Origin of the sequence: Pseudoalteromonas sp. P1-25 (assembly GCF_001401805.1) — a bacterium.
Taxonomy (GTDB): domain Bacteria; phylum Pseudomonadota; class Gammaproteobacteria; order Enterobacterales; family Alteromonadaceae; genus Pseudoalteromonas.
In genome coordinates, this window is record NZ_LKDW01000017.1 from 1 (window position 1) to 57,671 (window position 57,671).

Below are 57,671 nucleotides of genomic sequence, written 5' to 3' on the forward strand. Positions count from 1 at the left end.
CTGATTAGCTCGTTCATCGCTATGCGTTGCGCTCTGCCGTCTCAGTGGGGTCGCATTATAGGGAGAACGGATTTTTACGCAAGCGTTTTTTAATAAAAACTATAAATAAAAGCTATTTCGTGTATTTTTCACTCTAAAGGGCCAAAGCAAGTACAAAAAACAAACTAAACCTATATGCAAAGCCCAGTTTGTTTTAAATATAACGATGTATAAAACGCAAAAAGCACCTATAAGGTGCTTTTTAGTTAATTTATTAACTACGGGTATTAATACAAAATACTATATAGCTTTCTTCTGTATTTCGCTGCAAGTGCATCTCCATCTGGTAGAGAAGCGATAATTGCTAAAAAGCTTGCTTTAGCGTCATTAAAGTTAAGATCCTTTTTAAGTACGCTGAAGAGTGTTTCGAGTGCTTCTTCTTTTCGTCCTGCATCGTTTAGCAATTGGCTTAGCTCTGTTTTTAAGTCTAAATCATTTGGGTACTTTTCTACTTGAGATTGCTTTTCATTTATCTCTGGCGAGTCGGTAGCTTCGAGGGCCGCTTCGCATTTTGCTTTTATGTTATGAAAGTAAGCATCTTGCTCTTGGGCGTCAATTGTATCAATAAGTGCTTGAGCATCATCTAGCTTATGTATTTGAATACATATATCAGCTAATACAAGCTTTATACGGGCGTTTGCACTGTTTATTTCATACGCTTGCTTTGCGTAATTAAATGCAGCATTTAGATCCGACTTTAACAATGCTTGTTTTGCTTGTTCAAGAAGTAGGTCCTGTTGCGCTGGTAAATGCTTACTCAGGGCTTCGCGAATTTGCGCGTCTGTTTGCACGCCCGCTAATAAATCGACTGGCGCTGAATCTTTTAACAATACAAGTGTAGGTAAGGTTTGCAAACCAACCTGCTGCGCTAATTGCGAGGCAAGTGCTTGTTCTACGTCACAATCAAGGTTAGCCACTACAATATGGTCTTTATATTGCGTAGCTAAATTTTCTAATATGCCGATTTGGCTAATACACTCAGGACTTTGTGGCGAGTGGAAGTTAAGCAGCACCAACTTTTGTTGTGATGTTTCACCGAGTACTTGCTGAAGGTTTTGTGCGTTGATACTAACTATGTTGCTCATTGAATTAATTGCCATATTCATTTATTTAGGTTTTTATATGGAGACGAACATAATAAATACAAGTATTAAATACTTTCAAATAATGAGGGAAAACATGAAAATCACCTATCTAGCTGCAGCATTTATGATAGCAAGCCCACTTACTTATGCTAAGCCCCTAAACTTAGATTTAACTAAGAGTATGCCAGCTATTGAAAAGTTTTACCTCGGCTTACACCAATCTCCAGAGCTTTCATATCATGAAAAAGAAACTGGTCAAAAAATAGCATCGCGATTAACAAAACTTGGGTTTGATGTAACAGATAAGGTGGGCGGCTATGGTGTGGTAGGGATTTATAAAAATGGCACCGGCCCTACAATAATGATTCGTACTGATACCGATGGCCTACCAATCACAGAGCAAACCGGTAAACCTTATGCATCTAAAGTACAAGTGACCAATGAGCATGGGAATAAAGTAGGTGTAATGCATGGCTGTGGCCACGATATACATATGAGCTCGTTTATTGGTACTGCTGAGCAACTTATTGCCCACAAAGATAAGTGGCAAGGAACGTTAATGATGGTTGCTCAACCTGCAGAAGAAGTTGGCGGTGGCGCAAAAGCTATGTTAAGTGAAGGCTTATTTAGTAAATATGCTAAGCCTGATCATGTTATTGCGCTGCATGTGAGTGCCAGCGTGCCTGCGGGTAAGGTATCAATGAAAAATGAATACACTATGGCAAGTGTTGATTCGGTAGATATAACTATAAAAGGCAAAGGCGGACACGGCGCCTACCCGCACACTACCGTAGACCCAGTTGTTATTGCTGCGCGTACGGTATTAGCATTACAAACAATCACAAGTCGCGAGCTTTCTCCACTTGAGCCTTCTGTTGTGACTGTGGGATCTATTCATGGTGGTTCAAAGCATAATGTGATTTCCGATGAAGTAAAACTTCAGCTTACGCTTAGAAGCTACAACCCAGAGGTGCGTACGGCGCAAATAGCCGCTATAAAACGTATTACAGCCGGTATTGCTCAAAGTGCAGGCCTTACTAAGTCGCACTACCCTGTTGTTCACGTTCATGAAGATGAATCTATTCCATCTACTTACAACAACCCTCAGCAAACTAATATTGTTAGGAGCGCTATTGCTGATGCAATTGGCGAAACTAATGTACTTGAGACAAAAGCGGTTATGGCTGGTGAAGATTTTGGGCTGTACGGTAGAACTGACGAAAACATTCCTATTACGTTATTTTGGCTAGGTGGAGTAAACCAACAGCAATATACAAATGCGATGAAAAGTAACCAAACACTTCCCTCATTACACTCAAGTAAATTTGCGCCAGATTATAAAGTAGCATTACCGACCGGTATAAAAGCCATGAGTAACGCTGCAGTCGCGTTATTTAATAAAAAGTAAGCCGTATTTGAGAGTTCAGCAATTAAGTGGTTGCTGAGCTCTTTTTATAATTTGTTTTTTTAAATGGTGTTTTTTTACCACGCTTAGCAAAGCGCTTTTTAGGCGGTGCTTTAGGAAGCTTTGAAAATACATGACTATCACAACTAGCTGCTTGCTGTACAAAACCTTCAAGCTCCACCAGCAGTGGCTGTAAAAATTGTTGGTAGCTCATTGCTTGTTGAGCAATATTGCCTAAACTCGCCTCCCATTTAGCGGTCAAATCGGGGCTAGCTAAGCCCTCTGGTAAAACACTAATAAGTGCCAAACCTGTTTGCGTTGCTTTAATTGCTTTACCTTCTCGTTTTAAAAAACGACGCCTAAATAATAATTCGATAATTCCTGCGCGGGTTGCCTCTGTTCCTAATCCATCGGTCTCTTTGAGGATTTTTTTAATTTGCGCATCTTTTACATAACGACTAATGCCGGTCATGGCACTTAGCAATGTTGCATCAGTAAAATGAGACGGTGGCGTAGTGTGTTTTTCTACCACTTCACCTTTAGTGCAGTTAAGCGCCATTCCTTTTGTTAAACGAGGCAAGGTTGCTTCATCTTTTAGCTCGGCTTTACCCATTAATACCTTAAACCCTAAGCTTACGTCTTGCTTTGCGTTGGCTTTAAATAAACCTCCCGCAATGGTTACCTCTACTTTGGTTTCGTTATAAATGTAATCGGGGTAAAACTGGATTAGGTAATGCCTGCAAATAAGTTGATACACTTTTGCCTCATCAGGCGCCAAAGTCGCTGTTTTTAATTGTTTGGCGGTAGGAACAATTGCATGGTGCGCAGCCACTTTTGCATCGTTAAAACATTTGCTGCGTTTTTTAGCGTCTGCCCCATTCACAAACTCAGTATTTTGACCGCCGTTAGCTGCAATTGCCTTTAAAATTGCAGGCGCATCTAAATGCTGCTCTTTAGGCAAATAACGATTATCGGAACGAGGGTAAGTAATTAACTTATGGCGCTCATAGAGCGTTTGGCAAATATCGAGCACTTGCTGAGCTGCCATACCCAATGCCTTTGCTGCATCTATTTGCAGTGCCGATAAATTGTAAGGCAGTGGCGCGCTTTGTTTTTTTTGTTTTTGCTCGAGCGCAGTGACTTCAGCCGGTTGATTGGCTATTCGCGAGGCAACATTTTCAGCGAGTGCTTTATTTAATACACGCCCTTCTTCATCTTGATAAGGCTCGCAGGCTTTGCTTGGCACCCATTTGGCCACAAAGCTTTGCTGCTCGGAAGTTAATAAATGTGCTAACACTTCATAAAATGGTTTAGATACAAAGTTAGCTATTTCGTTATCTCGATTAACCACTAAGCCTAAAATTGGAGTTTGTACACGACCCACCGACAACACATTGCCAAAACCTGCTTTTTGACCCGCCAGTGTATAAGCACGTGTAAGGTTCATACCAAATAACCAATCTGCACGTGAACGCGCAAGCGCTGATACACTAAGTGGAATAAATTCACGGTTTGAACGCATGTGGTTGAGTGCTTTTTTTACCGCCGCTAGATTTAAATCACTTATTAGCAAACGCTGAATACTTTGCTTTTTGGTTTTACTTATTTTGGCTTGCTCTATTACCTCATCTACCAAAAGTTGACCCTCGCGATCGGGATCGCCCGCATGCACGAGTACTGATGCCTGCTTAATTAGCTTTTTTAAAATAGTTAATTGCTTACGCGTTTTCGTTTTTGCCTTGAGCTGCCACTGCTCCGGCACTATGGGAAGGTGTTCAAATTGCCACTTTTTAAAACGCGCATCATAATCATCAGGTTCAGCTTGCTCTAACAAGTGCCCGATACACCACGAGACACAGTCACCATTAGCCACTTCTATATAGCCATCGTGTTTTTTATGTGGTTTAGGCAGTGCATCAGCAATAGCTCTGCCAAGTGATGGCTTTTCTGCGATATAGAGTTTCATGGGAGTTGCTCGTTAACTGTTTATATAAACAGTAGTTTAGCACAGCTATTTAGAAGGTGGAGCGCTTTCTATTTTTGAGGGGGTATTATACCAATCCGCAATAATATCTGATCATTTTGCAGGGCTAAACGTGTCGCTATCTGCGTTAAAAAATTCTCATTTAGAACAACTGAATAGCGAATTTATTGCCTTGCTATCAACACGTTTATCCATCCTCAAAATAGATCACTTACTTATGCGGATTGGTATTACTTTTTTTAGCGAAAAACATAATTAAAGGTAAATAACACACTATGACGGTGCCAATATTGATAAAGGGCATTAACGTTTTATAAATAATGGTGCTGTACGCTAAATCCCAAAGGTGACGGTCAACTAATCTGAATAATTGTAATATAGGTGCGCCAATAACCACTAACTGACCAATAACGCATTGCCATAAATAAACTTTATCTTTTATTCCCCAGTAAGCTATTAACGCCATCCATATAATATCGGTAGCCGCCCATACTAAATAACGATAGATATAAATATCGTCAAACTCTCTCAAGCTAGAGGCTGTTATCCCTCCAAAAAAGAAAAAAGCGGCGGTCAGTAATGCAAATCTAAAGGCTAGGTAATCTTTAAATATAAAAAATATAAAAAGAGCCGGGCTTAGCATAAAAACCCAGCTTTTACTTAAAATACTAACGAAATACAAAAACCATTCAGGCAAAATGTTTTACCTTATTTTTCTTTTGTATCGTCGGTTCCATCACCGTTACCTGGCATGTCACAATATTTAATTATAACTTTCACAGCACGTCCATTACATATGTTAAGGAAATGTACTTTAAGCTAAAATGATGAGATTGCCAAGATACTTCAAGGGATAAAGTACCTTAAAATGAAACTAATTTAATAAAGTATAACGTCAGGCAATAACCTAGCGCACATCAATAGGGTCTGACTCTTTAGCCTTACCTTGTAAGATTGATATTTCTACTCGGCGATTTCTACGCCTGTCTTCATTAGAATCGTTAGGCACAAGTGGGCGAGTATCAGCACGCCCTACTACCATCATGCGGTTTTTATCAAACCCTTGTACCGTTTGTAATTCGCTTGCTACCGCCACAGCACGCTTTGACGATAAATCCCAGTTATTAATATATAACTCGTTAGAAACCTGAAAATCATCGGTGTGACCCGATACTGTAATTTCGCCAGGTACATCTTTTAATAACTCACCAATATCTTGAATTATGGGCTTAAACTTAGGTTGTAAAAAAGCACTGCCAGAAGGAAACGAGCCATTTTCACGGATACGAATAATGATTTGCTGACCGAGGGATTCAAGCTCGATTGCACCATCAATAATCTGTTTTTCGAGCTGTTGCGCTATTTTTTTCACTAGCTCGTTAGTTTGTTCTTGATCGGCCGCTGAAGTTGCTTGCTCTGAAGATTGCTGCTGCGATGTACTACGTGACTCGCCACCACGCTTATCGCCACGTTGTTCTTGTCTACCACCAGCGGAGCTTTCATCACCCGCTTGAAACTCAAGCATTTGCTGGGTCATTTCAACGGTTTGCTGTTGAATGGTTTCTATCGGGGTAGGCTCTGGCTTGCCAGGAGTAAATTCCATAGCAATAACTGAGGTCCCTTTTGGAATGTCTTTTACTTCTATTTTGTTTTGAACACCAAAAGCAAACTTCATCGAGCCTGCTATTTGCTTAAATTTAAGTACATCCATTTCTGAAAACGCGAGCAAAAGTACAAAAAAGCACATTAAAAGCGACATTAAATCGGCAAATGTTCCCATCCAAGCAGGCAAACCTGGCGGTGGGCATTTGCACTCTTGATCAGACATGGTTACTCCTCGGTATCTACTTTGCGCTTAGACTCAGCAAGGTAGTTTTTCAATATACCTTCAATTACTTTCGGGTTTTGGCCATCTTGAATACCTAAAATAGCATCCAATATTAGACGCTGATTCATCGCTTCTTCGTCTTTACGAAGCTCCAGTTTTACCTGAATAGGAATAGCCACTACATTTGCTAAAAATGCACCATATAAAGTCGTTAACAATGCCACCGCCATTGCAGGGCCGATGGCTTTAGGGTCATCCATGTTAGATAACATAGCAACTAAGCCTATTAACGTTCCTATCATACCCATTGCAGGGGCTATATCGGCAAGTGACTTAAATAAACCGGCGCCCAGTTCGTGACGAGTTGTAGTTAAAGAAATGTCTTTTTGAAGCGTGGCACGAACTACATCAGCATCGTGGCCATCAACGAGCATATCTACCCCTTTTCGCATAAAAGGGTTTGGTATTTCGGCTTCTTCAAGGGCTAAAAAACCGCCTTTACGAGCAGAGTCAGCAAGTTCAACTGCTTTTTCGATAAGCTCTTCTGGCGATTCGATTTTAAACATAAATGCTTTACCAACAACCTTACCTATGCCCAAAAACTGCGACAAGGTAAAGTTTGATAACACAATAAATAGTGAGCCACCAAATACAATTACGCTAGAAGGTGCATCGGCAAACATCCCCATTTCGCCGCTACTACTCATAAACATGGACATGACAATTAAACCAATTGCGCCAAGGATCCCAATTATGGTTGCTAAATCCACATTTCCTCCAAAGTATTATACTTTGTTATTCAAACTTTTATTATTAACTACTTATCGGCAAGATACTGAAATACTTAAGCCATTTTTGAAAAAAGTGTAAAACACTGTGTTTTGCCTAATTTTAGATCAAGATACCCTACTCGCCTAGCGACTAATTAATTTTTATTGTACACAGTGGGGGCTAATACGCATCTTATACGTTATAAAAATACGATTTAAACTGATATAACTCAAAAAACAGCGATCATCCTTTGACCTAGTTTAGCATTCCCCCTAAAATTGGCTCCTAAATTTATCATGCTGGCTGAAATTAAACATGGCGACTAAAAAACCTGAAAACCTAAGTTTTGAACAAGCTCTCGAAGAATTATCAACCATTGTCGGTGACATGGAACAAGGTGACTTATCGCTTGAACAGTCGTTAAAACAATTTGAGCGTGGTATAGCCTTAGCAAACGCCTCAACGGGCAAGCTGCAACAAGCCGAGCAAAAAGTCTCTATTTTAATGGGTAATGATGAAAAAGCAGCGCTGACTTCCTTTAATAATGAAGTGGAATAACCGTGAGCATACAAGAAAAAATAGAATGTGCTCAACAAGATGTCGTAAAGACCCTGCAACAGTACTTTGATCAATCCCTTGATACCGCACACATAGTAAAAGAAGCCACGCATTACGGCTTATTTAACGGTGGCAAGCGTTTACGTCCCTTTTTAGTCTACGCAAGTGGTGAAATGCTCGGAGCTAATAAGCAAGATCTAGACACCCTTGCTGCTGCTATTGAATGTATTCATAGCTACTCGTTAGTACACGATGATTTACCAGCCATGGATGACGACGACCTTCGCCGCGGGCGCCCAACTTGCCATATAGCGTTTGATGATGCGCATGCAATTTTAGCGGGCGATGCACTACAAACATTAGCCTTTGAGCTTATTTCGTCTCATAATTTTACTTGCAGCGCGACAACACAAGTAAAAATGATCAGCGCACTGGCTAAAGCATCTGGGCTTGAAGGCATGGTAGGCGGGCAAGGGTTAGATATTGCAGCTACAGATAAAGTGATTACAGTACAACAGCTTGAACGAATTCATAGATTAAAAACGGGTGCTTTAATAAACTGTGCCATTACTTTAGGTGCATTATGTAGCGAAAAAGCAGACAAACAAACCTTAGAAAACTTAAGTGTTTTTGGGTATGCTATAGGGCTGGCATTTCAAGTGCACGACGACATTTTAGATGTTGAAGGTGACACATTTACTTTAGGTAAGCCACAAGGCTCTGATTTAGCTGCTAATAAAGCAACTTATCCGGCCCTATTAGGTATGCAAGGTGCCAAACAAATGGCGCAAGATTTAATAGAGCAAGCACATCAGGCATTAAACAAAATAGATGCTGATACCTCTACTCTAGCGGCGTTGGCAAACTACCTGATTAAACGTGACCATTGAGTGTTACATATACGTATTGCCATTTAGCACTGACATTATTACTCAACAGCGGTAACAACGACTAAGTTAGCACCGCTGTTAGCGAAGGATAAAATAAATACCATGACACTTGATAGTAGCAAGTATCCATTACTTAACTTGGTTGACGAACCAGCCCACTTACGCGACATAGCGCAAGATAAACTCCCTGCGTTTAGCAACGAGTTACGAGACTATTTACTCAACTCTGTTTCGCAAAGTAGCGGCCATTTAGCGTCTGGTTTAGGAACTGTTGAGCTTACCGTTGCGCTTCATTATGTGTATAACACACCAGAAGATCGCCTAGTGTGGGACGTGGGCCATCAAGCGTACCCGCATAAAATTTTAACGGGCCGACGCGATTTAATGCACACAATTCGTCAAAAAGATGGATTACACCCCTTTCCTTTTCGTGAAGAAAGCCAATACGATACGTTTAGTGTTGGGCACTCAAGCACCTCTATTTCAGCTGCGCTCGGTATGTCTATTGCAGCTCAAAAAGAAGGCAAAGGCCGTAAAACCGTTGCCGTTATAGGCGATGGCGCCATTACAGCAGGAATGGCATTTGAAGCCATGAACCACTTAGGCGATGTAAAATCTGACATGTTAATCATTTTAAATGATAACGAAATGTCGATTTCTGAAAACGTCGGTGCGTTAACCAATCACTTTGCGCGTATTTTATCTGGCAGCTTTTACACAAATATTCGCGAAGGCAGTAAAAAGTTACTCTCTGGCGTGCCTCCTGTTAAAGAGCTTGCCAGTAAAGTAGAAGAGCACCTAAAAGGAATGGTTATTCCAGGCACCTTTTTTGAAGAACTAGGTCTTAATTACATTGGCCCAATTGATGGCCACGATGTAAATATGCTTGTTGATACACTGCGTAATATGCGCAATTTGAAAGGGCCTCAGCTTTTACATATAAAAACGCAAAAAGGAAAAGGCTATAAACCGGCAGAAGCTGATCCTATTGGTTATCACGGTGTACCAAAGTTCGACCCTAATACATCAAGCTTACCTAAATCTAAACCTGGCGCCGCCACTTTCTCTAAGGTGTTTGGTGATTGGTTGTGTGATATGGCCGAGCAAGATAAAAAGTTAATGGCTATTACACCGGCAATGCGTGAAGGCTCAGGTATGGTGCGTTTTTCAAAAGAACACCCAGAGCAGTATTTCGATGTAGCTATAGCAGAGCAACACGCTGTTACATTGGCGGCCGGTTTTGCTTGTGAAGGGTTAAAACCCGTTGTAGCTATTTACTCGAGCTTTTTACAACGTGCGTATGATCAACTTATTCACGATGTTGCACTGCAAAAACTACCTGTGCTTTTTGCTATAGACCGCGCAGGTATTGTGGGCGCCGACGGCGAAACACACCAAGGTGCGTACGACTTAAGCTTCATGCGCTGTATTCCCAATATGGTTATTATGGCCCCAAGTGATACTAACGAGTGCCGCCATATGCTTTACACCGGTTATAAAGCTAATTGCCCTGTAGCAGTTCGTTACCCACGTGGTAGTGCCGGTACTGCCGATATTCAAAGCGAAATGACACTATTAGAACTAGGTAAAGCTCATACCATTAAGCACGGCGCTAAAATTGCTATTTTATCCTTTGGTACTTTGCTTGAAAACGCCCAACTTGCTGCAAATGAGCTAGGTGCAACGCTAGTTAATATGCGCTTTATTAAGCCACTTGATACACGTTTATTAGATGAGCTTGGCCAAACTCATGATGTAATAGTAACGCTTGAAGACAACGCTATTTGTGGTGGCGCTGGCTCTGCTGTTAATGAATATTTAGCAGCGCAAAAAGCCAGCCTAAAAGTGCTTAACTTAGGTATTCCTGATGAATTTATTAAGCACGGCACTCAAGCGCAAATGCATGATGAAATGGGCTTAGGCGAACAAGGCATTTTAAATTCAATAAAATCCTTTATCGCTTAATTAAACAAAAAAAAAGGAGCTTTTAAGCTCCTTTCTTTTTAGCTAAGTCTTGTACAGCTTAGCTTTCTGATTACTTCATAGGTTTAGTTTATCTATCAATAGCAACACGCATGTAAAAGGTATCGATTTAACTTTATCGCATCCACACTTTAATATCTGCTAAGCCATTACTTTGTAAAATACCCAGCTGCTGATCTACATTCGAATTTTGCTCAAACTCAAACGCATCTAACTGTTTATCAAACGTAATATTAGCGACACCATCACCACCGCGTTTTTTAACCTGATGAAGCGCTATATCGGCTAAATTTATCGACGTTTCCCAACTGATTACTTGCCCACCTAAAAGTGGCAGTGGGTAAAAAGACCACCCTAATGACGCCGTTATATTGGTGGTTTTACCGTTCGGTAGTTGAAACGAATTTAATGCAATTGCTTGGCATAAATCAGAGGCATAGCTGTCAATCATGTTGCACTTAAAGTCGCGCAGTAATAATAAAAATTCATCCCCACTCCAGCGAGCTACATAGTCCGAGCCTTGGGTACGCGAATTAAGTAACGCTGCCATTTGTTGTAAACAACTATCCCCTGCGATTGGTCCATATGCATCGTTTATACGGCTGAAATTATCAAAGTTAATAATAAGCAGCACAAGTGACTTGCCTTGCGCTTGTAAAGACTGCGCATTACGTTGAAAGTGCTCAATATCTTTAGGAAGTTGATCAAATAAGAAGCGACGGCTACGAAGCCCTGTAAGCTCATCTGAGTGACTAACAAGTTTAAGTTGTGAGTTTACTTGGCCTAGCTTGTCATTGGCTTGACGCAGCTCTAATGTACGCTCTGTAACCAGGGCTTCGAGTACTTCTTGCTTGCGTCGCTCTTGCGCTCTAAATACCCAAAAAATAAAGTAAAATAGTAAAATAAAGCCACTAACAATGAGTAGCCTAAAGTAAATAGTCTCGTCAAAACGCTGCGGTACAATAAATGCGTACTCGGCAGTTTGTGCTCTATCCCAATCCTCGCCTTGACGTTTTGCCTCAAGCTCGAATAAAAATGCCCCTGCCGGTAAATTTGTATAAATGGCCTCTCGGCGTGAATTAGCATAGCGCCAATCGCTATCTAAACCACTTAACTTATACCTGAACTCAATACTGTTTGGCGCATAATAATCGATGGCGGTGTACTTTAACGTTATATCGCGCTCATCGGTATCTAGCAGAGGTTTTTCGCCTAATGCAGCGGTAGTTAACGCGCGCAGTGGTGTGGTCAGTGTTTCTACTTTAGGCTTTAATACATTTAAGCCAAATAGCTCGGTATTTTTAGGTATTTCTACAATGCCTTGTAAGCTTGGGTACCAAATTGAATAATCTGTCATGGCAACAGCATCATGCCCTAAACCGTTACAACATTGGCTTGCTTTACCATCAAGTTGCCTATCAAAAGAAGAAATAACCTCTTCCACTTTTAGGCTCGACACCTCGCCTTTAAATTGCGCTACAGGCATACGGTAAACACCTTTCATGGTACTTACCCATACACGCTTGTAGGTTTCGTCATACTCTAAGCTAAAAATAGAACCATAGGGTAAGCCGTTGGCTGCATCTAACTGTCGCCAATGCCCTTGTAAACTTCTGTAAAATAGGCCGTCGTTAAGCGAGCCTATTAAAATACCTACCCCGTCTATGTGTAATACGCTGGTGATGTATGCACTTTCGAGCGAGGTTTGGTCACCTATTTTTTCAATGCCTCGGTCAGTAAAGTAATACGCCCCTTTACTGGTACCTATTACACCAAAGTTTGCTTTATCAAGCACATAAGTTATAAATTTACTGCCTAAAAAGGCATTGTATGCAAAGGGTGTTAACCCGCCATAACTCAGCCTATACAAGCCACGCCCTGTACCTATCCAAAAGCCCCCTTTGCTTGATGGACTAATAGCAAATACAGGGTTGTCGCGCAGGGCTCTGCCCGGAAAACTGTATAGTTTATCTTGCTCGTAAAAAAACAGCCCTCGTCCGGTTGCGATATATAAACGTGAGCCATCAAACTGTAAATCGTGTACGGTTGCACGCCCAAATTGCGCACTGGGTATTTTATTAACAAAGTTTTTATTTAAATCGAAATACCCAATACCACTTTTATTTGCCACCCATAAATTTCCATCGGGCGCTTGGCTAATTGCCATAACGGCCTCGGTCATTTGCGATAAAGCAGAGTGGCGTTCAATACGTCCTTCGTGTGCAAGCCATAAGCCCTCGCTGAAACTGGCAAGCCAAATATTATTTTGGCTATCGTGGTAAATATCAGCAAACCAAATGCTTTGATCAAGTTGACTTGGCTCAACCCATTGCCATTCACCCGACTTAGCTCTAAAAAGCAGTCGCCCATACGTAGAAACCCATAAGCCACCATTGGTGTCGCTCATAAATTTATACACAGCTGAGTTATTTGCATTCGGCAGCGGGAAAGGTCTTAGCTCATCGTCTAAATCTAAAAAGTAGGCACCCAGTTCAGAGGCTAAGTATAAATTACCATTTAAAAAAGACAGATCATGAACAATGGTTTGTGCTAACCGCTCAGGCAATGATACCTTCGCTGTTAATTCCAACCTGAGTTTTGAAAAATCAGAGGCGCTTTTAGTTAAGCGTAGTAAATGACGGTCGTTAACCAGCCAAATCCCCTCTGGAGAAAGCGCCATTTGACTAACCGACCCCACTATTTGGGTGATCACGGTGGCATTAACAATAGGAACGAGTGCGTTCGCTTTATCACGTAAATCGACTTGGTTGCGGTCTACATAATAAAGCCCATTAGCTGCAATCCAAATGCTGCCTTTGGCGTCTTCTAATATATCTCTAACTGGGCCTTTAATATTAAATTCTTGTGCGGCAAGCGTTTGTGGGTTTATGACCACCAAGCCACTTTTAGTGCCTACCCATAAATAGCCATTACTATCTATGAGCAATTTATTAATACCATTACTTGGTAAAAAAGGACTATTTTGTGTGTTGTAATTAGTGAAGGTTGTGCCGTCAAAACGGCTAAGACCAAATTGCGTTCCGACCCACATATAGCCTTGCTGATCTTGCACAACACTTTTAAGCGATTGCGAGGGCAAACCATCTTTAATATTCCATTGTTTAACAACGTAATCAGTAATAGAAGCCCAACTTGGCATGGCACACAACATAAGTACACATACCAGTAAAAATCGCATCATTTCGCTGCCACCTAATTAAACAAATAAAACACAAAAATTAAAAGGGTAGTAAACCTGCTTTTATTAACGCTTGCAAACAAATAAGTGAAAAAATACCGGCAAGTACATCATCAGCCATTATACCCACACCACCGTCCATTCGCTTATCGAGCGTTTTAATCGGGCCTGGTTTGGCAATATCAAAAAATCTAAATAATAAAAAGCCTACAAGCAAGGTTTGCCAACTAAGCGCTGCGCCGATCATCGTAATGTAATAACCTGCAACTTCATCCCACACTATGGCTGGGTGGTCGTGCACACCTAAATCATCGGCGGTTTTGCCACACACCCAAATACCAAAAATACTAATAACCACAGCAAACACGATTTGTAGCCAAAGCGGAAAATACATGGTCATAAAAATAAATGGCAAAGCAGCAAATGTACCAAAGGTGCCTGGCGCAACAGGCGCAAGGCCAGTGCCAAACCCTAGGCCAAATAACTGGTGTGGGCGCTTTAAATTAAACTGTTTTTTGCTAGTCAAACCTGCTCCTTGGCAAAGTGCTCAAAGCCCTGTTGCTCAAAATTAAATTTTTCACCGTGGTGCAAAAGCTCAATGTGCCCTTCGCCACTTTTTATTTGCCCTATGCACGTTGCTTCTACGCCATATTGGCGTAATTTAAGCTCCAACATGCTTTTATTATCTTCAGAGACAGTAAAAAGTAATTCGTAGTCATCGCCATAGCCTAAAATATACGGCAATTGGGCCTCAAAGCTCAGGCTTGAACGCATAGCGTCTGAGGTTGGGATGTTTTCGATATTTATACTGGCACTCACTTGCGACATATCAAGTATGTGGGTTAAATCCGCTATAAGGCCATCAGACACGTCAATGGCTGATGAAGCAAGGCCTCGTAATACTTGCCCTGCAGCAACACGCGGCGTTGGGTAATCAAAGCGGCTATTTATGTACTTTAAGTTCTCAGGCTCAATACTGAGGCCACGCTTGCGAGATTCAATAGCCAAACCTGCATCACCTAGCGTGCCGGTTACACATACCCAGTCGCCCACTTTAGCACCTGCACGGCGTAAAGCTTTGCCCTCTGGCACTGTGCCTTTAGCGCATATAGTAACGGTTAAAGGGCCCTGTGTAGTATCGCCACCAATTATTTGTACATTAAAGTACTCAGCAATTTCGTGCATTCCCTCAGTAAACTCTTCAATCCACTGCTGGTTAATATTTGGTAGGGTTAATGCCACCGACACCCAAGTAGGCTCTGCTCCCATGGCTGCTAAATCACTTAGATTTACTGCCAGTGCTCGGTGTCCTAATGCTCGGGGAGAAATGTCATCAAAAAAATGAACACCCGATACAAGCGTATCAGTTGTTACTGCCAGTTGGCAGTTTTGTGGAACGGTAACTAATGCACAGTCGTCCCCTATTCCTAGGCTTACATCACGACGAGTTATACCACGACCTTTAAAGTAGCGGTTTATTAATTCAAATTCCTTCATACACAAAAAAGCCGACCTATGCCGGCTCTCCTTTTTAACGTGTACTAACTGTTAAAGCTAAGCTCTTAAGTAGAGCGCTTTAGCAAAGTTAGTATTACTTGCGTAAATGCTTAACAGCTTTATCAAGTACACCGTTTACAAATTTATGGCTGTCTTCAGCGCCAAATATTTTAGCAAGCTCAATGCCTTCATTGATTGCTACTTTGTATGGCACATCTTCGCGGAATTTAAGCTCATACGCGCTTAAACGTAAAATTGCACGCTCTACCATATCTAAATCATCGAATGGACGTGTTAAATGCGGAGAGACAGCTTCATCTAGTTGCTTATAATTAACGGCAACGCCACGCGCTAAATCTTTAAAGTATTCAACATCAATTTTAGTCACGTCGTTTTCGATCAACATTTGTTGCTCGATATCGGCAATTAAATTGCCACTTAATTGCCAAGAATAAACGGCTTGAAGTGCTAAGATACGTGCTTTACGTCTTGCTGCTGGTTTCACAAAAATTCCTTAAACTTAAATTTTATCTAACACATTAACCATTTCAAGCGCGCCTAATGCCGCTTCGCCGCCTTTATTACCCATTTTGGTACCAGCGCGTTCAATTGCTTGTTCAATGCTTTCTGTGGTTAATACGCCAAATGCAACCGGGATATCATACTCAAGCGATACATTTGCAAGGCCTTTGTTAGATTCGCCAGCAACGAGGTCAAAGTGTGGTGTACCACCTCTGATCACTACGCCTAATGCGATGATTGCATCATACTCTTTTTTTGCCGCAATGCGTTTTGCCGCTAAAGGTAACTCTACTGCACCGGGTACATACACAACGGTAATGTCATCATCGGCTACGCCACCAGTACGCTTTAGTTCATCAACAGCACCTTCAAGTAGGCTGCTACCAATAAAATCGTTAAAACGAGAAATAACAATAGCGAATTTTTTGCCTGGAGCGTACTTATTACCTTCAATAATTTTCATTTGATAACCCTAAAAATATGTTCAAGCGGTTGCGATTGCGCAAAAATTGCTGCGCATCATACCATAAAAATAAAAAAATAGACTAGTTAAAAGCACAGCCCTTATTGTGGCTCAACGTAATCAACCACTTCTAAATGAAAGCCCGAAAGTGCATGGTACTTTTTAGGGCGACTCATTAAGCGCATTTGCTTAATACCTAAATCAGCCAGTATTTGCGAGCCCACACCAACAGTACGTGATGTGCCTTTAAATTTACGCGGCGTAACATTCTCACCAGTGTCGGCAGCAGCAAATGCTTTAACAGTAGCCTCTAGCTCTTCAGTGCTTTCTTGCTTGCCTAAAATAACCAATGCACCATTGTTTTTTGCAATGTGCGCCATTGCATCTGAAAGCCCCCAACTACGATCCGCACTTCTGTCCGAGAGTAAAATATCGTTAAAGGTACTTTGTAAGTGTACACGCACAAGAGTTGGCTCGTTTTCTTTAATTTCGCCTTTTAACAATACGTAATGCAGTTGGCCGTCAATGGTGTCTTTGTAAGTTACTAAATCAAACTCGCCGTGCTCGGTGGGCAACTTACACTTAGCCACTTGCTCTATGGTGGTTTCGTTAAGGTTTCGGTACTCAATTAAATCTGCAATCGTGCCAATTTTAATACCATGCTCTTTAGCAAAGACTTCTAAATCAGGGCGACGTGCCATAGTGCCATCGGCATTGAGAATTTCGACAATAACCGATGAGGCTTCAAGGCCCGCTAACCGTGCTAAATCACAACCGGCTTCGGTATGACCTGCGCGCGTTAAAACACCACCAGGTTGCGCCATAATAGGAAAAATATGGCCAGGTTGTACTATATCGCTAGGTACAGCCCCCTTTGCTATTGCCGCTTGAACTGTGCGCGCTCTATCAGCTGCCGATATACCGGTTGTTACGCCTTTGGCAGCTTCAATCGACATAGTAAAATTAGTAGAAAACGCAGCACCATTATTTTTTACCATTAATGGTAAATCAAGCTGTTGGCAACGCTCCTGTGTCATAGTTAAACAAATTAAGCCACGGCCATGAGTAGCCATAAAATTAATGGCTTCGGCGCTAATATGCTCCGCAGCAATGATTAAATCGCCTTCGTTTTCTCTGTCTTCGTCATCCATTAAAATAACCATTTTACCGGCTTTAATGTCGTCGATGATTTCTTGTGCGCTGTGTAAGTTCATAAATTTGCTCGTGTAAGTTATCAGTGTCGTTATTTAACAAAACCAGCTTTAGCTAGTAAGCTCATTGAAATGTCTGAGCCCGTTGGCTGCTCAGCCCCTTTAATAAGGCGCTCTAAATAACGTGCAATTTGGTCAACTTCTAAATTAACGCGTGTGCCCACTTTAAAATCAGCAATGGTAGTTTGCTCGCTTGTGTGCGGCACTATGGTTAATTTAAATTCATTACCTTGGACAGCGTTTACTGTCAGGCTTATACCATCTATACATACAGACCCTTTATAAGGAATGTACTTCATTAAATTTTCATCTGTGCTTAACCAGTACTCTGTTGCGCGCGCATTACTCGTAATAGCGGTAATGGTGGCAATGCTATCAACATGACCAGAGACCAAGTGCCCCCCTAAACGCGATACCGGCTGCATGGCTTTTTCTAGATTAACTGTTTGGCCAATATTGTAATTTGCAAACCCAGTGAGGCTGATAGTTTCATTTGATAAGTCGGCACTAAAGCCATCAATGTGCTTATCTACTACGGTTAAGCATACGCCATTAGTGGCAATACTATCACCTAGCTTTACATCGCTCATATCAAGGTTAGCGCTTTGAATGCGAATGGCTAAATCGCCTTGTTTTTTTTGTAATAGCGCAATTTTGCCTGTGGCTTCAATTATTCCAGTAAACATAGCCCTACTCTTCAAATTAAGTGGTTGGAATGTGTTTTATAGCGGTTATACGTAAGTCATCGCCTATTTTCACACATTCTGTAAACGTCAAATTAACGGTATTTTGCATATCTGTCAGCGGTGCAAAATTAACTAAGCTTTTTGCATCGCCCCCCATTAATTTTGGCGCTAGATAAAATATATATTCGTCTATTAAATTAAGCTCTGTCATTTTACCGGCAAGTGTAGCACCCGCTTCTAAATAAACATGATTAAATTGCAATTTAGCAAGGTGCGCTAAAACAGACGTTAAATTAACTTTGTTATTGTGCTGTGGCACTTCTATATGCCTTACAAAATGTGGCCATTGCGCTGATTTATCAACCTTGGTAGTAAATATTATTATATCACTTTGAGTATTGAATAATGCCAACTCTGGTGTAAGCCTATTTTGCGAGTCAATGATAACACGCACAGGTTGGCGAAGAGGTAACTCGGTAGGTAAAGCCTCTGGGAGTTCGTTTAACCTGACATTAAGTTTAGCATCATCCGTAATGACCGTATCGGCGCCGGTTAAAATAGCGCAACTTTGTGCTCGGTGTAACTGAACATCTTGTCGCGCAGCTGAGCCAGTAATCCACTTACTTTGTCCATTTTTAAGCGCAGTTTTACCATCAATACTAGCGGCCATTTTACACGTTACGTACGGCAGCCCCTGCTCCATACGCTTAAAAAACCCCAAATTAAGTGCGCGCGCTTGCTTCTCTAACAGCCCAAAAGCAACCTCAATACCAGCATCGCTAAGTATTTTAAGCCCCTTGCCTGCTACTTGCGGGTTAGTATCGACCATCGCAGCAATCACCTTTACTACACCTGCCGATTTTAAAGCTTCTGCGCAAGGAGGGGTCCGCCCGAAGTGACTACACGGCTCAAGCGTAACATAAGCTGTTGCGCCTTTTGCATTTTCACCTGCTACAGCAAGCGCATTAACCTCAGCATGTCCCTGCCCCGCTAATTGATGAAACCCTTCACCAACTATGTGGTTATCTTTAACTAAAACACACCCTACATTAGGGTTAGGAGTGGTTGTAAATCGCCCTTTTTTCGCAAGTTCGATGGCCCGCGCCATATACATTTCATCTTGTTCGGTAAACGGTATTTGGCTTTGCATTACTACTCCCCTAAACGGGCAATTTCTTCACCAAATTCGCGTATATCTTCAAACGAGCGATATACAGAGGCAAACCGCACGTAGGCGACTTTATCAAGCTTTTTAAGCGCCTCCATTATGCACTCCCCCACCAAGTGGCTCGATATTTCTCGCTCACCGGTAGCACGCAACTGCGATTTGATAATATTAACCACTTCATCTACTTGCTCAGTACTTACAGGGCGTTTTTCTAGGGCGCGATTAAGGCCATTTAGTAGCTTGTCTTCGTTAAATGGTTCTCGGCTACCGTCTTGTTTAATCACACGAGGCATAACTAACTCGGCGCCTTCAAAGGTAGTAAATCGCTCGTGACACTCGTTACATTCACGACGACGGCGAACTTGGTGGCCTCCGCCAACAAGGCGAGAATCAATAACTTTAGTATCTTTTGCGGTACAAAATGGGCAATGCATAACTAGGTAGTTCCGTTTTAAACAAAAAAGGCCGCTATTTAGCGGCCTTTTATCTTAGCAAAAAAATAGGGCCTGTTGGCCTTTCAGGATTAAATTTGTTCTATCTAGGGGTGATTTAATCGCGACGCGAGGTTTGTAACCTAGTGGGCTAAATAAAAACCGAGCAAAGCTTCCGCGTCCTGCTCACGCCCCTTACCTACATCCATGTAGGCAACAAAGAGTAAATCGCCCCTAGGACGAACCCGAGGGCAGTGCATGTTTGGCATTTATGCTGCGTTATCGCCTATTTGTGTGGAGTAACCACACTACATAGACTCTGCCTTGCCTAAAAACCAAACATACTACTGCAAATTAAACCTCGAAAGGTAAACAGGCCCCTTGTTGTGCTCTAAATTACTGCTGCTTATGCAATTAAGCGTATACAGGTAATTTTGCACAAATTGCTTTAACTTTTTCTTTAACTTGTGCTTGTACAGACTCATCGTTGATGTTGTCTAACACGTCACAAATCCAGCCAGCAAGCTCTTTAGACTCAGCTTCTTTAAAGCCACGACGGGTAATTGCAGGTGAACCAATACGCAAACCAGAAGTAACAAACGGTGAGCGAGGATCGTTTGGTACAGAGTTTTTGTTCACGGTAATATTTGCATTACCAAGCGCTGCATCTGCATCTTTACCTGTAATATCTTTATCGATTAAATCAAGTAAGAACAAGTGGTTTTCTGTTTTATCAGATACGATTTTGTAGCCGCGTTCTTGCATAACAGCAACCATAGCTTGTGCATTTTTAACAACTTGTGCTTGGTATGTTTTAAACTCTGGTTGTAGTGCTTCTTTAAATGCCACTGCTTTTGCAGCAATAATGTGACACAAAGGTCCACCTTGACCGCCAGGGAATACAGCACTGTTAAGCTTTTTGTAAATTGCTTCGTCGCCACATGCAGAAATAATTAAACCACCACGAGGGCCTGCTAATGTTTTGTGGGTTGTTGTTGTTACAACATGCGCGTGAGGTACTGGGCTTGGGTAAACACCCGCGGCAATTAAACCTGCAACGTGAGCCATATCAACAAATAAATAAGCACCTACTTTATCAGCAATCTCGCGGAATTTAGCCCAATCAACAATACCTGAGTATGCAGAAAAACCACCAATAATCATTTTCGGTTTATGCTCTAGTGCTAGCGCTTCTACCTGTGCGTAATCAATTTCGCCGGTTACTTCGTCTAGCCCATATTGGATAGCATTATATAGCTTACCAGAGAAACTTACGTGTGAACCATGCGTTAAGTGACCACCATGAGCTAAGCTCATACCAAGTACAGTGTCACCGGCTTCTAATAACGCTAAAAAAACAGCGGCATTAGCTTGAGAGCCTGCATGAGGCTGAACGTTCGCATAGTCAGAACCAAATAACTCGTTCGCACGATCGATTGCGAGTTGCTCAACAACGTCTACGTGCTCACAACCGCCATAGTAACGTTTGCCCGGGTAACCTTCTGCGTATTTGTTTGTAAGCTGTGAACCCTGCGCTTCTAGTACGCGTGGGCTACAGTAGTTCTCTGATGCAATTAATTCAATGTGCTCTTCTTGGCGAGCAGTTTCTTTGTTTATCGCGTCAAATAACTCTGGATCAAAATCCGAAATATTCATGCTACGTTCTAACATTGGGGTCTCCTAGGGCAACGTGTATGGTGTTTTTTAGAGGCTTTATTGTACGCTTTAAACAACGCTTTGCCTACGCTCTTAAGTTGAGGATATTTAAACAGGGATTGAATCTATTTCACAGCATTTTTAAGATGATATTTTTTTATAAATTCATTAATAATTTAAATGACTTTTAATTTTTACATTTAATTAGTTAATGACAGTAGTTTTATAAACTGCATTTAAAACACAAAAAAAGCGGCCAAAGCCGCTTTTTTAACACTAAGTTAGTTAGCCCAACTTAGTGAGTATTTCATTACGTAACGCGTCGTAATCAGCGTTAATGTCCTTTGCTAAACAAGGTTTTGCAAGTGCGTCGCTCAGTGGTTTTGGCATCTCAAGTTCAATATTAAGAATCTCTTCTACGCTTTCTTTAAACTTAGCTGGGTGAGCAGTTGCTAAAAAGATACCCGCGGCGTCAGCGGCTTTATTCTCTACAAGGCCTTGGTATGCAATAGCGGTATGGGGCTCTGCAACATAACCAATTTGTTGAATATTTTTCATCACTGCTTGCGTATTTTCTTCGCTCACGCTGGTTGAGTAAAAATTATCGTAGCTAAACCAGTTATTATCTAACATTGTTTGCACACGTGGCCAGTTGTTTGGTTTGCTCACATCCATCGCATTTGAAAGCGACTCAAGCGTGGCATTTGGCGCCCAATTTTTATCAAGCATGTAGCGTGGCACGGTATCGTTTTGGTTAGTCGTTGCGCTTAGTTTACCTACTGGCAAACCAATTACAGCACCAATCATGGCGGCACATACATTACCAAAGTTACCACTAGGGACTGAAATATGCGCGGTAGCACGCTTTTCTTTTGGTAGCTGTGCAATGGCCTCAAAGTAATAACATACTTGTGCCACTAGGCGGCTAATGTTGATTGAGTTAGCTGAATTAAGACCCAGTGTAGATTTAACTTCGTCATCTAAAAACGACTTTTTAACTAGCTCTTGGCAATCATCAAAACTGCCATCAACTGCGTAACAATGAATGTTGTCACCAAGCGTAGTAAATAGCTTTTGCTGAGCAAGCGAAATTTTGCCTTTAGGGTATAGAATAACCACATCTATATTTGGCTTGTTGTAAAACGCATGCGCTACAGCAGCGCCAGTATCGCCAGAGGTTGCCGTTAAAATCGTGACTTTTTCGCCTTTGTTAAACTGTGCTAAACACTCAGCCATAAAGCGTCCACCAAAGTCTTTAAACGCAAGCGTAGGACCGTGAAAAAGCTCTAAACAATAGTTATTGTCTTCAACCTCTACCAATTTTACGGGGAAGTTAAACGCATTTTTTACCATTTGAGCAACAGTATCAGCGGGCAGTTCATCGCCAATAAGGTGCGATAAAATTTTGCTACTGCGGGTAACAAAATCCATATCTAATAACGTATCTACATCTGTTAGTGGCGCTAAGCTTTCAGGGAAAAATACCCCCTGATTGCGCCCAAGCCCTGTTTTTACCGCTTCAACAAACGACACTTTTTGAGAATTTTCTTTTAAATTATGTAATTGCATAAATGCCTATCCTATAAAACTGTTAATTGACGCGTGCCATCGTTATCTAATTTACAAATGTGGCAAAAGCCCTGCTCATTTATATAGTTTTGCGCTAACCACTGCGCACATTTTTCAGCCGCTTCTAATGTTTTACACACTGTAAATAACGTAGGGCCTGCACCTGAAATACTGACAACTTCAGCGCCTAATGCTGGAAGGTTCGCTTTTGCCTCACTGAAGCCGGCAATTAAAGGCGCCCGGTACGGCTCTGCAATATCGTCTTGCATAATGCTTAGTGCATCATCAAAACGCTGCGTTAATAACAAACTGCTAAATGCCGATAAACGCTGAGCAAACTCAACCCCCGCATACATACTTAACTCTTTTGGTAATACCGAGCGTGCCTTTGCGGTATTAAGCGAAAAACCAGGGAACGCCGCTACGTAGTACCAGTTTTCATCAACTGGTAAAGCAATTGACTTATCAGGAATTAAATCGCCTGTAATCTGTAAGCCCCCTAAATAACACGGGGTGATGTTGTCGTAATGACGCCCACCACTGACTATCGCTTCAAAATCAGCCATTAACTCAATCAGCTCAACTTGGCTTAAATTGGTTTGAGCAAACTTATCAAGCGCTGCAAAGGTTGCGACCACCGAGCACGCACTCGAACCTAGCCCTGAGCCAATTGGTAAGTTCTTTTTAAGTTCTAATTTTACACTTGGCATATCTGGCGCCACGTGCGCTCTAAAATGCACTAAACACTGATATGCTAGGTTTTCGCTCGCATCGCTTGGTAACTTATGCGCGTATTCGCCTGAGCAAGCAAACTCATCACTTTGAGCGGCGCTTACTACGGCCACGTCACCTAATAAACTGCCATCAATAGGCGCAAGCGCTGCGCCTAGTGCATCAAAGCCCACTGCAAAATTACCTATAGACGCCGGAGCATATACTTCTATCATTTTTAACTCCTAGCGCGATAACGTTTTTAATACGTCGGCAAATACACCGGCTGCTGTTACTGCAGAGCCTGCGCCGTAACCACGTATTACAAACGGGCGTGGTTGATAATACTGGCTTAAAATAGCTAATGCGTTTTCACCATCACGAATAACATTTAATGCATGCGATGAATCGACCGCTTCAATACCTACTTTACAGTGGCCTTCTTTAATTGTACCTACATAACGAAGTACTTTACCCTCTGCTGCGGCACTTTGAATACGGTCGTTAAACTCAGCGTCTAAACTTGGTAGTTTAGCCATAAATTCATCTACGCTGTCGTCTTGTGCAAAACCTTGTGGCAATACCGACTCAACTTCTATATCGCTAAGCTCTAATTTCATGCCGGCTTCGCGAGCAATAATCAGTAATTTACGTGCTACATCAGTACCCGATAAATCATCGCGTGGGTCTGGCTCTGTAAAACCGCTTTCTTTTGCTTTAATTGTTGCCTCAGAAAGTGATAAACCATCTTCTAGTGCACCAAACATGTACGACAGTGAGCCTGATAAAATACCGCTAAATTCGAGTAACTCATCACCTGCACCAAATAACGACTGTAAGTTATCGATTACCGGTAAACCTGCACCTACGTTTGTTTCGTATAAAAATTTGCGGTTATTTTTTTGTGTTGCTGCAATTAAGTTTTGGTAATAATCGTACGAGCTGGTTGTTGCCTTTTTATTAGCGGCCACAACATGGAAACCCGCATTTAAAAAATCCACATACTGAGCCGCTAGCGCATCAGAAGACGTACAATCTACAATCACTGGGTTTACTAAGTGATTTTGTTTTACAAACTGCTCTACTAAATTTAAGTCAAACGCTTGCTCTGATGCTGCTAGCTTTTGCTGCCAATCATCAAATGCAATACCTTCGCTGTCTAAATGCAATTGACGAGAATTAGCAACGCCATATAGGTTTAATTTAATATTTCGTTTTTCAAGCCACGCCTGTTGGCGTTCTAACTGAGAAATAAGCTCTTGGCCTACTAAGCCACAGCCAAGTAAAAATACGTCGATTGAAGGGACGTGAGTAAAAAAGTTTTCGTGGCATATTTTTACTGCATCGTTACACAGCTCACCGTCAATAACCGCTGAAATAGCACTTTCTGTAGAGTCCTGCGCAATGGCTACAATGTTTACTTGGGCCTGTGCAAGAGAAGCAAAAAACTGCGCAGCTAAACCTTTGTGTGCACGCATGTTATCGCCCACTAAAGTAACAATGGCAAGGTTACGTTGTACGTGTACCGGCTCAATTAAGCCTGCTTGTAATTCAAGCTCAAATGCACTTTGCAAGGCCTCTAGCGCTAGCGCTAAATCACTTTCGTGCACACAAAAGCTAATACTAAACTCGCACGATGATTGCGTAATTAACACAATCGATACGTTATCGTGCGCAAGAGCATTAAATACCTTAGAGGCCATACCCACCTTACCTTTCATGCCAGGGCCTGACACGGTAAGCATTGCTAAGTCTTGCAAGCTAGAAAGCGCTTTTACAGGTTCATCCGATGAATAATCGTTACCAATTAATGAGCCTTGAGCATCTGGGTTATGGGTATTTTTAATTTCGCACGGTACACCCGCTTTGGCGCACGGTAAAATGGTTTTAGGATGAAGTACTTTAGCGCCAAAGTAAGAAAGCTCCATTGCTTCTTTATAAGATAAAAAGTCAACTTTAGTCGCTTTTTTGATGTAACGCGGATCGGCGCTGTACACCCCATCAACATCTGTCCAAATTTGACATATTTCAGCATCTAAACATGCAGCAGCAATTGCCGCTGAGTAATCAGAGCCGTTACGGCCAAGCGTAGTGAGTTCACCTTGCTCATTGCTGGCTGTAAATCCTGGCATAATATAAATAGTGGCTGGGTTTTCTTTAAGTACTGCTTGAAAACGTGCTTTACTCGTTACTAAGTCGGCTTCAGCATCAATGTACCCCCCTGTAGAGGCAACACAGCGTGTTGCTTCTAGGTATTGTGCATTGTGCGAGCTTAATAAACTTTGCATAAGCGATACACTTACTCGCTCACCAAAACTAATTACAAAAGCACGAATTTGATCTGGGCAGCATTTAATAAGCGCCACACCATCTAGCTTATTTTTAAGCTCATGAAAATCTGGCCAGTTTGCGACTTCGCCACTGCTTTTTTCTACTTCTGCTTTTAATGTTTCGCATCGGCTTAGTAAAGCTTGCCATTGCTGTGAAAAGTCCAGACCTTGCTCTGCGGCACTTGCCAGCGCAACTAATGAGTCAGTCATACCACCGGGTGCAGAAAGCACCAGTAACATTTCATCTTTTAACTGTGCTTTGACAAGTTGAGCTACTTGTTGCAAACAGGCAAAGTCAGCAAGCGAAGAGCCTCCAAATTTTAAAACGCGCATTATTTATGTTCCTCATCCCATAAAACGAAAAAAGGCCTGTGTTCTTAGTGAACACAGGCCTTTAAATTTGTTGCACCGACCTATGCCACTATCCAGTAAGAATGGTGGTTGTAATAATAATGGTCAGTACGCGATTAATTGTTTTCATAACACTAAGACTGCCTTAACAAAGGCTATGCTGTCAACCCCAAATTAAAAGATAAAACAGCCTTTTTGAACATGAAAAAACCTAATGAATGCCAAATTTATGCAAAACTTCGCTTAAGGCTGATTTGTTAATAGGTTTATTTATAAAGTCGATAGCACCTAACTGCGCCACCTTTTGCTTCATTTGTTGTTGAATATCAGCGGAGATCACCAATACAAAGCACTCTATTTTTTCTGCCTTAATACGCTCTAGCACCTGTACACCGTCAACTTCTGGCATGGTTAAGTCTAAACACAGAAGATCAAATTGCTGCAAGCGTAAAAGCTCAAGCGCATCGGCCCCGTTTGCAGCTTGCTGTATGTCGGCATTCACGCACTCATTTAAACAACGCACAACTTGTTTACGTGCAACAGTGGAATCATCACACACTAATATAGAAAATTTCATCATGTTTACTACTAAAATAACCTTCTAAAAATTATAAAAACGAGCCATCCGTTGGTTTTTTTCTATTCTAACACGTTCCTAAAACTCTAACACTTTGCTTGTTCGTATAGTGTGATACGGTAACCTTACAATAAAACTTTAACTATTATTAATAATTCCCCACCCAATCGATACTTATGTAATATAAGTGGGCATTTGGATTACTTTAAACCAAATTAGTGCACTATTATTAAAACAAAACGACTCACAAGAGTCAGTCTCTTTAAAATATAAGTTTTTTTATTTATTTTTAAGGTTTTATTGACTAACTTTTAGGATAGAAATTGCAACTTAGATATAATTACACCGGATGAGTAAATCCCATATGTTACAAAAAAGCCTTTCTAAGAAATTGTTAACTAATGTTTTATCAGTGTATTTTTTACTCACCTTTGTGGTGACATGTGGACAAGTGCTTGCTGAATTTGTAAATACTAAAGACTACATTCGTGATGAGCTCAGTACACTACAAAAAACCTTCAGTAGAAGCTTAACGCGTGCAATTTGGGAACTAAATACAAAGCAAACAATAACAACCGCAGAAGGCTTACTTGCCATCCCTATGGTGGAGGGCATTATTGTACGCGACGACAGCGGCGAAATTATTTCGCAACTGGGGCGCTCTCTAGATATACATAAACTTTATAATCAACAACTTGTTCAAGAAGAAGTTATTATAGAGGACACTAAGTCAGGTCTATTTGGTTATACATTCCCACTCATTTTTGAGTTCTCAGGACGTGCTACGCAAGTGGGTGATGTAACCTTATTTTCGAGCCGCGACGTGGTATTTAGCCGAATAATGGTATCTATTTACTTTTTAATTGGTAACGCCATGATCAAAACCACCTTTTTGATCATCTTGTTTTTAATGGCATTTAGAAAACTGCTCACCGACCCGTTAAACGAATTAACCGATCAAATAGAAAACCTTGAGCTTGATGACTTAGAAGGTCAACACATAGAAATTGAAACCGAAGAGCATAACGAACTAAACGTTATGGAGCAGTCTTTTAATAACTTAATAGATAAAGTAGTCCAATACAGAAAGGAGCTTGAACACACTCAACGTGAACTGATTGTTAGTAATGAAAAGCTCGACCAACACAATATACAACTTGAGCAGGATGTTGCTCGTAAAACATCAAATTTAAGTCAAGCAATGATGGATTTACAGCAACAGAAGTACGAACTAGAAAAGCAAAAACTAGTGTTAACCGAAGAGGTTGATTTACGTAGGCACACCGAAGAAGAGTTATTAACCAAACAAAAAGAGCTCGAACGCTACCTTGACGAGCTAAGCCTTGCTCAAGAGCGATTAGTAGGCACAGAAAAAATGGCCGCATTAGGCGGGCTTGTTGCTGGCATTACACATGACATAAATACGCCTATTGGTATCGGGGTAACCGCTATATCGTTCTTGCAAGAGCGTTTAAATACCTTAGAAAGCGCGTATAAAGAAAAAACTTTATCGCCTAAAGCATTAGAAGAATTTATAAACGAAGCCAAGCAAAGCACGAGCTTGCTTACAACCAACCTTGATAGAGCCTCTGAGCTCATTGCCAGCTTTAAACAAATAGCGGTAGATCAAGCCAGTGAAGCTGTAAGAACAATTAACTTTAAAGATTACTTAAACGAAGTGATTTTGTCGCTTCACCCTAAACTTAAAAAAACCAAGCACACCATAAACTTGCAGTGTCCGGATGATTTAGTTCTAAATTTACCTGCTGGGGCGATTAGCCAAATTTTTACCAACTTAATTATGAACTCAATTATTCATGGTTTTGATAATATTGCGCAGGGCAATATTGATATAAATATTAGTGCCAATGACACGCTCCTTGTGATTGACTACAAAGATAACGGTAACGGTGTAACAAAAGAGCAGTTAGCTAAATTGTTCGACCCCTTTTTTACTACAAAGCGCGACCAAGGCGGTAGTGGCTTGGGCACACATATAACCTTTAACTTAGTTAAGCAAACGCTCAGCGGTTCAATAGAGGCTAACAGTGAACCCGGTAAAGGGCTGCATTACCATATTGAGTTTCCTAAAAATATGCCAAAGCCATTATTTAATCAATAAAGGCTTTGGTTAAAATCAGCCATTTCGAGAACCCCATTTTATTGCTATGATTGAGCAAATTTATAAGATGGAAAAGTTACCTTATGTGGTTTAGTAACCTGATTTGTTATCGCTTTAAGCAAGATGTTTCGTACACTCAAGAAGAGTTTGAAAAAGCGTTAGAACAAGATGTATTTCGCCCGTGTGGCTCTCAAGACCTCTCTACATTTGGTTGGACAAAAGCATTTGGTAAGCATGGTGACTCGCTGGCGCATTTTTCACAAAAAAGCATTTTAGTGTGTGCCAAACGTGAAGAAAAAGTGCTACCTGCATCTGTTGTTAATGAAATGGTTGCCGAAAAAGTAGATCAAATAGAGGCGGAAGAAAACCGCCCGGTTAAAAAGAAAGAAAAAGACGAGTTAAAAGAAAACATTTTAACGACCTTATTACCTCAAGCGTTTAAAAAATCAAGCCTGCAGTTTGCCTTTATCGATCAAGAAAACGGGTGGGTTGTAGTAAACAGTGGCAGTTTTAATAAAGCAGAAGAGTTACTTGCATTGCTGCGTAAATCGCTGGGCACTTTACCGGTAGTTCCTGCGTTTGCAAACTACGACCTGGATGTATTTTTAACTGATTGGCTAACTAACTTCAGCACGCCAGAAAACTTTGCTATAGGGTTTGATGCAGAACTCGAAGAAGCCGACGACAGTGGCGCACAGGTTAAACTAAAAGGCCATGATTTATCATGTGATGAAGTTAAATCGCACCTAGAAAATGGTAAACGTGTGACTAAACTTGCGCTTGACTGGCAAGAACGCCTGAAATTTATGCTGCAAAACGATGGTTCTATCAAGCGTTTAAGCTACTCAGAAACGTTAAAAGAAGAAAACGCCGATATTCCAAAAGAAGATATGGCGGTTAAACTAGATGCTGACTTTATTTTAGCCTCGGAAGAAATCAAGCTACTGCTTGAAGAGCTGACGGCCGGTTTAGGTGATGCAGAAGATTTATAAAACGCTAAAATTATAAGCGCTATTAAAACTAAAAAAGCACGACTCAGTCGTGCTTTTTGCTTTCACCTTTATAACTGCTAATTAGCTAAATGTGTCTTTCACACTTTCAAGCATGTCGTTGTATTCGTCACTTGAAAATAGCTGCATAGAAGGAATAACACCTTTATCTATGTAGGTTTGTAAAGCCGCTGATTTATCAGACACCTGTAATGTTCCCTCTAAAATAGCGCCAATACGAATAAAATCAACATAACCAATCTCTTCAGGGCGATATGTAGGGTCAGCCCAATGCCTAGCAACATTTACAAATTCAGGTGGGAACTCCCACGCGCCCATAATTGAGCCACCAATTTTACCACTGAGTTTTTGAATTGCATGCGCTAAAAAGCTTGGGTTAGCAAACACCTCTGGGTGGCGCTCAGCTTCGGTTAAAATAGGCAGTACACCAATGTTATATACCAACGACGCCAGCGTTATAGAGTCACTATTTAACGATGTGCGTTTATTATTTTGTAAATAAAACGCCATAAGCGTTATTGAGTGCCCCGCCACATTTAGCGTTTTTTGCCACGCTTTACTCATGTAGCCTTTTATTAGCTCATTATTAGAAACAAACAGCTGCTCCATTGCCATTGCGGTTGCTATATTTTTAATTTGGCGTAAGCCAATGCGAGTAACGGCTTGCTGTAAGTTAGATACCTTAACTGTGCGACCCATAATTGCGCTGTTGGCAACTTTAATCATGCGCGCTGAAAGTGCTGGGTCTTGGCTAATTACCTCTGACATTTGCATTAAGTTTACATCAGGGTTGTCAGCCGCTTGACGCACTTTAATTGCGACTTCAGGTAAGGTAGGTAAAACCAAAGTATCGTTGTTGATTCTATCAACCAAAATCGTTAATAGTGCATTTTCTGTAGACATAGAACTGTCATCCTTTTGTTTCTGGGCCGCAATGCAACTGCTAACCTCGGATAAAATGAGTAATACAATGAGTATTATCTAACTTACCGATAAAGTTAAGAAAATTATATAAATTAATTGTTATTAATGTGCCTTCATCGCCCTAAGATGCTACACAACGCCAAACACTTGCTATTTACTATTTAGTTTTGTTTTAATGCAGTCACTATAAGGAAACGTTTGTATGCGCTAGCGTTCAGAGTTCGCCCATACAAATAATTAAACTTACTTTTTAACAGGCATTCAAATGATCTTAAACAAAATTAGCCAAGCAATTTTACTCTCTGGCGTCGTTTTTCTTAGTGCATGCTCAGAGCAAGCCCCCTCTTCGACCGAAGCCACAAGTGTAGAGCTTGCTCAAAAAAGTGCCGCACAAGCTGGCCCAGATTTAATTAACATTGATAAACAACGTTTAGATATTTACACCGACTTTAGCCTCGAAGCCGACCTATCTCATTTAAGTGAGAATCAAAAAGCCATGGTAGCTAAGCTTATCGACGCTTCTAAAATTATGGACGATCTATTTTGGAAGCAGGCTTTTGGCGATAATAAAGACGCTTTTTTAGCAAAGCTGAGTGATGAAAAAGTACGTAAATTTGCTGATATTAACTACGGCCCATGGGATCGTTTAAATGGTGATGAACCATTTTTATCAGGCTACAAAGAAAAAGCCCTTGGCGCGCAATTCTACCCAGCCGACATAACAAAAGAAGAACTAAATAATGCCGACGTAGATGATAAAAAAGGCCTTTACTCATTAATCAAACGTGATGAGCAAGGTAATCTTTACAGTGTGCCTTATTCAAAAGAATACGCGCAAGAGTTAGCTAAAGCAGCTGACTTATTACGTGAAGCCAGTAAACTTGCCGATGATAAAGAATTTGCCAATTACTTAAACCTACGTGCTGATGCACTTCAAAAAGATGATTTTCAGGGTTCTGACTTTGCTTGGATGGACATGAAAAATAACCCAGTTGATGTGGTTATTGGCCCAATTGAAACTTACGAAGATCAACTCTTTGGCTACCGCTCTGCTTATGAGTCGTATGTACTAATTAAAGATTTAAAATGGAGCGAGCGCCTTGCTAAATTTGCGGCCTTTTTACCAGAGCTGCAAAAAGGTTTACCGGTAGATGCTAAATATAAGCAAGAAGTGCCAGGCTCAGACGCCGATTTAAATGCTTACGATGTGGTTTACTACGCAGGTCACTCAAATGCGGGCAGCAAAACTATTGCTATTAACTTACCAAACGATGAGCAAGTACAGCTTGAAAAAGGCACTCGTCGCCTGCAGCTTAAAAACGCAATGCGTGCAAAATTTGATAAAATTTTAGTGCCGATTGCTGAGCAGTTAATTGTACCTGAGCAACGTAAGCATATTACTTTTAACGCCTTTTTTGCCAATACCATGTTCCACGAAGTCGCTCACGGCCTAGGTATTAAAAACACCATTACAAATAAAGGCACTGTGCGCCAATCATTACAAGAGCACGCAAGCGCACTTGAAGAAGGTAAAGCCGATATTTTAGGTTTATACATGGTTGAGCAGTTACTTAAAAAAGGTGAAATTACCGAAGGTACATTAGAAGATTACTACACCACCTTTATGGCAGGTATTTTCCGCTCAGTACGCTTTGGTGCATCAAGCGCACATGGTAAAGCTAACATGATCCGCTTTAACTTTTTTGCTCAAGAAGGCGCCTTTTCTAAAAACGAAGAAGGTTTCTACCGTGTCAATATGGAAAAAATGGGCGTGGCTATGGCTAAACTTTCGCGCTTAATTTTAACATTACAAGGTGACGGCGATTACGAAAAAGTAGATCAGCTAATTGCCACCCATGGCGATATTAAAGAAGAGCTTGCTAAAGACTTAGAAAAACTAAGCCAAGCTAATATCCCTGTAGATGTAACCTTTAAACAAGGTAAAGACGTGCTAGGCCTTAACTAACCCAACACGTAATACTTTAATAAAGCGCTGTAGATTATAACTGCAGCGCTTTTTTTAGCGCTATTATTTGCTCATCTGTGTATGGTTTTGCAGGGAACTTACCCCACACCGGAGCAGGCCATGCTGCATCAGTCGTAAAACGTGCAATGTGATGAATATGTAATTGCGGCACCATATTACCCAAAGCGGCCACGTTTAATTTATCAGGGCTAAACACTTGCATAATAAGCTTGCTGAGTTTGGCCGACTCTTTTAAATATACAACTTGGTCGTCTTCAGACAAATCTATAATTTCTTTTAAATTAGGTTTTCTGGGTACTAATACAAACCAAGGGTATTGGCTATCGTTAAGTAATAGCACTTTACATAAAGGCCAATCTGCCAGTTCTATACAATCGCGCTTAAGCTCTGGGGCAAGTTCAAAAGTGGGAGTTGTCATCATCATATCCTAGTTAGTCTTTAATAATGGCCACTTTATAGCATTTATTTGCAGTTGCACACGCTTAGCTTTACCATTTAATACACTATTTATAATAAGCTAAGGCAATCTTGTGCTAAAAAAAATAAAATACCTAACCCTCGCACTCCCACTTGCTGTTGGTGCACTGAGCGCGCAAGCAAAACCATTATCACTAGAGCGTATTTTTGACGACCCGAGCCTGTCGGGTAAAGCCCCCGTACAACTTAAATTTTCGCCAGACGGTAGCCGCGTAACTTACCTGCAAGGCAAAACCGACGATTACAACCGCTATGATTTATGGGAATACAACTTAAAAGATAACACCAACAGAATACTGGTTGATTCTGCAAAGCTGTTTTCAGGCCCTGAAAACCTCTCTGATGAGGAAAAAGCACGCCGCGAACGCCAACGTATTTTTGGTAAAGGTATTTTAGAGTACAAATGGTCTAAAGACGGCAAAGCCCTATTATTTCCACTTAATGGCGATCTGTATTATTACGAGCTAGCGTCTGGTAAAAGTAAAAAACTTACCAATACAGAAGCGTTTGAAACCGATGCCCGCTTTTCTCCTAAAGGTAACTATGTATCGTTTATTCGCGAGCAAAACCTTTACGCATTAGCACTTGATACTGGCAAAGAAATACAACTAAGCAAAGATGGCGGCGGCGTTATTAAAAACGGCATGGCCGAATTTGTAGCGCAAGAAGAAATGAGCCGTATGACCGGCTACTGGTGGGCTGGCGATGAATCTAAAATTGCATTTACCCGCGTAGATGAAACCCCAGTAAAAGAAGCTATCCGTAACGAAATATACGCAGACGAAGTAAAGCTATTTAACCAACGTTATCCATTTACAGGTACCGACAACGTTGAAATTCAACTTGGCGTTGTATCTTTAAATAATCAAAGCGTTGACTGGATTGATTTAGGCGACGATAAAGACATTTACATTGCCCGTGCTAAATGGCTAAAAGACAGCACAACTCTTTCGTATCAATGGCAAAATCGCTCACAGCATAAGTTAGAACTACGCTTTTACAATAGCGATACTAAAACGCAAAAAGTCGCATTAACTGAAAACAGCGATACATGGATCAATTTAAACTTTGATCTGCATTTCTTAAAAGACAAAAAGCATTTTGTTTGGGCTTCTGAGCGCGATGGTTTTAAACACCTTTATTTGTACCGCACTAATGGCCAGCTAATTCGACAAATCACCTCAGGAGACTGGGTTGTTGATAGCTTAAAAGGCGTGGATGAGAAAAAAGGCATAGTGTACTTTGCAGGACGTAAAGACACCCCGCTTGAAAGCCATTTATACAGCGCACCACTGTTTAAAAAAGGCAATATAAAGCGTATCACTGAACAAGGCCAATACCACAAAGTAGTAATGGCAAAAGACAGCAAAACATTTATTGATAACAGCTCATCGGTAAACAAGCCTAACTCGGCGGCTCTTCGTAAAGTAAATGGCGAATTTATCACATGGCTTGAACAAAATAAGCTTGATGATAGCCACCCACTAACACCTTATTTAAGTGATTTAGCAACTCCAGAGTACGGCACAATTAAAGCTGAAGATGGACAAGTAATGCATTACCGCTTGTTTAAACCAAGTAATATTGCAGACGGTAAAAAGCACCCAGTCATTGTTAATGTATACGGCGGCCCACATGCACAGCGCGTAACAAATAGCTGGCGCAGCAAAAACTTATACTTTCAATACATGGCGCAACAAGGTTATGTTATTTTTCAGCTCGATAACCGAGGCTCTTACAACCGTGGTAAAAAGTTTGAAGACGCTATTTACAAAAACTTAGGTGTTGTAGAAGTAGCAGATCAAATTAAAGGCGTTGAGTTTTTACGCACGCTTGATTACGTAGACCCACAACGCATTGGTATTTATGGCCACAGCTACGGCGGGTACATGGCCCTAATGACCATGTTTAAAGCGGGCGATTACTTTCAAGCCGGTGTATCGGGTGCACCAGTGACCGACTGGGCGCTTTACGACACCCATTACACTGAGCGCTACCTTGGGCACCCAAAAACGAATGCCAAAGGCTACGAAGACAGCGCCGTATTTCCATACGCTAACGGCTTAAAAGGCCCATTAATGATTTACCATGGCATGGCCGATGACAACGTGTTGTTTACCCACGCCACTAAATTATTTAAACAACTACAAGATAACGAAAAACAGTTTGAAATGATGACCTACCCAGGCTCAAAACACAGCTTACGCGGTAAACAGGTGCAAACACATTTACACCAAACCATCACAAACTTCTTTAATCGACATTTTGATGATAAATAATCATATGACGACTAAATAGACTAAAGGCTGATTGAAAAATCAGCCTTTTTTTTGTCTTAATGGTGCTTACACCTAGCTTAAACTCGCTTTTTTACTACCATTAAAACAAGCACATTGAGTGTACACACATAAGGATCAATTTATGCTAAATTTAAGGCGTTTTAGTATTTTTCAGCGGCTGTCATTACTTGTTGGCATAGTTATTTTTGGCTTAATTGTATTAAGTATCTCTAGCTTAACTCATCAATATAGCTCACTAAAAAACGAGCAATATCTAAAAACCCAAAATGTGGTAGAAACGGCATACAGTGTTATTGAGCATTTCCACCAGCTTGAACAAAATAATACACTCACACAAGCACAAGCTCAAACGCAAGCACTTGAGGCCATAAAAGCGCTGCGCTATGACAAAACAAATTATTTTTGGGTAAACAACTACCAACCCAAAATGGTAATGCACCCAATAAAGCCTGCGCTTAACGGTAAAGACTTAACTAATAATAAAGACCCCGATGGCAAAGCACTTTTTGTAGAAATGGTTAACATTGTAAAACAACAAAAAGAAGGGTTTATTCCTTATAAATGGCCAAAACCAGGAAAAGAACAGCCAGTAGGTAAAGTCGCATTTGTAAAAGGCTTTAACCCGTGGCAATGGATTATTGGCTCAGGCGTATACCTAGATTCAATAGATGAAGCGTTTAGTGAGCAGCGTAATCTAATCATAATTAGCGCCTTAGTGATGATTATTGCTGTCATTGTATTAAGTTACTTTATTGGTAAAAGTATACTCACGCCGACTCGCCTTGCCGCAGAAATGATGAAAAACATATCGCAAGGTGAAGGTGACTTAACCCGTACGCTAAACGAGTCGGGCAATGATGAAATATCCGAGCTGTCACGTTCTTTTAATTTATTTGTTTTAAAAATGCGCGAGTCGTTAGTACATGTATCGCACAGTGCAGATGATGTAAGCCGACACGCTCACACAGTTGATGAGTCTAGTAGAACAAGCCATTCCTTCATTGAGCTACAAAACGACAGTTCTACACAAGTTGCCGCCGCCATGGAGCAAATGACGCACCAAATTCATGATGTGAGTCGCAATGCCGAAGCCGCTGAACAAGCCGCCAACGATGCAGCACACAATGCTTCAACCGGTAAAAATGTGGTGGCCAGTACCATTACCGCCATAGAAACACTCTCCAGTAATATAGAAACAGTGAGCCAAGTAACTGAAGATTTAGCAAACGAAAGTAATAACATAGGCTCTGTGCTTGATGTGATCAGAAGTATATCGGAGCAAACAAACTTACTCGCACTCAACGCTGCTATAGAAGCGGCTCGTGCAGGAGAGCACGGCAGAGGCTTTGCAGTTGTTGCCGATGAAGTACGTACACTCGCAAGCAGAACCGGGCAAAGCACAGATGAAATTCAAACCATGATCACCAAATTGCAAGAAGGCGCTAAAGCAGCAGTAGAGGCGGTAAAATCAAGCCAAGCACTGTCGGTGACGACTGTAGAGCAAGTTTCATCTGCCGATACATCGCTCAATGAAATAGAAAGGCTGGTATCCATAATTACCGACATGAACAGCCAAATAGCCCGTGCCACCGAACAGCAAACGCAAGCCGCTGACGAGGTTAATTTACGTATTAACGAGCTATCTCAATCAACCGAGCAGTCGTTAAATAATACCAAGCAGCTTACCGATGCCAGTGACAACCTTAAACAAAGTAGCCAAGGGCTTTCGAGTGTGGTTAATCGCTTTAAGTTAAAATAATTTAAAAACAAAAGCCCTGAATTAACAGGGCTTTTTTATTACATAAGCGTTTTTAGCTTATACCATTTCGCATAATTAAGTGATCTATTTTTAGGATGGAAAAACGTGTTGATACCTAGGCAAAAAATTTTCTATTTAGTTGTAAATGAAAATTTTTACCACAGATAGCGACACGTCTAGCCCCTAAAATGATTAGGTATTATTGCAAGTTGGTATTACAAACAGTAGCGTGCAAATAAGCTGGTTACTGATGCAGCAGTTGGCTTGCCATGCTGCCAATCACCGCCTTCAACACCACTACCAGCAATGTCCATATGTACATAAGGAAGCGGCTGCTCAGAGTCGTTACCGTGTTTATCAAGTCCGCCAACAACGGCTAAAAACGCCATAGGGAATTGATGCCCGCGAGCGGTAACCGCAGAAGCCGCATTATTACTTGATAAAACATCATCAGCTAAGGTACGCGGTTTTATAAAGTCGTAGTCTTCACGGCGAGAGCGAGAAACCTCTGCTGCATCTGCCCATAAATCACCGCAATCCGCTATTTGACGAGACGTATTAGCACTGCGTGCTGGGCCGTTTTCAACATACGCACCGTAAGGTCCCATAGCACGTGCCGCATGGCCTGTAAGAGTGGCTACAGTAAATAGAGTTGGGTTAACTTGTGTTTTAGCCAAGTCTTTCATTTCGCTAAGTAGGTCACCCATAGCTAAACGCCCTTCGGCATCGGTGTTACCAATGCGTACGCGTACGCCTTCACGACTAGTAATTATTTCATCTGGTACAAAACAATCTGAACCAATCGAATTGCGAACCACCGCTAAATAAGAAATCACTTTAACGCCTTTTGGCTGATAATCAGCAACCGCTTTCATAAAGCCCGCTACAGATGCAGCACCGCCTTTATCGCGGCTCATACCTGCCATGTAACCGCCTACTTTTAAATCGGCGCCGCCGGTGTCGTATACTAAACCTTTACCCACAAACATTAGCGTACGCGTTACTTCACCCTCTGGTACGTACTCTAGTTTTACTACGCGTGGGTGGTGGCGCTCAACCGCATAAGATGCGCGCGCAACGGTGCTAAGCATAGGGTAGTTTTTATCTATTGTGTCTATGTCGTCAATCACATCAACTGCCACTGTAGAGCCTTTGAAAAGCTCAACACAGTAATCGGCAAAGCGTGGTGGCGCCATACGTTCAGGCTCAGTACCGCATAAATCGCGCGCAGCATATTGGCCTGCAGCAATTGCGTTAACAGCTTTTACTGTTTGCTCACTCGCATCAATTAAACCAATTTGCGTAATTGGCTCAATACTTTCACCGTGGTATTCACGCGCCTCTAAAGGTTGCCATAATGCTTGGCATGCACCTAAATACGCCACCTCTAATGCATGCTGGTAACGCGCATCCGTATGTAATTTAGGTAAGTAAATAGCAGGGTTTACACTGCCCGCGGCTTTTGCTTCGTTAATCGCGAGTTTGGCGGCATCAAAGTAGCGTCTTACATCATCGTAATCGCGATTAAGCGGCCCTGTAGGTGCTAAAACAACGCGTAGATTATCAATTACTAAAAACGTAACTTGTTTACCAATACGAGAGTCTACTTTAGCCTGTGATTCAATGGCATCACGTAGTGAGTTATTCGGAAGTTGAGAAAAGTCATCACTAATTATAATAAGTGCATCGTGAGAAAATGCTGCAAAGCTTGCACTGAGTGATTGTGCAGCTATCGCTTGAGGATATGCCATAAGTAAAGCTCCTGTTAGAAAACATAAGGGGCTATTATCGTTGATATAAAAACACAAAACCAGCCACCTGCGATGAGCTCATTTTAATCTGGCAACTTGGTGTTACACTCAAGTACACTCTAATCTAGAATGCTCAATTGTAGATTTAAATTAGGTTCATTTTTAACACCCACCCCTATGCCTAGTAAACGCACCGGTTGCTGCATACCCCGTTGATACGCTTTTGAAAGTAGCTCAGTAAAAATAGCTGTGTTTAATTGATGATGAGCTTGATCGGCACTGGTCACCACAAAATTTGCAAATTTCACTTTTACGCTTAATTTATTTATACGATTTTGTAGCTGTTGTTTATTAAGACGCGCTGTCAGCTCTTCCAGTAATTTAGGCAACTGATCTAGACACTCTTGTAAGCTATTTTTGTTGTATTCATAAGTATGCTCAACACTGAGTGATTTACGTACTCGCTCGGTTGTTACTTTACCAATGTATTCGCCAGCACATTTTTGATAAAGCGATACACCAAAATTCCCCACATGCTGTTGCATCCAATTCACACCTTTCTCGCGAACATCTTTACCTGTATACAATCCTTTTAAATTAAGCTTTTCAAGGGTGACCTTACCCACACCAGGTATTTTACCCAGCGGCAAATTATTTAAAAACGAATCAACTTCATCTGGTAATACAACGAACTGGCCATTGGGTTTGTTTTCATCGCTAGCAATTTTCGCAATAAACTTAATGGGAGCAACGCCTGCAGAGGCAGTGAGGCCAGTAGCGTTGAAAATATCGGCTCTAATTTGTTGAGCAATAAGCGTAGCACTACCTTTAAATGCCGAGCTATTGGTGACGTCTAGGTAGGCTTCATCAAGCGACAAAGGCTCTATTAGGTCAGTATAACGTTTAAATATAGCCCGTATTTGGTTAGAAATTTCTTTATAAACAGCCATTCGCCCAGGCACAATAACTAAATCTGGGCATAATTGTTTGGCATGATAGTTAGACATAGCCGAGCGTACACCATATTCGCGCGCTTTATAGTTTGCTGTAGAAAGCACGCCTCGGCGACTATTACCACCAATGGCTAAAGGCACATTGGCAAGATTGGGGTTATCACGCATTTCAACCGCTGCACCTGTGAAACTTCGGGTATAAAAACGTAGGCTGACAAATAAAGCTTATTAAAGAAGACATTTCAAACCTACAATGAAAACCTACATTATAAAAACCTCTATATAGTGCTTTAAAGTAAGTCTACACACCTCAGCTTGTTGTTAATCAGTTGTAGTAATTTATGACTAAGGACAGACATACCCCACAAGCTTAAATATAATAATTCTTTTCTTAAGTATATTTAACTAAATTATCTCTGTATAAAAAGCCATGTTGGGAATAATCGCTCTCAATTTTTCATAGAAATCTTTTCTCAAAATTAAATCACAACCTTCTAATTTTGATATATTGGAATCTAAACCAACAAAGGAAGCCCCTTTTCCGATTAAACTTTCTCTCCAGTAACGATATATCAAAACGGCTTCACCATTTTCATTTATGGCTCTGAGTCCGTTATCATGATTATCTACACTCAAGCCTAATATACTCAGCAGTTCACCATTCATCCAAATAACTTGTGCTGCCTCTAAGCTATTTTCATTAAAACAAAATCCTTGGATGATTGGAGTTCCATAACAGTATTCATCTTTCCAAATGTCTTGAGTGCAAGGAAAGCTTTTCAAGGGGTTCATTTTAATTTTCATTGGCAGGCAACCTTCACATACCACTGCGCGATTGCCTCTGGTGTTGCTGCCATACTCTCTAGCTTCAAACTGACGCTCAAATCTAGCAATGACAACAAAATCGTTTAATTCATCAGGAGCACTAAATCCAGTTGATTTATCAAGCGGCTTTACTAAGTTAGGCCTATTAATAAGAGAGTTAGATGTTGCAATCATTGTTCTAACATCTATTTTTCCATCACCTTCAAAAATGACTGATTCTCTATATCGTTGATATAAAAATTCATTTACATGCTTAAAAACTAAATCATAGATATAAGTGTTCGGAGAAAGCATCCCGTTGGATCTATTAATAAAGTGCTCAATTTCATCTTCATTAAAGTTCTGTATTATTACGTTTTTCACGTCGTCCACCCCAACACCTAATGAACTTAAATAATTGATAAATTTAGAATTATTCATTACATTTATGATATTGCTATTCATTACTTAACTCACTAAAAATACTCTCAACTTCATTGTGTATGTACAAGTTTTGCACCCCTATAAGTTTTTTTATCGATGGCTTTATCTCTAGTAATAATGACTTAAGCTGTTTTATTTCAATAGATATAAGCTCAAGGATTGAGGCAATTGTTGAGTGATGAAACATATGAAAGTTATCGAAAAACCAACTAAGGGGTTTGATTAAAAGGTTAGTGTGATTTTTAATTAAGTAGTTTAACGCACAAATAATCTCTCGTTGAACTGATGAATCTAAATTGTTTGCTTTACTAAGGAGCAATGTAATTGCTATTTCATCATCATTCATCTCAGATGTTTCAATGTAATCTAAATTTTCCCATTCAAATTCACTCTCGTCTGGCAACCTACTTTTGATGAAATCAAAACCTCTTTCATACATTGATAAAATACTCTGTTTATCAATGCCTACATATTCAAAAGCGATAATTAGGTTAGCCGTCGTTTTGGATGAATAGTCTTTATTTTGATAAAAAGAATATAAAGCTGACGCTAAACAGTTTTGCGCAATATCTTTATCGATCGTAACAGCTTGGAGTAATGAATCCTTGTCGACAAAACTAGAAAACCACCCGTCTTTTGAATGCACAAAATTGTTAACCAATAACATAACCTTATCTCTATCTGAGAGGGTAATTCCTCCAATCACTCCCCGCAAGTTTGTAAAGTACTCTTGCCCTCTTGGAAATCTTTTTCGGATAAGAGGCATGAGTATTTCATTAGCTAATTCGGTATTATTTTCCTCTTTAAAGAAAAAGTGTAAGTAATTGAGATTGTCGACCCCCAAGAACTCTTGGGAAACTAAATAATCAACTAGATCCTGCGTAGATTTATTCCTTAAGCTATCTTCTTTACAAAGCTGGGTAGTTAGTTTTATAGATAATTTTTCGTTATCAAATGAGTGCGGAGTTCCACCGTTTTTTTCCTTAACTTCCTCTAAATGTAAGTTAAGCCCTAATTTGTGAGCAATATTATTATATTTGCGAACGGTTTTTTGACTCAATGTATCATAAGAGTCATTCCAGTCTCTTGTAGATAGATTAATCATAGATGCTTTGGCTAACTTTTCATCCTTCTTTTCTAAACGCTCAATTACCTCCAAAAAACTATTGAGATATGAATCTTTAATGTTTGTTGGAGTTAATCTATAAAGAAAATTTAAAATACTGGGCTCGACGTTATCGCTATGCTTCAATAAATCCACATACATAAAGTCTAATTTCCAAAAATACCCATTGGTAAGCATTTCATTGATTAAATATTTCGCAGCTAGTTCGAAATCAACTTTTATGAACATTTCAAACCATTCTATAGTTAACCACCTTGTATCCTTGCCATCTTCGGTATGCTTCATAACAGCATCAGTGAGATATTTAAGCTTTTTCGTATATTCTTTAGCAAAACTGGGACTTATGTTATTCAGTGAGGGTAGCGGGTCGATTACTTCTGCTAAATTTCTATCTTTTCGAGATGTGTAGCTAGTTGTTAAATGAACAGCATTTTTAAGCTCTAGCTTAGCATTTTCAATATCCCCTACTTTTGCACGATAAATCGCTTTTTTGAATGAATTATCTGCATGTTCAAAATAATCACTATTTTCTTCATCAAAGCTATCATAAGTCTTTATCAAGAAGTTGATATTGTTCTTATTGATAAATCGCTTCTCTATTATTGGGATAATAGGAAATACAATTTGCCTTCTGATATCAAATATATTCTTCCATGCTACTTGTGAGGTAACGTGCACCAATGCTTGCTCAAAGCTTCTATCAATCAAGTCTCGATTATCAAAGAGAAAACTAGAATACCTCGCTCTAGGAAAGTTAGTCATGTCATCTGCTAATATCGACAAACTTTGAATTATGCTTTCTTCTAATGAAGAGTCCTTACAAGTCTTATCTATGACAAGGTTCCGTATATAAAACTTTATCCAACTGTGAGCAATGAAATCACAAGGAATTGTTTTTTCGAAGCTAATCAAACTATTTAAATCTTTACTTGAGTACAACACTAATTGTTTACAAAATCTAACCAGTTCGTTTTTTTCTATAGTTTCGCTGATGAGCGGCAATGATAATGGCTCAAGAGCCACATTGTTCTCTACCTTTATCGGTATTCTCGTCGAACAATTCTCCCTTTCGAAAAGGTTATTAATGATAAGCCCCGTTGACTCTTTTTCAATGCCCGTAAGTTTGCTATGTAGATCAACTAAATAATCACTGCCTTTGAGTCTAAGTACCTCTTCTAAAAGTATTCTAAGATAGGTTTTATCTTCATGTTGTATTGCTTTGTTTAGAAACGCCAAAAAATCATCATTGGTTTGGTTGAAAAAGCTAATATAGTATTTGAAATCATCTTTCCTTATCTCCCCTGAAAATAGCTCATTTACATCCTCCCAATTAGGAGAATAGTCATGCATTTCTAATACTCGAAATGCTTGCGCTGTAACTGAATTACTATGATTTTTTTCACCATTAAAATATAAAAGCGCGTTTGCTTTTTCTACTCCATAAATCAAGCAAATGGCTTCAAAGTATAGTTCGAAATTTTGTAGGAACTGACTGTGGTGCTCTTCTGAGCTAGTTGTGTTTATTGCTCTATTCAGTTCACTAGCATAAACAAATAGGGACCAGTTTTGTGTTTTTTTGGCGACATTAAGAAAGCTTTCGTAGTTTCTTCTAATCAATGATTCTGAGTGAGCATAATATAAGCTATTTGGTAGAAAGTTGTCAGATGCATATCTACTAATATCCTCATACTTCTTTGCTCGTATTAGGTAACTAAATAAGTAACGGTAAGATTTGTCACTTTCAAAAAAGCATTCACTATTTAGCCAGTCAATGATGAATTTATAGTTTGCATCTAAAGCTTCTTCGATATCAGCTAACTTTTCCATGTTAAATCGTCTGAAACTATCATGGTAAAGCTTTAGTCCACCCCTAGCTGTATTCTCAGAAATGACAGGAGACAGTACTTTCATACTAGAATTGAAATGGTGCTTCACCGGTATTATCTCTTGCAACTCTTTTCTGGTTACAGAAAAATCTAAGCAAGATAAGATTTCCGCTGTTGTGTTATTTTCAATTTTATTTGTTAAGTATTCGTAGTATTTTTTCAGGTTGAAATCATAGGGAGGTAGAGAATGTATGATCTCATCACTTATTACCTCGCTATTTTCTAGCGTTAACAATATATAAGTTAAATAAAGTGGATTACCCTCACTCTTTTTATGAATTAATGCGACGGTATCTGCATTATTGCAATCTAATTTTGTAATTCTATGTTTTTTTGCTAACTCTTTAGTATCCTGAATCTCCCAAGCAGGCAACTGGTGCTCTATATAACTAAAATCCTTTTTAAGAAAATTTAACTCTTCAACAGGCTGGGAGCCTAATACTATTGTTACGTTATCGGGAATACTTACCTGAGATATATTTTCTAGGATTTGAGTTTGTTCTTTAGATAAGCTAATGGATGAATCTAGAACTCTATTAATATGGTCTAAGCCATCTACTATTATTACTAGAGGTTCCTCTATTTTTTGCAAAAGCAGGTTCAGTTCATCTAGATTAGCCGCAAAAGTCTGATTTTTTACGTTAGTTAGCTCTGGATATACTTTTTGTATCCCACTTATTAGATTCCCAAAAAATGTATTAGAGCTGACCCTTCTCTCAAAAAATTCATCTTCAGTACTTGTGAAACAATAATGGCGAATAACATTTATTTCTTTACGTTCTAAGTAATCGATTAGATTGGTTAGAAACCATGACTTACCAGCTCCTGGTTCACCTGATAATATTACTTTCTTGCTGCTTACAGCAAAGTTATAGAATAAACTATATCTACAATCAGACTTTATGTTTTTACTCTGGTCAATTTCAAACTTTTGCTGAAGTTTTCCAAAATCAGTTTTGATGCGTAGAGCTTTCAATACATCTAGAGTTGTCACAACAGCAGAATTGGTTCTATAAATTCCAACCTGTTTAACAAGTCTCACTAAGAAATCAATAGTGTTAATGTCATTGTTTGGGTATTGCCCAATCCCTAGTTTAGTTGCTTGTGAGAGTAATATTTTTTCTAGTTCATGTGGGGAATCAAATTTTAAACTGGCTTTTGGAAAATTAACTTCAATTAGAAGGCTTTCACAAAATGTTTGGAATTCATCTCTATCAATATTATTTTCTTTTACGTATTGTTTTAGGCTATCCCAACGATTAAAATTCTCGGGCTCAGTTTCCCAAAGTTCGTTTATGTCGATCTTATAAACTTGAGTAGGAAATGAGTCGAATGACGATAGGTTTGAAGGCTGAAGGTTTAATACCTTCAGAATATTTTCTTCATTAGGCTCGCCCCAAGCTAAACATAATCTAAATTCAGTATGGGCAGTATTGAGTGCTTTCCATGACTCGTATAGCTTATATAATGCTATCTGTTTGTGACTATCGGCGGAAAGGTAATCTTTGGTTAACCTAACAGATGTTTGTTCATTGCTATATTTTACTTGCTTGCGCTGTACTTTTTCCCCGTTAGTTATAACTAAATCATCAAATCTATCAGGGGTATCTCCTGTCGTATGCTTTTTGTCTATTGAGAAGGTGCTTTCTCGATTGCCATTTAGTATATCTTCCAGTATGAAATAGCTTGTTATTAGATCTTGATAGTCATATCCTTCATGCGCACTATTTAAATTCAAATTTTCCCTCTCCTTGAAGTTTTACAAATTTTTTCCATCGAAAGTTCTTTAGGTATGAAACTTCATCAGCTTAGACTGGAACTTAACTAAAAACTTGATCACTACATAAGTATAAAGCATCCCACTCGAATATTCTGACTTATTACATTGCTGTAAATCCATTTAGACCCGAGACGACTAGAACAAAAACCTTCATGCTTAAAACCGAATCAAGGATTAAAAGTTCCTATTTTTATACATTATCATTCAATTTAATTTTTTCTAAAAATTTGATCTTATCTTTTTTGCTTAGAGAATTAAAAAACAAAACTAGCTCAGCCATATCTTCAGTCTCACAAAAAAAATAATTTAGTGGGACCCCAAGCTTTTCAGCTAACCTTTTCAAAGTCTGAAGATCTGGTGTATGCCTTCCTTTCTCATAATGATTCATACGTCCACTCGCTGAGCTAGGATCCAAACCAATACTAATCCCCAGATCTTTTTGGGATATATTTGCTTTTGTTCTAGCTTGCTTGAGGCGCAAAGGCAGTGGATTGATAAATTCCAAATGTCATTCATTTTAAAAATTTCTAATACTTAGATTCTCTAAGTTTAAATCTATCATGTATACTTAGGATCTCTAAGCTTTATAGGTGATTGATAAGTGTCTAGACCATATTCAGAAAAAATTCGAGACCAAGTATTTAAAAGAGTTTATGAACACGGTGAAAAAGTACAACACGTTTCGCAGGACCTAAATGTATCCAAAAGCACTATTTATTCTTGGCTTAAAGAAAATAATGAGGCAGCTAAAAACTCAAAAGGAAAATTTATTATAAGAAGACTTGAGGAGCAACTTAAGACTGTATCGGAAGATAGGAAAATCTTGATTAAAGCAGCATCAATTTTTGCTCGAGAGCTAAAATAAATAACGCTTAATAGTACAGCTTAGTAGATACTGTAAAATCCGCTTGAAGTAACTTGTTATGCATGACGCACGGCATCTATTAAGTCCATGACTCTTTGTGGAATTTCATGATTTTCTTGAAATTCGCCCAGGACACCACCGAATATTGGCTTACTCATTTTCTTTCCGCCTTGATTCAGACGGTAATCTTCTTGGAAAACTTTCCGTTTTCGTCTTGGCATTCTGTTCTTACAGCTGCAATGGAATCAACATTCCAGTTATCAGGAATGTCTCTATTATGGTCTATCAGATATTGTTCCCAAGCCTTGTACAGTGCCTCATTAGAGAATGCATCCTCAAACTCTTTCTGTCCCACGATATAATTACGAGAAGCAGGAATATCTAAACGATCTATCAACTCAGTTCTATCTAGTCCTCTAAGTGCCTAATATTGACAATACTGCCCTTCAAAACTTTCCAGAATATGGCTGAAAACTAGAAAGGTTTATACAATGATGGAGATTGCTAGTAATGCTGAATTCAATTGCATTACTAGAATCATTGACACTATAGAATGTCTACCTCAACATTTGATAACTCAACCCCTTTAGAGGCTAATGACTCACTGATTTTATCGATGTAATACTCACTCTCTCTTAATTCATTGGATTTTATTGATAGGCTAAGAGAAAAACTTGTGTAATCGGGCCATATCAAAAGCTCCCCTCCGCAATTAGTCTCCTTATCAATCAAAACAACCCCTATACTTTCTTTGGATAATACTTTTTTCTGTAACTCCTCAAAAACTAACTCAAAATCATTTGAGCTAGCAACCCGCCAGTCATACATTCCATCATCTCCCGCTGGGAGGTACGTAATTTTCCCATCATAAGAGGCAGCCCAACCTTGGTGCTCTAAATACTTTATAAATTCTATCGCATCAAAAGGTTTGCTAACTTCAAAATCAATGCTTGTTGTTTGGCTCATATTCGTTAATCCAGATGCTCAAAGTATGTTATCCCTTTTTTATCTAGCCATGTCTGCACAGGCTTAGGAATCGGTGTGTTCGAATGAAGCTGGTAAATTTTATTATTGTCTGTAGCAATTCTAAGCCTTGCACCCATGTCGCTCTTAAACTTTTCAAGAAGTTTGGGCTTGCTTATAATCCTATCCCAGTACTGACCTAACTTCGCCTTCCACCAAGTGTTTCCAACACCACCGTCTATATCTCGGCCACCAATCATAAACCCGCCATTTCCGCCTAATTTTTTGGTTAGCCAGTCTTCAAAATCCTTACCAACAAGCCCTTTAGCCCCACCTCGTATGTTCATTGTTTTGAACATTCTAGGTAATAAAGCGGTCAAGCCTGTCATTATCCAATTTTCTGCCATTTGCTGGCCAGCATAATTAGGATCGTCACGATTTGTGCTTGAAACTACATTGCCATCTGAATCAACGAGTGTTGCAGTTTGGTTGTTAGGGTCAATAACAAAAGTTTGACCATCACCATAAGAAATGCGCTGGATTGGTTGTGCTTCTCCACTGGTACCACTAGGTAAATCAGTAATAGTAGCACTGGTTAATCCTGCATAGGCATGATCTGTCCAATTATCTTCTAACTGCTGCTCCATCCGATTATTAAACTTCTCTAAGTTATCAGAAAAGCTTTGGTGCATATTGGATTCACCACTTCCTACATAAGCAGAGAAGGCTTTTTCCGTTGGTGTGCTAGTGCACCCCATAGGGTCTAAATCACACCCACTCGTCCTCCAGTTAGATGCATTGGTTCCCTGAGCAACATACCCTGTTGGATCTACTCCAGTCATTGGGTTATTCATAATGTATGTATATGGGTTTAAACTTTGACTGTTCAACGGGCTTTGTATGAAAGGATCAACACTCATAAACCTACCGAGGTTATAATCGTACACCCGACCGTTCATATGTATGCAGACAAAGTACGATCATCGCAACGTGTTAAAGAGCATCAGAATCAATAAGGTAAAGCATACTAATCAATAAAGTGAGTGGGGTCACCCATTAGAAAGTTCCGGTCAAGCAGGCAGCTGTGTTTTCTTGATCTTTTGTTCAAAAACCAAGAGTTGTTACTTTTTAAACTCAATTTAAATATGACTATGCATCTAGTCATGACGTCGATTGGTGTGAATATGCACCAGTCACCCATATGAATTTAGGCATTGTAATTAAGCATCATTTGATGATTAATTAGACCCTCGGCTTTCGCCTCAGTCATCGTTTAGTGCCAATGTCGGTCCAGTTTTTGGCAGTGTACACGCACTGCGCAATAACAAATCTGTGGTTTATGTTTACACATAACCAAACCTTTATGGCTCAGAGATTGGGCATACCCAACATTTAAATATGAGCGGTTAACGTGCAGGCTCATATAGCTTGCCCACCACTGGGGCGGGGTGGGGGTGGACGGGCTAGCTTTTATCGGGGAGTGACTATTTTGATCAATCTATCTCACTATTTCACCTGATTTAGTGGTACTAATTTCGCACTCAAGTGATAACTTCCGAGCTTTGCCTTTCAATTCTAGCTTACCTGATAAATCATCGGTAATTAGTAGCTTAAAGCTCCAGTCTTGCAAATCGATATCTTCAGATAAGGCATCGTTCTTGTCACCAAAATAATGAAAATCCATTTTAAAAATAGTTGTTTCTACCTCTAAGCCTTCATTTGAAACACTCTTGGACACTTTAAGTGTTTGTAAATCGGGAAAGTGAATATCTTGAAAGCACTTCCCAGTAACCTCAACTAGTGCCTCATTTCTCAATATAGACACTTTATTCAAACCGAAGTCGTGGTTTACATACGCTGAATATTTTACCCTGTCAACATCAACTAAATGAATTTCTTTAAGCTCCACATAAAGGTCTGGTATGCCTGTATATGAAAGGTCAGATTTCTCTTGCGATATTGCGCACGAGGTAAAACTTGCTAGCGCCAAACAAGCGGATATCCAGTATGTACTGTGCTTCATTTTTGATTATTCCTTAGTTGTAGATGACAGATATTTGTAACCATCTGGAGTTGCTAGATACAGCCCAGTTCCACCTTTAACAAAGTCTTCGTCATTTCGTGAGAAATTGTGTACATCAGCAGTTCCTCTCCTTTGACTAGAGTTCCAGACACTCGGATACATTTTTCTCAATTCTCTGGTAATCTTGAAGCGCTTAACGTGTGCATGTATTGCTTTGCCTACTGGAGATTCATTTGATGATGAGCAAGAATTCGTAGCGACACCGCATTGTAGTGGTGTTCCGTCGGTATAAATTTCAGCAGAAAATTTGTCATTCACAGTGCAGATGTTTGCACAGTGCTCAACGCTATTTTCTTGTGATAAGCCATAAACCTCTGCACTCAGCCGCATAAGAAAGCCCTCTTCATTTTCACCTTCAGTACTTCTCAAGGTTTTAACTTTTTTTCTTGTTGTCTTTGGACTTCCCAGCTTTCACTAGACAGTTTCTAACTCAGAAAAATACGCTTCCTCAAATTTAGCAGGTGAAACACCGCCTGTATGCGAGTGACGTTTTTTCGGATTGTAAAACATTTCTATAAAATTAAATATCTCTGCTTTCGCATCATTGCGTGTTGAGTAAATCTTCCTTTTAATTATCCGCTTTTAAATCGTTGCAAAAAAGCTGTACTAAATTGGGTGGAGTTACAGTTCGTCCTACCTTAACCTACTCATTTTCCCAACATCATCAATCCGTTACTAATGATTTCATAGTTGCCCATCATCAATAAAACTTGACCCCATGACACCTTTTTCGTTGTTAGCATCATTATGAAATTAGTTTGAAAGCATTACTAGCAATCGCCAACATTTAGACAATTAGGTGCTGGGTAGTTAGATAGTTTGGATGGTTGCGATGTTTAATATGGTCGAAAAATAGTGATGATGATTGGGTGGAGGCCGCTCTAATGCTCAAGACAGCCTCTCATCATTTAAGTCTCAGAAAAGTGAGTGTACTTTTTTAATGGCGGTTTACGAGATAGCTTCCGCTGGGATTGCTTATCGACTAAAAGAATATTACCCTTCCTTTGCTGGCTATCAAACAAACTGTCAGCATTTTGTTGAGCAACACTAAACCCCTTGTCATTCAAATAATTTAGCGGGTAATAACCTTTAATTGCACCCTCAGCTATGTCTTTAGGGTGCACTAACCACTTTGCTTCTTCGCTACCTATTGAGGTTGAGGTGCCACCAAACAACCCTTTTTTAATTTTCTCTTCAGTTACGGGTAAATAGTCACCATTTAAAATTCTACTATATCCGTAGGTAACAGTCTCAGCGACAGAATCGCAATTAAACAATTGAATCTCTCTTTTAAATCCCTCATCAAAGCTCGTTAGACTCGTAAATTCCAGCACTGAAAAATCAAGCTTTAGGTATGAAAACACCTTGTTTACTGTTAGCACGGGCCTGCTACTGGCATCATAAAAATCCAAATTCTCTAACTGTTCAGTGCTTAGGGATTCTTCCTCTTGCAAAAAAAGCCTTATATCTTTAATTTCGTCATAGTTAATAGAAAAATGCGTAGCTTCATACGTACTATGCTGAAGAAATGTATCAACTAAGCTACTCAAGTTTATCGAATTATCATCGGTTACCAAGAAATATGCTTTAGTAACGTTATATTTAGTTTTACTTTTGAAAAACATAATTATTTACCAAACCACTTTTGAAGTTGGACAGCCCAATTATTCACACTTACTGAACCAGAAATACCTTCATTTCTCATCTTATTAGCATTTCTTTGAATTAACTGAGCGGGATTATCTGTTTTAGATGCTATCTCTTTAACTCTGACAGAACCATCTTTAAATGCTGCTGCAACATCTGGACGCGGACCGTATTTTAGCCTCATGCTTTTCACGCCATCCATTAACCTTTTATACCCCAAATCCATGGTGACTTTTGTAACATTAGGATTTAAAGCATAAGCATATGCATACATTTTGGATATTGTTTCGTGCCCTAGTGTACCTGTAGATTGTGCATTACCAATAATTTTTGACCCTGCGTAGGAAAGGGCTTTACCACCTAATGCTAAAAACTCTCCTCCAAACAAAGCAAAAGAGGTATCTGCGGCTGTATTAGGCGTCCATAATGAAGAGAAAAATAAACCTGCGGATGCTACAGGGTCGTCAGTAAAGCCACCTCCCGCAGCAACCAACCTATTAGCCCAAAATTGTGCAGACTCATCGCCAGTCTGCGTGAAGGGTAAATAGCTGCCCCAAGTTCTTTCTGTATCACCACCTTGATTGGTACTACTAGGTAAATCAGTAATAGTAACGCTGGTTAATCCTGCATAGGCATGATCTGTCCAATTATCTTCTAACTGCTGCTCCATCCGTTTATTAAACTTCTCTAAGTTATCAGAAAAGCTTTGGTGCATATTGGACTCACCACTTCCTACATAAGCAGAGAAGGCTTTTTCAGTTGGTGTGCTAGTGCACCCCATCGGGTCTAAATCACACCCACTCGTCCTCCAGTTAGATGCATTGGTTCCCTGAGCAACATACCCTGTTGGATCTACTCCAGCCATTGGGTTATTCATAATGTATGTATATGGGTTTAAACTTTGGCTGTTCAACGGGCTTTGTATGAAAGGATCAACACTCATAAACCTACCGAGGTTATAATCGTACACTCGCCCGTTCATATGAATTAACTGCTGCTCTATTAGCTGCTCATGGCCTGTATACCCTCTGGCTAAATCATCCCAATCAGCAAGATTTATAAGCTTATTGCCAGTACCGGCATCTATTGGCCGCCCAAAAATACCATGTGCTCTATAACGAATAATGTTAGGTGTACTGTCTCTACCTGTCAAAAGTACAGTAGGACTACCTAATCTATCTTCTAATGAATGCAATACTGATGTCGGATAGCTTGGGTTACCACTTACTGCTAAATATAATGTGGTATGACCCCCAACATAAGTCTTGTCTAATACCTTGTTACCTGGCTGGATCTCACGCTCAAACCCTTTACCAATATAATAAGTAGTAGTTGTAAGGCTACCACTTTGTTTTGTTTGCTTAAAGCGCATACCGTCAGCGCCATAACTGAATGTTGTTGTTACAGCGTTTTTAATCAACCTTGTTGGTTTATTATCTACATTATAAATAGCTTCAGATAAGCCATCTCCAGTCAACATGTTTCCGTTGTTGTCGTATGAGAAATTGACACTTCCAGAACTTTTGATTACACGCCTCACTGCATTAGGCCCTGCATTTCCCCCCTGACTTCGGTTGCTGTTATAGTAATACGTGCCAGCATAATCACTTTTTTGCGTTAGGTTCCCTACTGCATCATAGTTGTAATCGATATTAGCTTCAGCTGTACCATTACGAGAATACTGTGCAGCCTGAACACGCATCAAATTATCGTAGGTATACTCTTCTTTTAGGTTTGTAATCAGATTTTGCTGGTGCGTTAGATTTCCCATACCATCATATCCATAATCAATGGATTGATACTTGGTAGCACAGCTGTAACTTGTCCCACTACAAATACCGTTGACTGAGCCATTATCATGCCGATAAAAGTTTTGGTATATATTCCCACTCAATACTTGCTTAACGACATTCCCGAATGCATCTATCTCATCAATTTTTCTGAGTGTCTCATCTGCATGTAATAGGTGTCGGAACTCGCGTTCTAGGTAACCGTACTCATTATATTCATACCCAATCACTTCGTTACTAGGGTATTTCTCAGCTTTCAATACACCTAAAGTAGAGTGATAGGCATATTCCTGAATAAAGTTGATGCCATCAATTGTGGTCGTAACCTTATTAACTCGCAACAATGAGTCATATTCAAAATTCTTAATTTCACCCGAACCAGAGTTGGTAGAATCGAGCAAGCCTTTTCCTGCACTATCATACGACCAAGTGCGGCCGTTGACTGTCCTGACACGGCCTAAAAAATCATACTCAGGCTGAACAATCACTCCTCTTGCATCTGTTTGCGTTTCTAACTCCCCAAACTGATTGTAAGTGAATGACCAGCTTCCCATATTAGGGTCTGAAAAACTTATCTTTTGACCAAGATCATCGTATACAGCGGTGGTTACACTTCCTTTTGCGTCTTTTATAAAGTCAGGGTTTCCAGCACTATCATATGCAAATAACGTTACTCCATCTTTAACATCAATAGTCTTAAGAAGCTCACCAAATGAGTTATAGATTCTAGACATTGTCCCAACACTATCAGAACGACTCCCTATATGAGAAACTGATTCGCCTTCAGCAAGTGATGTTCCAGCTACATCAATAGTCGTAATAAGTCCCGTATAGAAATAATTAGACACATAATTTACTAGTCCATCATCAACACTTTTAAATTCAGGCCTTCCAAGAGCATCATAAGCACCAAACTCTACCGAAGTTCTTGTTGAGTAACTCGCCGTAGGCGTGATAGAACGAAGTACATTCCCTCTCTCGTCGAATTCAGTTTCAGAAATTATTAAAGATCCATCAAAACCAGTCGTTTCTGTTTTGACCGAACGACCCAAGCTATCTAGATACTCTGTAACGACAGGCGCTCCATCTTGAACTGTTTTCACAATAACTGGATAATCTCCGCTTCCCCATAAATATTGTGTATAGACAATAGGAGATAAAAGAGTTCCACTTTTAGACACAGCAGTGCTTAATACCTGACCAAGAAAGTTAACGGTGCTATCAGTGCTAACACCGCTTGCATTAATTTGACTTTCCGCTGCTCCAGTTAATTTGTCGAAGTAGGAAGTTGATGCGTCAAAACTGGTACCCCACTGCCTATTTCTAACTATTTCAACAAAATATCCGTCATTTGAGTAAACAAGCTTTTTCCATCGTTCCCCTTCTGTTATTGTTTTGGGTTGTCCATAAACATCAAAGTCTGAAAAAACTTTCTTACGCTTGATTACCCCAGCGCCATTTTTCACTCCGCTTTCAGTAACTACATAGGTTGTAGGATCATAATTCGTATACCGGAGTACTTTTCGAATCGCTCTCTCACCTGAAGGGAGCCCACTTAAAGTGTAGCTAGTTCGACTTTCAACTTCTGCGCTATCTGGGAGACTGATATAACCGTTTGAAAAGTAAGTAGTGTTATTAATTACTGTTTTTGACGTGTAATCATCCTCTTTCAATACTGTTTTATGAGTTACCTGGCATAACGTGTTCTTCTCGATATCAGTTGTTGTCGTTGACAGCCATTCACCGCTTGCCCCATAACTCGTATTAACTGTTGAAGGGGAATAAAAACAGTATGGTTCGCCTGTAATATAAGGATTTACACTTTCAGCTCTTGAATAGGTTGCAGTACTTAACAGAAAATTGTTAGTTAAATCCTCTTTTCGAGTTGTTTTAACCATACCTGACCAAGGAAAAATATGCTCGAATTCTATTGTCGTTTTGAAATCGATGTTTGAACCTGTCACCTCCATTGATGGCGTTGATTGCACAGTTTCAATAGATTCGAAACCTTGAAACCCTCGACCTGCAAGATGGAAAATGGGTACTCCATACTGATATTGAGTTGTGTTTAATGAGCCTACGCCATTATCCTCTTCGAAAGTATCAACTACACGCATTGTGTTAGTAAAGCGCACATAGGGATAGTTTTCGAACAATGAAAAGCTATTGTTAGAAATAGAAACGTTCGCGAGTTGGTCATAGCTCACTTTAGCTTTAACCCCCATGCCTGTGGTTACCTCACGGATGGTATAATTTTCAGTTGAGTCTCTCAAATAAGTTAGGTATCCACGAGGGTTTGAGCCTATGCCCCCTGATTTTGAACCATAATACCAACGTCTCTTTACTGCTGAAGACTCAAAACCCAACCCACTGACAAAGTCATCGCGTCCGTCACCATCGAGATCTACTACTGACATAGTTGCTAGTGCGCCTATTACATTTGAGCCTAGGTCATGTACTTGAAAAGATACGCCATCTTCCTGTGTAATCCATACGTCCCATGCAAATGCGTCATAGATATGAAAGCGTGGCCGCTCTGCACCATCAATTGCTCTACAATCCTGATTTGTAGAGTGGTCCCAACATTGATATCGATAACTTGTTGTTCCGGTTGGTACTAATAAGTCCTGACGTCCATCACCGTTAAAATCGAAAACTTTGATGAAGTTATTATAAACTAACCCCTCTGCTTCATTTTCATTAGCCACCCCCCCATGCAAGGAAGAGCCGTAAGCAAACTCTCTTTTCCCCGTCGAGACAGGGCTTGCGAAGCTGCCATTGCCCTTGTTGATCGCAATCGAAAAAGTGTAAGTATTGTCTTGGGAGTTCGCAAGGTGAAGCGTTAATATGTCTGGTAAACCGTCACCATTAAAGTCAATCCATTTACCAGGAGCTGTTCGCAGAAACTCATTAAAATTTACATTCAGTGTATGCGAGCGATGTGTGAATGTGAGTTGTCCAGTATTCTTATTATAATTCGTTTCGTACCACCAAGGCGACTTACCAAATGTTGCGCCTGCAAGGTCTATCGTACCATCTCCATTAACATCAATTGGATTAACAGAGAAACGAATATTAAGCGCTATTTGACCAGCAAATGTAAAGCTATTCCCTGAGTTCATATATGCTTTGTAGGTTATAATGCCTTCAGTTGGGTCTGATGTTTCCGCCTTTGTAGCTACTAATAGATCTTTTCTCCCATCCCCATCGAAGTCAATAACAAAATTATTACACATTGCTAAAGTGTTGAGATTTGAATAACTCAGATAGCAGCCTGCATCAATGCCCGTATCTTTGAGTAATGAAATATTACCGTTATCATATGAGGCAATTTTTATTCTGTCGTTACTGTCTTTGTAAATGATGTCAGTGGTGCCATCACCGTTAAAGTCCATAGCTCCATTCACAGAAGTATAACGATATTCACCTATGTCGTTTGAGAGTGACGAGTCTCCAGAAGAGGTGCCAACCCCTGAAGACCCATATCCAGGCAAGCTACTCCATGACATGAAACCGCCTCCTGATAGATAGATACCATCGGCACCGGATAGGTCGAGAACACCATCATTATCATAATCACCTTCGCGATAAATGGTTTGCCCCACCAAAAATTGGTCGGTAATACTTTCGAGCGGATGATTAGCACCTTCAGAATAAGTGAAGCTAGAATTGTACCAATCGAAATCTGTTGCTATACAATCACTATTACCTGAACCGTCACAATATTTTAACTTGTTTAATAGATATATCTGATAGATGCCATCATTCGCAGGCGATGCATGCTCAAGTCGCCAGTTCGCCTCTAAGGTTTCATCTATGTAAATATCAATACGTTTTAACAGGCGATTTGATAAAGACTTACCACCGAATGAGAATTTTTCTGAGCCGTCAATGGTTGAGTAAACAAAGTTTGCTCTACGGGTACCTCGCGTACCGCTATGTCCAGTGTAAAAAATATTTTTCAGGTATAGGTTCCCAGTTACACCAAAGTATTCGTATTCCACTTCATTTTTAAACGCGTCTTCTATCAGCGCAAGCATCCAGCTTTCCGCAACGCTATGACCTGACCTTATCTTACGAGAATTA

42 protein-coding genes and 1 pseudogene (1 of these 43 running past the window's edge) are annotated in these 57,671 nt (G+C 40.1%); 10 read left to right on the forward strand and 33 right to left on the reverse strand.

Going from position 1 to position 57,671, the window contains the following annotated elements; translation table 11 throughout:
- Positions 1–266: 266 nt before the first annotated feature.
- A complete protein-coding gene (locus AN393_RS11640; RefSeq protein WP_055018188.1) occupies positions 267–1,124 on the reverse strand; it encodes a tetratricopeptide repeat protein in 858 nt (285 codons plus the stop codon).
- Positions 1,125–1,218: 94 nt separating this feature from the next.
- Between AN393_RS11640 and AN393_RS11645 the strand changes: the two genes are divergently transcribed.
- Positions 1,219–2,532 (forward strand): M20 family metallopeptidase, encoded by a 1,314-nt coding sequence (locus AN393_RS11645; RefSeq protein ID WP_055018140.1) that lies wholly within the window; start codon positions 1,219–1,221, stop codon positions 2,530–2,532.
- A gap of 22 nt (positions 2,533–2,554) precedes the next feature.
- On the opposite strand, the gene AN393_RS11650 is transcribed toward AN393_RS11645, so the two are convergent.
- From AN393_RS11650 to pomA, 4 genes are all read right to left on the reverse strand, one after another.
- Entirely contained in the window at positions 2,555–4,495 is a 1,941-nt protein-coding gene (locus AN393_RS11650; RefSeq protein ID WP_055018141.1) for a DNA topoisomerase III, read from the reverse strand.
- Positions 4,496–4,724: 229 nt separating this feature from the next.
- Positions 4,725–5,210 carry a hypothetical protein gene (locus AN393_RS11655; protein ID WP_055018142.1) on the reverse strand — a complete coding sequence of 162 codons (486 nt, stop codon included), beginning with the start codon at positions 5,208–5,210 and terminating at the stop codon, positions 4,725–4,727.
- A 210-nt stretch (positions 5,211–5,420) separates the two neighbouring features.
- Positions 5,421–6,341, reverse strand: coding sequence for a flagellar motor protein MotB (locus AN393_RS11660; RefSeq protein ID WP_004586875.1), 921 nt, complete (start codon positions 6,339–6,341; stop codon positions 5,421–5,423).
- Positions 6,342–6,343: 2 nt separating this feature from the next.
- Positions 6,344–7,111 (reverse strand): flagellar motor protein PomA, encoded by a 768-nt coding sequence (gene pomA / locus AN393_RS11665; protein WP_004586874.1) that lies wholly within the window; start codon positions 7,109–7,111, stop codon positions 6,344–6,346.
- Positions 7,112–7,427: 316 nt separating this feature from the next.
- Between pomA and AN393_RS11670 the strand changes: the two genes are divergently transcribed.
- The 3 genes from AN393_RS11670 to dxs all read left to right on the forward strand — a co-directional run bounded on the left by AN393_RS11670 (position 7,428) and on the right by dxs (position 10,525).
- On the forward strand, positions 7,428–7,670 hold the full coding sequence (locus AN393_RS11670) for an exodeoxyribonuclease VII small subunit (RefSeq protein WP_055018143.1): 243 nt from the start codon (positions 7,428–7,430) through the stop codon (positions 7,668–7,670).
- A 2-nt stretch (positions 7,671–7,672) separates the two neighbouring features.
- Positions 7,673–8,560: a (2E,6E)-farnesyl diphosphate synthase gene (ispA, locus tag AN393_RS11675; RefSeq protein ID WP_055018144.1), complete on the forward strand. Its 888-nt coding sequence runs from the start codon at positions 7,673–7,675 to the stop codon at positions 8,558–8,560.
- 102 nt (positions 8,561–8,662) lie between these two features.
- Positions 8,663–10,525: a 1-deoxy-D-xylulose-5-phosphate synthase gene (gene dxs / locus AN393_RS11680; protein WP_055018145.1), complete on the forward strand. Its 1,863-nt coding sequence runs from the start codon at positions 8,663–8,665 to the stop codon at positions 10,523–10,525.
- 133 nt (positions 10,526–10,658) lie between these two features.
- On the opposite strand, the gene AN393_RS11685 is transcribed toward dxs, so the two are convergent.
- The 14 genes from AN393_RS11685 to AN393_RS11750 all read right to left on the reverse strand — a co-directional run bounded on the left by AN393_RS11685 (position 10,659) and on the right by AN393_RS11750 (position 26,917).
- Positions 10,659–13,745: a ligand-binding sensor domain-containing diguanylate cyclase gene (locus AN393_RS11685; RefSeq protein WP_055018146.1), complete on the reverse strand. Its 3,087-nt coding sequence runs from the start codon at positions 13,743–13,745 to the stop codon at positions 10,659–10,661.
- A 37-nt stretch (positions 13,746–13,782) separates the two neighbouring features.
- Positions 13,783–14,268 carry a phosphatidylglycerophosphatase A gene (locus tag AN393_RS11690; RefSeq protein WP_055018147.1) on the reverse strand — a complete coding sequence of 162 codons (486 nt, stop codon included), beginning with the start codon at positions 14,266–14,268 and terminating at the stop codon, positions 13,783–13,785.
- Complete coding sequence (gene thiL / locus AN393_RS11695) at positions 14,265–15,239, reverse strand: thiamine-phosphate kinase (protein WP_055018148.1); 975 nt, start codon at positions 15,237–15,239, stop codon at positions 14,265–14,267. The genes AN393_RS11690 and thiL overlap by 4 nt, the downstream gene beginning before the upstream one ends.
- 94 nt (positions 15,240–15,333) lie before the next feature.
- Complete coding sequence (nusB, locus tag AN393_RS11700; protein WP_004586866.1) at positions 15,334–15,744, reverse strand: transcription antitermination factor NusB; 411 nt, start codon at positions 15,742–15,744, stop codon at positions 15,334–15,336.
- Positions 15,745–15,759: 15 nt separating this feature from the next.
- On the reverse strand, positions 15,760–16,224 hold the full coding sequence (gene ribE / locus AN393_RS11705; RefSeq protein ID WP_004586865.1) for a 6,7-dimethyl-8-ribityllumazine synthase: 465 nt from the start codon (positions 16,222–16,224) through the stop codon (positions 15,760–15,762).
- Positions 16,225–16,325: 101 nt separating this feature from the next.
- A complete protein-coding gene (gene ribBA, locus AN393_RS11710; RefSeq protein ID WP_055018149.1) occupies positions 16,326–17,438 on the reverse strand; it encodes a bifunctional 3,4-dihydroxy-2-butanone-4-phosphate synthase/GTP cyclohydrolase II in 1,113 nt (370 codons plus the stop codon).
- 29 nt (positions 17,439–17,467) lie between these two features.
- A complete protein-coding gene (locus AN393_RS11715) occupies positions 17,468–18,121 on the reverse strand; it encodes a riboflavin synthase (RefSeq protein WP_055018150.1) in 654 nt (217 codons plus the stop codon).
- A gap of 16 nt (positions 18,122–18,137) precedes the next feature.
- Positions 18,138–19,271, reverse strand: coding sequence for a bifunctional diaminohydroxyphosphoribosylaminopyrimidine deaminase/5-amino-6-(5-phosphoribosylamino)uracil reductase RibD (gene ribD / locus AN393_RS11720; protein WP_055018151.1), 1,134 nt, complete (start codon positions 19,269–19,271; stop codon positions 18,138–18,140).
- Positions 19,272–19,273: 2 nt separating this feature from the next.
- Positions 19,274–19,723, reverse strand: coding sequence for a transcriptional regulator NrdR (gene nrdR / locus AN393_RS11725; protein ID WP_004586861.1), 450 nt, complete (start codon positions 19,721–19,723; stop codon positions 19,274–19,276).
- Between the two features lie 411 nt (positions 19,724–20,134).
- Positions 20,135–21,391 carry a serine hydroxymethyltransferase gene (glyA, locus tag AN393_RS11730; RefSeq protein ID WP_055018152.1) on the reverse strand — a complete coding sequence of 419 codons (1,257 nt, stop codon included), beginning with the start codon at positions 21,389–21,391 and terminating at the stop codon, positions 20,135–20,137.
- 270 nt (positions 21,392–21,661) lie between these two features.
- Positions 21,662–22,945 (reverse strand): threonine synthase, encoded by a 1,284-nt coding sequence (gene thrC / locus AN393_RS11735; protein WP_055018153.1) that lies wholly within the window; start codon positions 22,943–22,945, stop codon positions 21,662–21,664.
- A gap of 11 nt (positions 22,946–22,956) precedes the next feature.
- Positions 22,957–23,892, reverse strand: a complete 936-nt coding sequence (thrB, locus tag AN393_RS11740) for a homoserine kinase (protein WP_055018154.1) — start codon at positions 23,890–23,892, stop codon at positions 22,957–22,959.
- 9 nt (positions 23,893–23,901) lie between these two features.
- Positions 23,902–26,319: a bifunctional aspartate kinase/homoserine dehydrogenase I gene (thrA, locus tag AN393_RS11745; RefSeq protein WP_055018155.1), complete on the reverse strand. Its 2,418-nt coding sequence runs from the start codon at positions 26,317–26,319 to the stop codon at positions 23,902–23,904.
- Between the two features lie 229 nt (positions 26,320–26,548).
- Positions 26,549–26,917 carry a response regulator gene (locus AN393_RS11750; RefSeq protein WP_055015321.1) on the reverse strand — a complete coding sequence of 123 codons (369 nt, stop codon included), beginning with the start codon at positions 26,915–26,917 and terminating at the stop codon, positions 26,549–26,551.
- A gap of 361 nt (positions 26,918–27,278) precedes the next feature.
- On the opposite strand from AN393_RS11750, the gene AN393_RS11755 reads away from it, so the two are divergent.
- Both AN393_RS11755 and rdgC read left to right on the forward strand, forming a co-directional pair.
- Positions 27,279–29,036: a HAMP domain-containing sensor histidine kinase gene (locus AN393_RS11755; RefSeq protein ID WP_055015320.1), complete on the forward strand. Its 1,758-nt coding sequence runs from the start codon at positions 27,279–27,281 to the stop codon at positions 29,034–29,036.
- A gap of 83 nt (positions 29,037–29,119) precedes the next feature.
- Positions 29,120–30,028: a recombination-associated protein RdgC gene (rdgC, locus tag AN393_RS11760; protein WP_004586854.1), complete on the forward strand. Its 909-nt coding sequence runs from the start codon at positions 29,120–29,122 to the stop codon at positions 30,026–30,028.
- An 81-nt stretch (positions 30,029–30,109) separates the two neighbouring features.
- On the opposite strand, the gene AN393_RS11765 is transcribed toward rdgC, so the two are convergent.
- Positions 30,110–30,949, reverse strand: a complete 840-nt coding sequence (locus AN393_RS11765) for an HDOD domain-containing protein (protein WP_055015319.1) — start codon at positions 30,947–30,949, stop codon at positions 30,110–30,112.
- 286 nt (positions 30,950–31,235) lie between these two features.
- On the opposite strand from AN393_RS11765, the gene AN393_RS11770 reads away from it, so the two are divergent.
- Positions 31,236–32,936, forward strand: a complete 1,701-nt coding sequence (locus AN393_RS11770; protein WP_055015318.1) for a dipeptidyl-peptidase 3 family protein — start codon at positions 31,236–31,238, stop codon at positions 32,934–32,936.
- 34 nt (positions 32,937–32,970) lie between these two features.
- On the opposite strand, the gene AN393_RS11775 is transcribed toward AN393_RS11770, so the two are convergent.
- Positions 32,971–33,375 (reverse strand): HIT domain-containing protein, encoded by a 405-nt coding sequence (locus tag AN393_RS11775; RefSeq protein ID WP_055015317.1) that lies wholly within the window; start codon positions 33,373–33,375, stop codon positions 32,971–32,973.
- 112 nt (positions 33,376–33,487) lie between these two features.
- On the opposite strand from AN393_RS11775, the gene AN393_RS11780 reads away from it, so the two are divergent.
- Both AN393_RS11780 and AN393_RS11785 read left to right on the forward strand, forming a co-directional pair.
- The gene (locus AN393_RS11780) at positions 33,488–35,713 is read left to right on the forward strand and encodes a S9 family peptidase (RefSeq protein ID WP_055018156.1); all 2,226 of its coding nucleotides are present in this window, start codon (positions 33,488–33,490) and stop codon (positions 35,711–35,713) included.
- A 142-nt stretch (positions 35,714–35,855) separates the two neighbouring features.
- Positions 35,856–37,493, forward strand: coding sequence for a methyl-accepting chemotaxis protein (locus AN393_RS11785; protein WP_055015315.1), 1,638 nt, complete (start codon positions 35,856–35,858; stop codon positions 37,491–37,493).
- 215 nt (positions 37,494–37,708) lie between these two features.
- Here the strand turns inward: AN393_RS11785 and AN393_RS11790 are convergent, their stop codons facing one another.
- From AN393_RS11790 to AN393_RS11810, 5 genes are all read right to left on the reverse strand, one after another.
- Positions 37,709–39,244, reverse strand: a complete 1,536-nt coding sequence (locus AN393_RS11790; RefSeq protein ID WP_055018157.1) for a leucyl aminopeptidase family protein — start codon at positions 39,242–39,244, stop codon at positions 37,709–37,711.
- A gap of 119 nt (positions 39,245–39,363) precedes the next feature.
- The gene (gene dinB / locus AN393_RS11795; protein WP_055018158.1) at positions 39,364–40,365 is read right to left on the reverse strand and encodes a DNA polymerase IV; all 1,002 of its coding nucleotides are present in this window, start codon (positions 40,363–40,365) and stop codon (positions 39,364–39,366) included.
- A gap of 237 nt (positions 40,366–40,602) precedes the next feature.
- A complete protein-coding gene (locus tag AN393_RS11800) occupies positions 40,603–41,466 on the reverse strand; it encodes a hypothetical protein (RefSeq protein WP_055018159.1) in 864 nt (287 codons plus the stop codon).
- Positions 41,459–46,195 carry an ATP-binding protein gene (locus AN393_RS11805; protein ID WP_055018160.1) on the reverse strand — a complete coding sequence of 1,579 codons (4,737 nt, stop codon included), beginning with the start codon at positions 46,193–46,195 and terminating at the stop codon, positions 41,459–41,461. The genes AN393_RS11800 and AN393_RS11805 overlap by 8 nt, the downstream gene beginning before the upstream one ends.
- Positions 46,196–46,427: 232 nt before the next feature.
- The gene (locus AN393_RS11810; RefSeq protein ID WP_055018161.1) at positions 46,428–46,742 is read right to left on the reverse strand and encodes a helix-turn-helix domain-containing protein; all 315 of its coding nucleotides are present in this window, start codon (positions 46,740–46,742) and stop codon (positions 46,428–46,430) included.
- 96 nt (positions 46,743–46,838) lie between these two features.
- On the opposite strand from AN393_RS11810, the gene AN393_RS11815 reads away from it, so the two are divergent.
- Positions 46,839–47,102, forward strand: a complete 264-nt coding sequence (locus tag AN393_RS11815) for a transposase (RefSeq protein ID WP_055018162.1) — start codon at positions 46,839–46,841, stop codon at positions 47,100–47,102.
- Between the two features lie 546 nt (positions 47,103–47,648).
- On the opposite strand, the gene AN393_RS11825 is transcribed toward AN393_RS11815, so the two are convergent.
- The 7 genes and pseudogenes from AN393_RS11825 to AN393_RS11850 form a co-directional block, all read right to left on the reverse strand.
- The gene (locus tag AN393_RS11825; protein WP_055018164.1) at positions 47,649–48,068 is read right to left on the reverse strand and encodes a hypothetical protein; all 420 of its coding nucleotides are present in this window, start codon (positions 48,066–48,068) and stop codon (positions 47,649–47,651) included.
- An 812-nt stretch (positions 48,069–48,880) separates the two neighbouring features.
- Positions 48,881–49,030 (reverse strand): annotated as a pseudogene (locus AN393_RS20735) (RHS repeat-associated core domain-containing protein); the annotation flags it as partial.
- A 533-nt stretch (positions 49,031–49,563) separates the two neighbouring features.
- Positions 49,564–50,055: a hypothetical protein gene (locus AN393_RS11835; protein ID WP_152968279.1), complete on the reverse strand. Its 492-nt coding sequence runs from the start codon at positions 50,053–50,055 to the stop codon at positions 49,564–49,566.
- Positions 50,056–50,094: 39 nt separating this feature from the next.
- Entirely contained in the window at positions 50,095–50,517 is a 423-nt protein-coding gene (locus AN393_RS11840) for a hypothetical protein (RefSeq protein WP_152968280.1), read from the reverse strand.
- A gap of 45 nt (positions 50,518–50,562) precedes the next feature.
- Positions 50,563–50,724 carry an IS3 family transposase gene (locus tag AN393_RS20740; protein WP_082422728.1) on the reverse strand — a complete coding sequence of 54 codons (162 nt, stop codon included), beginning with the start codon at positions 50,722–50,724 and terminating at the stop codon, positions 50,563–50,565.
- A 332-nt stretch (positions 50,725–51,056) separates the two neighbouring features.
- Positions 51,057–51,773, reverse strand: a complete 717-nt coding sequence (locus AN393_RS11845; protein ID WP_055018168.1) for a hypothetical protein — start codon at positions 51,771–51,773, stop codon at positions 51,057–51,059.
- A 2-nt stretch (positions 51,774–51,775) separates the two neighbouring features.
- Positions 51,776–57,671, reverse strand: partial view of an FG-GAP-like repeat-containing protein gene (locus tag AN393_RS11850; protein WP_055018169.1) — the 3' portion only. It continues 1,685 nt past the right edge of the window; the window shows 5,896 of its 7,581 coding nt (coding positions 1,686–7,581); its start codon lies off the right edge, out of view; its stop codon occupies positions 51,776–51,778.

Bases quoted from the DNA above. Each gene is read 5' to 3' on its own strand.
- dinB (WP_055018158.1), bottom strand. From the start codon at position 40,365: ATGCGTGATAACCCCAATCTTGCCAATGTGCCTTTAGCCATTGGTGGT.
- AN393_RS11755 (WP_055015320.1), top strand. From the start codon at position 27,279: ATGTTACAAAAAAGCCTTTCTAAGAAATTGTTAACTAATGTTTTATCA.
- ribBA (WP_055018149.1), bottom strand. From the start codon at position 17,438: ATGAACTTACACAGCGCACAAGAAATCATCGACGACATTAAAGCCGGT.
- AN393_RS11660 (WP_004586875.1), bottom strand. From the start codon at position 6,341: ATGTCTGATCAAGAGTGCAAATGCCCACCGCCAGGTTTGCCTGCTTGG.
- thrA (WP_055018155.1), bottom strand. From the start codon at position 26,319: ATGCGCGTTTTAAAATTTGGAGGCTCTTCGCTTGCTGACTTTGCCTGT.
- AN393_RS11785 (WP_055015315.1), top strand. From the start codon at position 35,856: ATGCTAAATTTAAGGCGTTTTAGTATTTTTCAGCGGCTGTCATTACTT.
- AN393_RS11825 (WP_055018164.1), bottom strand. From the start codon at position 48,068: ATGAGCCAAACAACAAGCATTGATTTTGAAGTTAGCAAACCTTTTGAT.
- rdgC (WP_004586854.1), top strand. From the start codon at position 29,120: ATGTGGTTTAGTAACCTGATTTGTTATCGCTTTAAGCAAGATGTTTCG.
- thrC (WP_055018153.1), bottom strand. From the start codon at position 22,945: ATGCAATTACATAATTTAAAAGAAAATTCTCAAAAAGTGTCGTTTGTT.
- AN393_RS11685 (WP_055018146.1), bottom strand. From the start codon at position 13,745: ATGATGCGATTTTTACTGGTATGTGTACTTATGTTGTGTGCCATGCCA.
- AN393_RS11790 (WP_055018157.1), bottom strand. From the start codon at position 39,244: ATGGCATATCCTCAAGCGATAGCTGCACAATCACTCAGTGCAAGCTTT.
- AN393_RS11765 (WP_055015319.1), bottom strand. From the start codon at position 30,949: ATGTCTACAGAAAATGCACTATTAACGATTTTGGTTGATAGAATCAAC.
- AN393_RS11640 (WP_055018188.1), bottom strand. From the start codon at position 1,124: ATGAGCAACATAGTTAGTATCAACGCACAAAACCTTCAGCAAGTACTC.
- dxs (WP_055018145.1), top strand. From the start codon at position 8,663: ATGACACTTGATAGTAGCAAGTATCCATTACTTAACTTGGTTGACGAA.
- AN393_RS11650 (WP_055018141.1), bottom strand. From the start codon at position 4,495: ATGAAACTCTATATCGCAGAAAAGCCATCACTTGGCAGAGCTATTGCT.
- ribE (WP_004586865.1), bottom strand. From the start codon at position 16,224: ATGAAAATTATTGAAGGTAATAAGTACGCTCCAGGCAAAAAATTCGCT.
- thiL (WP_055018148.1), bottom strand. From the start codon at position 15,239: ATGAAGGAATTTGAATTAATAAACCGCTACTTTAAAGGTCGTGGTATA.
- AN393_RS11775 (WP_055015317.1), bottom strand. From the start codon at position 33,375: ATGACAACTCCCACTTTTGAACTTGCCCCAGAGCTTAAGCGCGATTGT.
- glyA (WP_055018152.1), bottom strand. From the start codon at position 21,391: ATGTTAGAACGTAGCATGAATATTTCGGATTTTGATCCAGAGTTATTT.
- AN393_RS11800 (WP_055018159.1), bottom strand. From the start codon at position 41,466: ATGAATAGCAATATCATAAATGTAATGAATAATTCTAAATTTATCAAT.
- AN393_RS11715 (WP_055018150.1), bottom strand. From the start codon at position 18,121: ATGTTTACTGGAATAATTGAAGCCACAGGCAAAATTGCGCTATTACAA.
- AN393_RS11645 (WP_055018140.1), top strand. From the start codon at position 1,219: ATGAAAATCACCTATCTAGCTGCAGCATTTATGATAGCAAGCCCACTT.
- nrdR (WP_004586861.1), bottom strand. From the start codon at position 19,723: ATGCATTGCCCATTTTGTACCGCAAAAGATACTAAAGTTATTGATTCT.
- AN393_RS11750 (WP_055015321.1), bottom strand. From the start codon at position 26,917: ATGATGAAATTTTCTATATTAGTGTGTGATGATTCCACTGTTGCACGT.
- AN393_RS11670 (WP_055018143.1), top strand. From the start codon at position 7,428: ATGGCGACTAAAAAACCTGAAAACCTAAGTTTTGAACAAGCTCTCGAA.
- thrB (WP_055018154.1), bottom strand. From the start codon at position 23,892: ATGATAGAAGTATATGCTCCGGCGTCTATAGGTAATTTTGCAGTGGGC.
- AN393_RS11770 (WP_055015318.1), top strand. From the start codon at position 31,236: ATGATCTTAAACAAAATTAGCCAAGCAATTTTACTCTCTGGCGTCGTT.
- AN393_RS11845 (WP_055018168.1), bottom strand. From the start codon at position 51,773: ATGTTTTTCAAAAGTAAAACTAAATATAACGTTACTAAAGCATATTTC.
- ribD (WP_055018151.1), bottom strand. From the start codon at position 19,271: ATGCAAAGCCAAATACCGTTTACCGAACAAGATGAAATGTATATGGCG.